Annotated in this window: 56 protein-coding genes and 1 pseudogene (1 of these 57 running past the window's edge); 14 read left to right on the plus strand and 43 right to left on the minus strand. The window is 70.9% G+C overall.

Annotated elements, in window-relative coordinates:
- Positions 1–299: 299 nt before the first annotated feature.
- The 4 genes from AB0L21_RS10380 to AB0L21_RS10395 all read right to left on the minus strand — a co-directional run bounded on the left by AB0L21_RS10380 (position 300) and on the right by AB0L21_RS10395 (position 2,626).
- The gene (locus tag AB0L21_RS10380; protein WP_365783352.1) at positions 300–785 is read right to left on the minus strand and encodes an NUDIX hydrolase; all 486 of its coding nucleotides are present in this window, start codon (positions 783–785) and stop codon (positions 300–302) included.
- 19 nt (positions 786–804) lie between these two features.
- Complete coding sequence (locus AB0L21_RS10385; protein ID WP_360091247.1) at positions 805–969, minus strand: hypothetical protein; 165 nt, start codon at positions 967–969, stop codon at positions 805–807.
- Positions 941–2,023: a helix-turn-helix domain-containing protein gene (locus tag AB0L21_RS10390; protein ID WP_365783354.1), complete on the minus strand. Its 1,083-nt coding sequence runs from the start codon at positions 2,021–2,023 to the stop codon at positions 941–943. Before AB0L21_RS10390 ends, AB0L21_RS10385 begins: the two co-directional genes overlap by 29 nt.
- Before the next feature lie 234 nt (positions 2,024–2,257).
- Positions 2,258–2,626, minus strand: coding sequence for a winged helix-turn-helix domain-containing protein (locus AB0L21_RS10395; protein WP_365783356.1), 369 nt, complete (start codon positions 2,624–2,626; stop codon positions 2,258–2,260).
- A 146-nt stretch (positions 2,627–2,772) separates the two neighbouring features.
- Between AB0L21_RS10395 and AB0L21_RS10400 the strand changes: the two genes are divergently transcribed.
- The 6 genes from AB0L21_RS10400 (at position 2,773) to AB0L21_RS10425 (ending at position 5,896) form a co-directional block, all read left to right on the plus strand.
- Positions 2,773–3,129 carry a hypothetical protein gene (locus AB0L21_RS10400; RefSeq protein ID WP_356861109.1) on the plus strand — a complete coding sequence of 119 codons (357 nt, stop codon included), beginning with the start codon at positions 2,773–2,775 and terminating at the stop codon, positions 3,127–3,129.
- Between the two features lie 2 nt (positions 3,130–3,131).
- Positions 3,132–4,487, plus strand: a complete 1,356-nt coding sequence (locus AB0L21_RS10405; protein ID WP_365783358.1) for an FtsK/SpoIIIE domain-containing protein — start codon at positions 3,132–3,134, stop codon at positions 4,485–4,487.
- Between the two features lie 84 nt (positions 4,488–4,571).
- The gene (locus AB0L21_RS10410) at positions 4,572–4,844 is read left to right on the plus strand and encodes a hypothetical protein (protein WP_365783360.1); all 273 of its coding nucleotides are present in this window, start codon (positions 4,572–4,574) and stop codon (positions 4,842–4,844) included.
- The gene (locus AB0L21_RS10415) at positions 4,841–5,512 is read left to right on the plus strand and encodes a DUF2637 domain-containing protein (protein ID WP_365783362.1); all 672 of its coding nucleotides are present in this window, start codon (positions 4,841–4,843) and stop codon (positions 5,510–5,512) included. Before AB0L21_RS10410 ends, AB0L21_RS10415 begins: the two co-directional genes overlap by 4 nt.
- A gap of 22 nt (positions 5,513–5,534) precedes the next feature.
- On the plus strand, positions 5,535–5,726 hold the full coding sequence (locus tag AB0L21_RS10420) for a mobile element transfer protein (protein WP_365783365.1): 192 nt from the start codon (positions 5,535–5,537) through the stop codon (positions 5,724–5,726).
- A gap of 11 nt (positions 5,727–5,737) precedes the next feature.
- Positions 5,738–5,896 carry a hypothetical protein gene (locus AB0L21_RS10425; RefSeq protein ID WP_107066016.1) on the plus strand — a complete coding sequence of 53 codons (159 nt, stop codon included), beginning with the start codon at positions 5,738–5,740 and terminating at the stop codon, positions 5,894–5,896.
- Between the two features lie 980 nt (positions 5,897–6,876).
- Here AB0L21_RS10425 and AB0L21_RS10430 read toward each other — a convergent pair.
- The 7 genes from AB0L21_RS10430 to rpsB all read right to left on the minus strand — a co-directional run bounded on the left by AB0L21_RS10430 (position 6,877) and on the right by rpsB (position 13,467).
- Positions 6,877–7,065 (minus strand): hypothetical protein, encoded by a 189-nt coding sequence (locus tag AB0L21_RS10430; protein ID WP_365783367.1) that lies wholly within the window; start codon positions 7,063–7,065, stop codon positions 6,877–6,879.
- A 40-nt stretch (positions 7,066–7,105) separates the two neighbouring features.
- On the minus strand, positions 7,106–8,461 hold the full coding sequence (locus AB0L21_RS10435) for a cytochrome P450 (RefSeq protein WP_365702925.1): 1,356 nt from the start codon (positions 8,459–8,461) through the stop codon (positions 7,106–7,108).
- A 248-nt stretch (positions 8,462–8,709) separates the two neighbouring features.
- Positions 8,710–9,855 (minus strand): phosphatidate cytidylyltransferase, encoded by a 1,146-nt coding sequence (locus AB0L21_RS10440; protein WP_365702928.1) that lies wholly within the window; start codon positions 9,853–9,855, stop codon positions 8,710–8,712.
- Positions 9,855–10,412: a ribosome recycling factor gene (gene frr / locus AB0L21_RS10445; RefSeq protein ID WP_365702930.1), complete on the minus strand. Its 558-nt coding sequence runs from the start codon at positions 10,410–10,412 to the stop codon at positions 9,855–9,857. The genes AB0L21_RS10440 and frr overlap by 1 nt, the downstream gene beginning before the upstream one ends.
- 176 nt (positions 10,413–10,588) lie before the next feature.
- Positions 10,589–11,347: a UMP kinase gene (gene pyrH, locus AB0L21_RS10450; protein ID WP_014675284.1), complete on the minus strand. Its 759-nt coding sequence runs from the start codon at positions 11,345–11,347 to the stop codon at positions 10,589–10,591.
- A gap of 214 nt (positions 11,348–11,561) precedes the next feature.
- On the minus strand, positions 11,562–12,398 hold the full coding sequence (tsf, locus tag AB0L21_RS10455; protein WP_030649019.1) for a translation elongation factor Ts: 837 nt from the start codon (positions 12,396–12,398) through the stop codon (positions 11,562–11,564).
- Between the two features lie 151 nt (positions 12,399–12,549).
- Positions 12,550–13,467 (minus strand): 30S ribosomal protein S2, encoded by a 918-nt coding sequence (rpsB, locus tag AB0L21_RS10460; protein WP_365783369.1) that lies wholly within the window; start codon positions 13,465–13,467, stop codon positions 12,550–12,552.
- 343 nt (positions 13,468–13,810) lie between these two features.
- On the opposite strand from rpsB, the gene AB0L21_RS10465 reads away from it, so the two are divergent.
- Positions 13,811–14,311, plus strand: a complete 501-nt coding sequence (locus AB0L21_RS10465) for a M23 family metallopeptidase (protein WP_365783509.1) — start codon at positions 13,811–13,813, stop codon at positions 14,309–14,311.
- 90 nt (positions 14,312–14,401) lie between these two features.
- On the opposite strand, the gene AB0L21_RS10470 is transcribed toward AB0L21_RS10465, so the two are convergent.
- From AB0L21_RS10470 to AB0L21_RS10550, 17 genes are all read right to left on the minus strand, one after another.
- Positions 14,402–14,959 carry a helix-turn-helix domain-containing protein gene (locus AB0L21_RS10470; protein WP_365703115.1) on the minus strand — a complete coding sequence of 186 codons (558 nt, stop codon included), beginning with the start codon at positions 14,957–14,959 and terminating at the stop codon, positions 14,402–14,404.
- A 64-nt stretch (positions 14,960–15,023) separates the two neighbouring features.
- Positions 15,024–15,866 carry an RNA polymerase sigma factor WhiG gene (gene whiG, locus AB0L21_RS10475; RefSeq protein ID WP_030649029.1) on the minus strand — a complete coding sequence of 281 codons (843 nt, stop codon included), beginning with the start codon at positions 15,864–15,866 and terminating at the stop codon, positions 15,024–15,026.
- Positions 15,867–16,189: 323 nt separating this feature from the next.
- Positions 16,190–17,350 (minus strand): DNA-processing protein DprA, encoded by a 1,161-nt coding sequence (gene dprA / locus AB0L21_RS10480; protein ID WP_365783371.1) that lies wholly within the window; start codon positions 17,348–17,350, stop codon positions 16,190–16,192.
- Positions 17,347–18,972 (minus strand): YifB family Mg chelatase-like AAA ATPase, encoded by a 1,626-nt coding sequence (locus AB0L21_RS10485; RefSeq protein ID WP_365702937.1) that lies wholly within the window; start codon positions 18,970–18,972, stop codon positions 17,347–17,349. The genes dprA and AB0L21_RS10485 overlap by 4 nt, the downstream gene beginning before the upstream one ends.
- Positions 18,973–19,338, minus strand: a complete 366-nt coding sequence (locus AB0L21_RS10490) for a YraN family protein (RefSeq protein WP_030649037.1) — start codon at positions 19,336–19,338, stop codon at positions 18,973–18,975.
- Positions 19,339–19,426: 88 nt separating this feature from the next.
- Positions 19,427–19,735, minus strand: coding sequence for a DUF2469 domain-containing protein (locus tag AB0L21_RS10495; protein WP_014675276.1), 309 nt, complete (start codon positions 19,733–19,735; stop codon positions 19,427–19,429).
- A 56-nt stretch (positions 19,736–19,791) separates the two neighbouring features.
- Complete coding sequence (locus tag AB0L21_RS10500) at positions 19,792–20,328, minus strand: NUDIX hydrolase (RefSeq protein ID WP_365783373.1); 537 nt, start codon at positions 20,326–20,328, stop codon at positions 19,792–19,794.
- Positions 20,318–21,106 carry a signal peptidase I gene (gene lepB / locus AB0L21_RS10505; RefSeq protein ID WP_365783374.1) on the minus strand — a complete coding sequence of 263 codons (789 nt, stop codon included), beginning with the start codon at positions 21,104–21,106 and terminating at the stop codon, positions 20,318–20,320. Before lepB (AB0L21_RS10505) ends, AB0L21_RS10500 begins: the two co-directional genes overlap by 11 nt.
- A gap of 65 nt (positions 21,107–21,171) precedes the next feature.
- Positions 21,172–22,158 (minus strand): signal peptidase I, encoded by a 987-nt coding sequence (gene lepB, locus AB0L21_RS10510; RefSeq protein WP_365783376.1) that lies wholly within the window; start codon positions 22,156–22,158, stop codon positions 21,172–21,174.
- Positions 22,046–23,137 (minus strand): signal peptidase I, encoded by a 1,092-nt coding sequence (lepB, locus tag AB0L21_RS10515; protein WP_365702945.1) that lies wholly within the window; start codon positions 23,135–23,137, stop codon positions 22,046–22,048. Before lepB (AB0L21_RS10515) ends, lepB (AB0L21_RS10510) begins: the two co-directional genes overlap by 113 nt.
- Positions 23,130–23,831 (minus strand): signal peptidase I, encoded by a 702-nt coding sequence (gene lepB / locus AB0L21_RS10520; protein WP_365783378.1) that lies wholly within the window; start codon positions 23,829–23,831, stop codon positions 23,130–23,132. Before lepB (AB0L21_RS10520) ends, lepB (AB0L21_RS10515) begins: the two co-directional genes overlap by 8 nt.
- Before the next feature lie 45 nt (positions 23,832–23,876).
- The gene (gene rplS / locus AB0L21_RS10525) at positions 23,877–24,227 is read right to left on the minus strand and encodes a 50S ribosomal protein L19 (RefSeq protein ID WP_189818699.1); all 351 of its coding nucleotides are present in this window, start codon (positions 24,225–24,227) and stop codon (positions 23,877–23,879) included.
- Between the two features lie 134 nt (positions 24,228–24,361).
- Positions 24,362–25,195 (minus strand): tRNA (guanosine(37)-N1)-methyltransferase TrmD, encoded by an 834-nt coding sequence (gene trmD / locus AB0L21_RS10530; protein WP_365783380.1) that lies wholly within the window; start codon positions 25,193–25,195, stop codon positions 24,362–24,364.
- On the minus strand, positions 25,192–25,761 hold the full coding sequence (rimM, locus tag AB0L21_RS10535) for a ribosome maturation factor RimM (RefSeq protein WP_365702951.1): 570 nt from the start codon (positions 25,759–25,761) through the stop codon (positions 25,192–25,194). The genes trmD and rimM overlap by 4 nt, the downstream gene beginning before the upstream one ends.
- An 82-nt stretch (positions 25,762–25,843) precedes the next feature.
- Positions 25,844–26,083, minus strand: coding sequence for an RNA-binding protein (locus tag AB0L21_RS10540; RefSeq protein WP_005479813.1), 240 nt, complete (start codon positions 26,081–26,083; stop codon positions 25,844–25,846).
- Positions 26,084–26,088: 5 nt separating this feature from the next.
- Positions 26,089–26,508, minus strand: coding sequence for a 30S ribosomal protein S16 (gene rpsP, locus AB0L21_RS10545; RefSeq protein WP_208898581.1), 420 nt, complete (start codon positions 26,506–26,508; stop codon positions 26,089–26,091).
- A gap of 293 nt (positions 26,509–26,801) precedes the next feature.
- Positions 26,802–27,398, minus strand: a complete 597-nt coding sequence (locus tag AB0L21_RS10550) for a hypothetical protein (protein ID WP_365702954.1) — start codon at positions 27,396–27,398, stop codon at positions 26,802–26,804.
- A gap of 522 nt (positions 27,399–27,920) precedes the next feature.
- Between AB0L21_RS10550 and AB0L21_RS10555 the strand changes: the two genes are divergently transcribed.
- On the plus strand, positions 27,921–28,805 hold the full coding sequence (locus tag AB0L21_RS10555; RefSeq protein WP_365702956.1) for a class I SAM-dependent methyltransferase: 885 nt from the start codon (positions 27,921–27,923) through the stop codon (positions 28,803–28,805).
- A gap of 76 nt (positions 28,806–28,881) precedes the next feature.
- Here AB0L21_RS10555 and ftsH read toward each other — a convergent pair whose 3' ends face one another.
- From ftsH to AB0L21_RS10585, 6 genes are all read right to left on the minus strand, one after another.
- Positions 28,882–30,816, minus strand: a complete 1,935-nt coding sequence (gene ftsH, locus AB0L21_RS10560; RefSeq protein WP_365702958.1) for an ATP-dependent zinc metalloprotease FtsH — start codon at positions 30,814–30,816, stop codon at positions 28,882–28,884.
- A gap of 92 nt (positions 30,817–30,908) precedes the next feature.
- A complete protein-coding gene (gene ffh / locus AB0L21_RS10565; RefSeq protein WP_365702960.1) occupies positions 30,909–32,456 on the minus strand; it encodes a signal recognition particle protein in 1,548 nt (515 codons plus the stop codon).
- A gap of 217 nt (positions 32,457–32,673) precedes the next feature.
- On the minus strand, positions 32,674–35,127 hold the full coding sequence (locus tag AB0L21_RS10570; RefSeq protein WP_365783382.1) for a [protein-PII] uridylyltransferase: 2,454 nt from the start codon (positions 35,125–35,127) through the stop codon (positions 32,674–32,676).
- Positions 35,128–35,182: 55 nt separating this feature from the next.
- A complete protein-coding gene (locus AB0L21_RS10575; protein ID WP_030990174.1) occupies positions 35,183–35,521 on the minus strand; it encodes a P-II family nitrogen regulator in 339 nt (112 codons plus the stop codon).
- Positions 35,518–36,858, minus strand: a complete 1,341-nt coding sequence (locus AB0L21_RS10580) for an ammonium transporter (protein ID WP_365702964.1) — start codon at positions 36,856–36,858, stop codon at positions 35,518–35,520. The genes AB0L21_RS10575 and AB0L21_RS10580 overlap by 4 nt, the downstream gene beginning before the upstream one ends.
- Positions 36,859–37,200: 342 nt before the next feature.
- The gene (locus tag AB0L21_RS10585) at positions 37,201–38,679 is read right to left on the minus strand and encodes a hypothetical protein (RefSeq protein ID WP_365783384.1); all 1,479 of its coding nucleotides are present in this window, start codon (positions 38,677–38,679) and stop codon (positions 37,201–37,203) included.
- A gap of 458 nt (positions 38,680–39,137) precedes the next feature.
- Between AB0L21_RS10585 and AB0L21_RS10590 the strand changes: the two genes are divergently transcribed.
- On the plus strand, positions 39,138–39,800 hold the full coding sequence (locus tag AB0L21_RS10590; RefSeq protein ID WP_365783386.1) for a bifunctional DNA primase/polymerase: 663 nt from the start codon (positions 39,138–39,140) through the stop codon (positions 39,798–39,800).
- A gap of 97 nt (positions 39,801–39,897) precedes the next feature.
- On the opposite strand, the gene ftsY is transcribed toward AB0L21_RS10590, so the two are convergent.
- Complete coding sequence (gene ftsY, locus AB0L21_RS10595; RefSeq protein ID WP_365783388.1) at positions 39,898–41,100, minus strand: signal recognition particle-docking protein FtsY; 1,203 nt, start codon at positions 41,098–41,100, stop codon at positions 39,898–39,900.
- A gap of 168 nt (positions 41,101–41,268) precedes the next feature.
- Here ftsY and AB0L21_RS10600 point away from each other — a divergent pair, with 168 nt between their 5' ends.
- Positions 41,269–42,717, plus strand: a complete 1,449-nt coding sequence (locus AB0L21_RS10600) for a cytosine permease (protein WP_365783390.1) — start codon at positions 41,269–41,271, stop codon at positions 42,715–42,717.
- A 54-nt stretch (positions 42,718–42,771) separates the two neighbouring features.
- Entirely contained in the window at positions 42,772–43,740 is a 969-nt protein-coding gene (locus AB0L21_RS10605; protein WP_365702974.1) for an LLM class flavin-dependent oxidoreductase, read from the plus strand.
- Between the two features lie 136 nt (positions 43,741–43,876).
- Here AB0L21_RS10605 and AB0L21_RS10610 read toward each other — a convergent pair whose 3' ends face one another.
- The 4 genes from AB0L21_RS10610 to AB0L21_RS10625 form a co-directional block, all read right to left on the minus strand.
- Positions 43,877–45,295: a sugar porter family MFS transporter gene (locus AB0L21_RS10610; RefSeq protein ID WP_365702976.1), complete on the minus strand. Its 1,419-nt coding sequence runs from the start codon at positions 45,293–45,295 to the stop codon at positions 43,877–43,879.
- 200 nt (positions 45,296–45,495) lie between these two features.
- Complete coding sequence (locus AB0L21_RS10615; RefSeq protein ID WP_365783392.1) at positions 45,496–49,233, minus strand: AAA family ATPase; 3,738 nt, start codon at positions 49,231–49,233, stop codon at positions 45,496–45,498.
- A 270-nt stretch (positions 49,234–49,503) separates the two neighbouring features.
- Positions 49,504–49,707, minus strand: a complete 204-nt coding sequence (locus AB0L21_RS10620; RefSeq protein WP_014675251.1) for a hypothetical protein — start codon at positions 49,705–49,707, stop codon at positions 49,504–49,506.
- Positions 49,708–50,087: 380 nt separating this feature from the next.
- Positions 50,088–50,369, minus strand: a complete 282-nt coding sequence (locus tag AB0L21_RS10625; protein WP_058082041.1) for an acylphosphatase — start codon at positions 50,367–50,369, stop codon at positions 50,088–50,090.
- A 565-nt stretch (positions 50,370–50,934) separates the two neighbouring features.
- On the opposite strand from AB0L21_RS10625, the gene AB0L21_RS10630 reads away from it, so the two are divergent.
- Entirely contained in the window at positions 50,935–52,194 is a 1,260-nt protein-coding gene (locus tag AB0L21_RS10630) for a CAP domain-containing protein (RefSeq protein ID WP_365783511.1), read from the plus strand.
- Between the two features lie 32 nt (positions 52,195–52,226).
- On the opposite strand, the pseudogene AB0L21_RS10635 reads toward AB0L21_RS10630, so the two are convergent.
- Positions 52,227–52,547 (minus strand): annotated as a pseudogene (locus AB0L21_RS10635) (site-specific integrase); the annotation flags it as partial.
- A 224-nt stretch (positions 52,548–52,771) separates the two neighbouring features.
- Here AB0L21_RS10635 and AB0L21_RS10640 point away from each other — a divergent pair.
- The gene (locus AB0L21_RS10640) at positions 52,772–53,005 is read left to right on the plus strand and encodes a DUF4262 domain-containing protein (RefSeq protein WP_365783394.1); all 234 of its coding nucleotides are present in this window, start codon (positions 52,772–52,774) and stop codon (positions 53,003–53,005) included.
- 112 nt (positions 53,006–53,117) lie between these two features.
- On the opposite strand, the gene AB0L21_RS10645 is transcribed toward AB0L21_RS10640, so the two are convergent.
- Complete coding sequence (locus tag AB0L21_RS10645) at positions 53,118–53,702, minus strand: flavodoxin family protein (protein ID WP_365783396.1); 585 nt, start codon at positions 53,700–53,702, stop codon at positions 53,118–53,120.
- A 138-nt stretch (positions 53,703–53,840) separates the two neighbouring features.
- On the opposite strand from AB0L21_RS10645, the gene AB0L21_RS10650 reads away from it, so the two are divergent.
- Complete coding sequence (locus AB0L21_RS10650; RefSeq protein WP_365702989.1) at positions 53,841–54,236, plus strand: helix-turn-helix domain-containing protein; 396 nt, start codon at positions 53,841–53,843, stop codon at positions 54,234–54,236.
- Here AB0L21_RS10650 and mutM read toward each other — a convergent pair.
- Together mutM and rnc are read right to left on the minus strand one after the other, a co-directional pair.
- A complete protein-coding gene (gene mutM, locus AB0L21_RS10655; protein WP_365783398.1) occupies positions 54,209–55,069 on the minus strand; it encodes a bifunctional DNA-formamidopyrimidine glycosylase/DNA-(apurinic or apyrimidinic site) lyase in 861 nt (286 codons plus the stop codon). The genes AB0L21_RS10650 and mutM overlap by 28 nt on opposite strands.
- Positions 55,070–55,236: 167 nt before the next feature.
- On the minus strand, positions 55,237–55,496 hold the 3' end of the coding sequence (rnc, locus tag AB0L21_RS10660; RefSeq protein WP_365702994.1) for a ribonuclease III. 583 nt of this gene lie beyond the right edge of the window; 260 of the gene's 843 nt are visible here — the last part of the coding sequence; its start codon lies off the right edge, out of view — the gene reads right to left on this strand; its stop codon occupies positions 55,237–55,239.

Here is a 55,496-nt window from a genome sequence, read left to right on the forward strand (position 1 = left end):
CTCGATCAGCAACGAGTCGAGGCTTCCGCGACAGCCGCAATCCCATGTCTGACCAGCGGAATCCGCACACGAGGTTCGGAAAGAGAACGACCTCTAAAGCCGTGGAGCCGACCGCCCCAGCCACAGAGGGGTTTCCTACCTCAGCCCGCATGCACGCAGCGCGCCGCCGGGCGCGGCCAGCCGGGGCGAAGACAGGAGGCAGGCCGCGCCGCAGAGGCGGCGCGCGCCCGCGCCGTGCGCGGGCCTTGATGATGTAGAGAAAGTCTTACCGCGCTACTGATCTGGCATCGAAGAATCGATCACGCAGCCCGGCTCTTCGGCTCTTCACCATGTTCCAGGTACACCGGAGTAGAGCTGGCCCTGGCCTCGACAGCCGCCCGGATGCGTCGGGCCAGTCGTGGGATCGTCTGCTCGGGCAGCTGGTCTGCAGAGACGAAGGCAAAGCTCTTCAGCTCGTCCGGCTGGAGCTTGATGCTCGCCAACTGGCCCTGGCTGAGTTGGCCGCCGTCGAAGAGGTACAGCACCTTGTCGCCCTCGGCCTCGTTGGGGGCCCAGTCGACAGCGAGCAGGCGTCCGATGGGCGGGGTGATCCCCAGCTCCTCCTGGACCTCGCGGATGGCGGCGTGCAGCGGGGACTCGCCGGTCTCGACGTACCCGCCGGGGATCTCCCAGTAGTCCTTGTAGGAGGGCTCCACCATGAGGACCCGCCCGGCGGCATCAAAGAAGAGCGCACCCGCTGCCATGCGCGGGCGCGCCATCTTCGCTTCGTGTGCATTCGGCGCCATGCAGCCGAGGGTACCCAGCTCAGACCACGCGCAGCCTGTCGGCCAGGTCCGCCAGGTTCCGGCTCGGCCGGCCGCGCTGCCCTCGCACCCAGGTGAGCACCAGCTCCCGCGCCAGGTAGTGGCTTCGCACCTGTTCCGGCGCCCAGCTCTCTGCTTCAAGGACCTTCGCGAGTGCGTCGTCCATTCGGTTGTAGGCGCTGAGGGCCCGGGCTACTTCGAGGTTGTGCCGCGTACGGCGTTCCGTCGGCAGTCCTGTCGTGTCGATCTGCGGGCCGAGGTCGACCGCGACCTGCATGTCGCCCAGCTCGGCCGCCGTTGCTACTCGGTGAATGGCGACGTTCGTCGGGATGCCCGAAGGCGGTCCAGACGTGATTGGCGTCGGTGCCGAGTCGGTCGGCTGCCCGTTTCGCCTCGTCCAGGAAGGTGCGCGTCGTTTCCCGGTCGTCCGCACGGGCTGAGGCCATGGACCCCGCCAGAAACAGGGTTCCGTAGATGGACAAGAGCTCGGGCGTCGGTTCCTGGAGACCTGGACGGAGGTATTCGCCCGCGTCCCCGACCAGCTGCACGGCTGCGTCGAACCGGCCGTTGGACAGCAGGCAGTGCGCGACAGAACGGAAGAGAGAACCGGTGACGACCGGGTTGCCGGACTGCTGCGCTGCTGCCAATCCGCGGTCGGCTGCGATCCACGCCAGGTCGGTCTCACCAAGCTTGGTGAGCACCATGGCCGCGCCCTGGTACGTCATGGCTGTCAGCTCGTGTGCCCGCTCTCGCTCCCGGCCCTGGTACGACTGGGCGGCGATGAGTGCGTCGGCCAGCAGCAGCGGCAGGCGCCGGGTCGCGAAGCCGTAGCGCGATTCCTGGTAGGCGTCCCAGACCTCTGCGACGTTGCGGCTCAGCTCGTCGAGCGATGTCGGTTCGCCTTCGGTGGCGACGCCCAGCAGCGGTGTCAGCTGGCGGTAGTTCATGAGGGCTGAGCGGAGTGCCGGCACCGTGCGGGTGCCGCTGTCGGGCGTCCACTCCAGGAGAGTGGGTTCGGCCAGCAGGTCGCCGAGCGTCACGTCCAGGGCGTCGGCGAGCGACTTGATGACCGAGAGCCGGTCCAGCTCGATCCGGTTGTTCTCCGCCTTGCTCAGCCAGTCCACCGTGCGGCCCACGAGTCCGGCCAGGACCTCTTGGGAGATCCCCCGCCTTCGGCGGTACCAAGCGACTCGTTCACCGATCGTCAGGTTCGTCGTCATTCCGCGCATGGCTAGAGCGTCTTCCCATCTCCCTATGGGACCCCGGAGGAATTTTCCGGGGTACTGCGCCGCCTCGCCCCTAGCGTCGTAGCTACCCCGAGAGGTCGCCAGGCCGAACAAGCGACGAAGGAGCCACGATGCCGCTGACGCCGGCCGAAGTGGTGGAGCTGACCCGAGAAGTGAAGGAGCTGGCCGAGGAGGTGAACGTCATCGCACACCGTGCCAACGAGCTGGTCAGCCGTCTTGCGGCTGCTTACGCACCAGCTGCTCAAGCTGATCCATCCGCTCCGCGAGCCGACGCACCTCGCGCCGTACGTCGGACAGATAACCGGCGATCTCCTCGAACTCCGGGCTGTGCTTCGTCTGGCGGGGCTCCTCGGGAAGGGTGACGAAGCTGCCCTTGCCCTGGTGGGAGATCGCGTAGCCGTCTTCACGCAGCCGGGAGATCGCCTGGCGGGCCACGGTCCGCGAGACGTCATGCTCGTTCATCAGCTCGGTCTCGGACGGCAGCTTGGTGCCGGGTTCCAGCTCTCCCTGCCGGATGCGCCTCTTGAAGTCGTCGGCGATCTCCAGGTACTTCGCCCGCCCGGTGAACTCGGCCATAGCCCCTCTCAGTGCTTGTCGCACTAAGTGCAGCACATCCAACCGACACCCGTCGAGAAGCACTTGACGTACTAAGTGCGTCAGGTGCACTCTCGTGACAGGTCGACGTACTAAGTACGTCAAGTTCTACCTTGAGGAGTGCGCTCATGCGTCAGATCCCCGTGGACACCTCCGCCGCGACCGTGATGGTTGCCAAGCCCCCGCAGCCCAAGGTGAAGGACCGCCGTACCGGCGAGATCGCCACCGACGTCGAGACCGGCGCGAAGCTGATGACCGTCGACGTGATGTTCGCGGCCAACGACGAGGTGGAGATCCTTTCCATCACCGTCCCCGAGCCGGGCATCTCCGGTGAGCTGACCATGGGCACCCCGGTCGCGCTCACGGGCCTGATCGCCCGGCCGTGGGAGAACGACTTCAACGGCCAGAAGCGGCACGGCATCGCCTTCCGCGCCGTCGCGGTCACGTCCCTCGTCGCCGCTGCCGCGAACTCCAAGGCGGCCTGATCATGGCCGCGTTCACGGTCGCTCTGGTGCTGATCGTCGCCGCTGCGGGTCTCCTGCGGTGGCGGCGCCCCGCCTGGTACTGGATGACCTTCGGCGTCACCCTGGCAAGCCTGCGGGTCCTGATCCGCTACGCCTCCGTCATGGACGCCTGCGGGCTGACCGTCCCGCCCTCACGCTGGCGACTGGCCTTAGCCCGGATGACCAACCGGCCGGTCCCCGAGTCCCGCTCACCGCGCATCCTGCGCTTACGCCCGACCCGGACCGGCCTGGTCCTGCGGCTGGGACTGCGCCCCGGCCAGGACGCCTTCGACGTCGCCGCCGCCTCGGACCGGCTTCGGCACTCCTTCTCGATGTACGGCGTCACCTCGCGTGAGCTGCGCTCGGGTGTCGTGGAGGTGCGGATGACCGGCTACGACGTCCTCAAGCGGGTGCAGATGCCCGCCAAGGTCGACACCCGGCCGATGCGGGTCCCGGTCGCCCTGCGCGAGGACGGCTCGGTGCACTACCGCGACTACCGCGCCGTCCCGCACGCCCTCACCCTCGGCGCCACCGAGTCGGGCAAGTCCGTCTACCAGCGCAACCTGGTTGCCGGGCTCGCCCCGATGGACGTCGCCCTGGTCGGCATCGACTGCAAGCAGGGGGTTGAACTGTTCCCGCTGGCCCGCCGGTTCTCCGCCCTTGCCGACAACCCCGACACCGCAGCCGAGTTGCTGGACGCGCTCGTGTCCCGCATGGAAGGGATATACCAGCTTATCCGCGCCGAACAGCGCATCACCGCCGCGGTGCCGGACGCCGAGATAGCCGCCGACATCTGGGACCTGCCCGACCATCTACGGCCGGTGCCGGTCGTGGTCCTGGTCGATGAGGTCGCCGAACTCGCCCTGTTCGCCAGCAAGGACGAAGAGAAGCGGCGCGACCGCATCATCACCGCCCTGGTCCGCCTCGCCCAGCTCGGCCGTGCGGCCGGCATCTACCTGGAAATCTGCGGCCAGCGCTTCGGCTCCGAACTCGGCAAGGGCATCACCATGCTCCGCGCCCAGCTCACCGGCCGAACCGCCCACCGCGTCAATGACGAGACCAGCGCCAACATGGCCTTCGGCGACATCTCCCCGGACGCCGTCCTCGCCGCCATCCAGATCCCTGCCGAACTGCGCGGCCTTGCCATCGCCGGGGACTCCACCGGGGGCTGGCACCGTATCCGCGCCCCGCACACCTCGCTCCGGCAGGCCGCCAACACCTGCAACCGGCATGCCGACCGCACCCCGGACCTGCCCGAGCTGGCCCCCTTCCGGCCCGAGTTGACCGCCACCGCTGCAACCGCAGTGCCGCTGTCCAAGACCGCTCCCGCCACGGCCTGACTTCCCCCGCCTCCACGGTCGGCGCGATCGTCCTTCGCGCCAGGTCCCTACCCCTGCCATGCCTGAAGAAGGAGAGGCCCTCTCATGCCCCAGTCACTGACCGTGCTGGATGACCTCCTCCCCGATGACTTCCTCGGTCAGCTCGCTGCCCTGAGGGAGGCACGTGATCAGCTGGACCAGCAGATCCGCGTCTACCTGGCCTACGGTCGGGAGTTCACCGGCCCCCGTCCCTACACGCTGGCGTCGCTGGCTGAGGCGGCCGGGCTGTCGATCTCCGGGGTCCGCACCGCCTACACCTCCGCTGACCGCGACGCCGTGGCTCGCGCCCTGGGCCGGAGCCCTCGGAGCCGGTCATGAGGACGTCCACCCGCCCGCTCCGACCGGACGCCGTCCTCGTGCAAGCCGTGATTGCCGGGGCCCTGTCCTTCGCCCACCTGCACGACCTGGCCGCCGCTGCCGGACAGGACGGCTGGAAGGCCTGGGCCTACCCCGTCTCCGTCGACCTGCTCCTGGTCGCCGCCTGGCGACGGCTCCGCAGCGAGGGCCCCTCCCGCCTGGCCTGGTGCTGGTTCCTCATCGCCCTGTTCGCCTCGCTGGGCGCCAACGTCGCCACCGCCGGATTCCTCGACCTGACCGACCCGCCCGCCCTGCTCCGCCTCGGCATCGCCGGATGGCCCGCCCTGGCCTTCCTCGGCGGCACCCTTCTCGCCCACTCCGCCAAGCAACCGACGACCGAACCGCCGGCACCCGCCCCGGCCCCGGACCCCGAGATCGCGGACGGCCGCAAACCGGCCCCCGAACCCGCCCCGGACCCGGAGTCCGCCCCGGCCCCGGTGGAGGAACCGGCGGCGCTTCCGCCCGCCGACCCGGCGCCAGCGGTTCCCGCCGTTCTCATCGACCACGCCCGCAAGGTCGCCGCCGACTACCGCGACCGCACCGGCGCCCCCATCGACACCGACACCCTGCGCGCCCGCCTCGGCGTGCCGCCCCACCTCGCCGACGCCATCGCCGCCCAGCTCGCCTGACCCGGAAGGAGAACCAGCCGCCATGCCCGCCCGCGACAACTTCCACTCCGTGACACGGATCGGCCCCGTGCAGATCGGCACCCACCGCGACCGCAACGGCCGGACCAAGTACGCCGCCGTGTGCACCGCCGACCGCTGCGGCTGGTCCGCCGACTACTCCAGCCAGACCGCCGCCCAGCTCGCCGCCCGCACCCACCGCTGCCGCGTCCGCTAGGAGACACCGTCATGCAGGTCCCGCTCTGGTTCGCCCTGGCCGTCGTCGGCTACCTCGGCGTCAAGTTCCTCCGCCCGCCCTGGTGGCTCGTCGCCGTCCTCCTCCTCGGCGGCTACCTCCTCGCCGACAGCGTCCTCGCCCCCGCCATCGACACCGCCCTCACCAAGTAGCGAAGGGAGAACCGCCCATGCTCCGCCCGAAGATCCCCACCATGCCCACCCCGACCGGACTCGTCTCCCCGCCCGCCGTCATCGAGCCGACCACCGAGGTCCAAGCTCACTCCTGCATCCTTCACGACGTTCTTGAACCCCACGAACTTCAGCGCCTTCTTGACATCACTCGGGGAGGTGCCGGCTGCGACTGCCAGGTCGGTGATTTCCCGTTGCCGAACTTCGGGCGTCCTGGGTGGCGTGAGACCCAATAGTTGATGCATCCGATCGGAGTGAACGTTGCTGTCAGCTTGCAAGGACAGTCTTCGCTGAATGCGCAACAAGCGGTTCGACGGGGAAAGAAGCCACACTGCGCGACAGGCATTCTCAAGCGCTGCTCGCAGAAGGGTCGCTTGAGCGTAGATGTGGAGTACGACAGAAACGGATCGCTGATCAATCGCTTGATGCTGATCACCTACCAATGTCGACCGTAGACACTGCAAGTGATCGACGCCAACCCCGAGCGCCTGCCACGCCAGATGCGACAGGCAGTATGGGTGGGTCTTGGCGTCATCAGTGGCCAGAGAGCTGCCTGACGCAACTTCCCAAGCCTTTGAGTCCGCAGTGATCACGGCCTCGTAACGCTTCATGCTCTCTAGGAGCACAAGCATCGACCGAACGATCGGGTCTTCCCTGGGCGAAAAGCTCACGCGCCGAAGATATGGCCGATTGCTGCTCATCGCGAGGCAGTTTCGCGGTTTGCCTCAACCTGCTCTCTGCGTCGGGCTCATGGCTGGCCGTACGCCCCGAGTCGGCCCTGCGGGTGGTACGACGGCCCAGGGACGGCCCGGCCGCCTAACCCTGCAACCCGCCCGGCGAGAAATCTGCTGGTCAGAAGCCAAGTCACGTCCGCTCACTGCCAGTTCTCCGGGCTTAGGCATGGCCTTACCAGTGTCGCAGATCCAAACGGGTGGCCCGCCGAGTCCGTGACGCGGCCGTTCCTAGTCGTCGTCGGTGTCCCAGCTGCCGCCCCGGCTCCGGCTCTTCTGGGCGCTGCTCACCAGCTCGCCCGCGCCGCGCGTGAGGGCAGCGACGACCCGGACCCAGCGCGGGCCGCCGCGCTCCGCCCACACCACGCACACGCAGCCGCCGATGACGAGGGCCAGGACGCCGAGCAGTAGAAAGATCATGTTCCCCCCTGTTTTCCTGCGTACTGTGCCATGCAACGGGTCACCACGTCACGGGCAGAGTCCTCGGCCCGCGGATCAGACCCTGCCGTTGGAACTCGACCTTTTCGGGTGGCACGGCCAGACGGAGGCCGGGGAACCGGGCGAGTACGGCGCCGATCATGACCTCGGCCTCCATGCGGGCCATGACGGCGGCCAGGCAGTGGTGCGGGCCGTGTCCGAAGGCCACGTGGGCGAGGTTGTCGCGGTCGAAGTCCAGGGCGTCCGGGTCGGGGAAGACCCCGGGATCGCGGTTGGCGGCGAGATAGGCGTTGTAGACGACGTCACCGGCGCGGATCAGCCGGCCGCCGACCTCCACGTCCTCCGTGGCGACGCGGGGGATGCCGACGCCGTTGCGGTGCGGGACGTAGCGGAACAGTTCCTCCACAGCGCGGGGCAGCAGCTCCGGTTCGCGGCGCAGCCGGTCCAGGTGTCCGGGGCGGGTGAGCAGCGCGTACATCATCGAGCCGCTGTTGTTGCGAACCGCGTGGCCGCCGCTGACCTGGACGGCGATGGCGAGAGAGATCGCCTCGTCGTCGGTGATCTCGCCGGCCGCGGCGGCCCGCGCCAGCACGCCGGCCAGATCGTCGCGGGGGTCCTCTCGGCGCCTCTGGAGCAGTTCGGTGATCCGGGCCCGGGTGGTCCGGGCCGCCTCCTTGGCCCGCTCCTCCGACTCGGCGCCCGCGGACAGCAGGGCCTCGCCCGTCGCCGCCCAGCGGTGCCAGTCCTTCTCCTCCACGCCGAGGAAGTCGCGGAGCACGGCTATCGGGAAGGGGCCGTGCAGGTGTTCCACGAGGTCGGCCGGGGCACCGGCGTGTTCCATCCCGTCGAGGAGGCCGGCGGCCCTGCGCTCCGCGAGCGGTCGCAGCCGCCGCATGCTCTGCCCGGTGAACGCGCGGGCGACGACCCGGCGCAACCGGGTGTGCCGGGGCGGATCGATGTACTGCAGGCCCGCCGTCTGCGAGGCCACCGGCACCGGGCGCATGGTGGTGACGGCGCGGCCGACGACCCGTTCCCGGGAGAAACGCGGGTCGGAGGTGACGAACCGGACGTCCTCATACCGCGTGACCAGCCACGCGCACCCCTCCCCGTACGGCAGCTTGATCCGAGCGACCGGCTCCTCCCGCGACAACACGTCCAGGAACGGATCGGGAGCGAGCGCGGGCAGATCCTCGACGGGCCAGAACCGGACGGGCGGGGGTGGTGGGGTGGGGGCGGGGGCTGGGTCGGCGCCGCTGAAAGCGCGGGCCCGGTCGGCGGAGGTGGGGACGGAGAAGGGCGCTGGGTCGGCAGCGCCCGGGACCCGGTCGGCCGAGGTGGGCGCCGGGTCTGCCGACGTGGGCGTGGGGTCGACGGGCATCGGCTCACTCCCTGCTGCGTCGCCGGGCGGCGGTGGAACGGCCGTCCTCTGAGGGAGTCTGCCGCGCGTCGCCGCCGGCCGCCGATTCCTGTTGCGGCAACCGGGTGCCAGGGCGCCCAAGCACGACACCGACCACCCACCCCCGCTACAGCAACCGGGCGCGGCGGGGATGTCCGGGTACGACGTCGGCCCCCGCCCTGTTTCAGGACGGGGGCCGAAGAGCCGTACCGTTCAGGGAGACCGGCCGCTCACGTGGAGCCGACGAAGATCACCATCAGCAGCCACACCACCGGCGCCGTGGGCAGCAGCGAGTCGAGCCGGTCCATGATGCCGCCGTGGCCGGGAAGCAAGGTGCCCATGTCCTTGATGCCCAGGTCCCGCTTGATCATGGATTCGCCGAGGTCGCCCAGCGTGGCGCTGGCCGCGACCGCGAGGCCCAGCAGCAGGCCCTGCCACCAGCTGCCGTCGTCGATCAGGAACCGCATGCACAGCGCGCCGGCGACCATCGCGAACAGCACCGCGCCCAGCAGTCCCTCGCGGGTCTTGCCGGGGCTGATGCGCGGCGCGAGCTTGTGCTTGCCGAAGCGCCAGCCGATCGCGTAGGCGCCGGTGTCGCTGACGACCGTCAGGATCAGGAAGGTGAGCACCCGCCAGGGACCGTCGTCGGCGGTGAGCATCATCGCGACGAACGTGGCCAGGAACGGCACGTAGAACGCGGCGAAGAGGCCGGCGGTGACGTCCCTGAGGTAGTTCTCCGGTGGCTCCGTCATCCGCCAGACCAGCGCGGCAAGCGCCGTCAGCGCCATGGCGACCCACGCGCCCTCGGCCCCGCGCACATAGCCGGCGACGACCATCGCCGCGCCGCCGACCGCGAGCGGCACCAGCGGCGCCTTGATGCCCTTGCGCTCCTGGAGCCTGCTGGTCAGCTCCCACAGGCCGACCACGACGGCGACCGCGATCACGCCCACGAACACGGCCTTGACGATGAACAGGGAGGCGACGATCACCACACCGAGCCCGACGCCGACGCCTATGGCCGCGCTCAGGTCACGGCCCGCGCTCTTCTTCTGCGGCGCTGGCGCCGGCTGCGGGACGTCGGGCATGGGCTCCGGGTTCTGGGTCTCGGCCGGGAGTTCCCGGGCCTGGAACGTCTCGTCTCGGAACAAGGGACCGCTCAGCCGAGCGGCCCCCCGGTCGTCGTCCTGGTCTCCTCCGCCATACGCGGGGGCGTCCGGCACGATGGGCATGGGGCGAGTCTGCTGCGCCTCAGGCGCATCGTATGCGGGACCCGCCGGGCCGGCCCCCGGGACGGGCTGGGCGGGCCCACCCCCGGTGGGCTCCCAGTACCCGGCCCGGCCCGCCGATGGCGGCGCCCCCCAGGAAGAGTCGCTCATCAGACTTCGAGCAGCTCCGCTTCCTTGTGCTTGAGGAGCTCGTCCACCTGGGCGACGTACTTCGCCGTCAGGTCGTCGAGTTCCTTCTCGGCACGGCGGCCCTCGTCCTCACCGATCTCGCCGTCCTTGACGAGCTTGTCGATGGCGTCCTTGGCCTTGCGGCGCACGGAGCGGATGGAGACCTTCGCGTCCTCACCCTTGCTCTTGGCGACCTTGATGTACTCGCGGCGGCGCTCCTCGGTCAGCTCGGGGAACACCACGCGGATGATGTTGCCGTCGTTGCTGGGGTTGACGCCCAGGTCGGAGTCGCGGATGGCCTGCTCGATGTTGCGCAGCGCGCTCTTGTCGAACGGGGTCACGACCGCCATGCGCGGCTCCGGCACGGAGAACGAGGCCAGCTGGTTGATCGGCGTCGGGGCACCGTAGTAGTCGGCCACGATCTTGTTGAACATCGCCGGGTGCGCACGGCCGGTGCGGATCGCGGCGAAGTCCTCCTTGGCGACCACGACGGCCTTCTCCATCTTCTCCTCGGCTTCGAGGAGGGTCTCTTCGATCACCACTTGCTCCTGCGTGTCTTGAGTAAGGCCCGGCTGCGGTTCCTGAAGTCGGTCGGCGGCCGGCTGCGTCGCGTCTTCTTCCTGCACGGTTCCCGACCGGCAGGACATTGTCCATCCCCCGGCCAGGGTCCGGCCCCCTCACAGGGCCGCACATCACCGGCCGGGTTTATCCCGGGTCAGTCCCGGCTGCCCTGGTCACCCACCAGCGTGCCGATCTTCTCACCCTTGACGGCGCGGGCGATATTGCCCTCCGCGAGAAGCTCGAAGACGAGGATCGGGAGCTTGTTGTCGCGGCACAGCGTGATGGCGGTGGCGTCGGCGACCTTGAGGTCGCGGGTGATGACCTCGCCGTAGCCGAGGGCGTCGAACTTGACGGCGTCGGGGTTGGTCTTGGGGTCGGAGTCGTAGACCCCGTCCACGCCGTTCTTGCCCATGAGCAGCGCCTCGGCGTCGATCTCCAGGGCGCGCTGGGCGGCGGTGGTGTCGGTGGAGAAGTACGGCATGCCCATACCGGCGCCGAAGATGACCACGCGGCCCTTCTCCAGGTGGCGCACGGCGCGCAGCGGGATGTACGGCTCGGCGACCTGGCCCATGGTGATGGCGGTCTGCACGCGGGACTGGATGCCCTCCTTCTCCAGGAAGTCCTGGAGGGCCAGGCAGTTCATCACGGTGCCGAGCATGCCCATGTAGTCGGAGCGGGCGCGGTCCATGCCGCGCTGCTGGAGTTCGGCGCCGCGGAAGAAGTTGCCGCCGCCGATGACGACCGCGATCTGGGCGCCGTCGCGCACGACGGCTGCGATCTCGCGGGCGATCTTGTGCACCACGTCCGGGTCGACGCCCAGGCCCCCGCCACCGGAGAAGGCCTCTCCGGACAGCTTCAGCAGAAACCGGCCGCGTACTTTGCCGTCGTCGCTCTTCTGGGCCTTGGTGGTCATGGGGATCCCAACTCTTTCACGTGTTGCACATACGAAGAAGGCCATTGCCGATGGGGTTGCTTTTCGCTCCCATGCGCGGCAATGGCCTCCTCGTCAGATCTGCTGCCGTCCGCCCCACGCCGGGGTGTGGCGGTGTGCGCGGACGACTGCGGTCGACCCTATCGAGATTTCCTCGTGGATTTCTCCGGGGTCGCGCGTCGATCGCGGTACGGACTCAGATGCCGACCTTGATGCGCGAGAAGCGCTTCAGGGTGACACCGGCCTCGTCCAGCACCTTCTGGACCGACTTCTTGTTGTCGAGCGCGTACGGCTGGCCGAGCAGCGTGGCGTCCTTGAAGAAGCCGTTGAGACGACCCTCGACGATCTTGCCGATCGCGGCCTCGGGCTTGCCCTCGGCGCGGGTGGTCTCCTCGGCGATGCGGCGCTCGGACTCGACGACGTCGGCCGGCACGTCCTCCTTGGAGAGGTACTTCGGCGCGAAGGCGGCGATGTGCTGGGCGACGCCCTTGGCGACCTCGGCGTTCGGCTTGTCCAGCTCGACCAGGACACCGATCTGCGGGGGCAGGTCGGGCATGGTGCGGTGCATGTAGGCGGTGACGTAGCCGTCGGAGAACTGCGCGAAGCGGTCCAGGACGATCTTCTCGCCGAGGTTGGCGTTGGCCTCGTCCACGAACGCCTGGACGGTCTTGCCGGGCTCGATCTCGGAGGCCAGCAGGGCCTGGAGGTCGGCCGGGTTCGTCTTGGCGACGTGCTCGGCGATGGCGTTGGCCACGGCCTGGAACTTCTCGCCCTTGGCGACGAAGTCCGTCTCGCACTTCAGCTCGACCAGGACACCGGAGGAGTTGTCGTCGGCGATGATGGAGACCACGGCGCCGTTCTCGGCGGAGCGGCCCTCGCGCTTGGCGACGCCCTTCTGGCCCTTGATGCGCAGCGCCTCGACGGCCTTCTCGACGTTGCCCTCGGCCTCGTCCAGCGCCTTCTTGCAGTCCATCATGCCGGCGCCGGTCAGCTCACGGAGCTTCTTGACGTCGGCGGCGGTGTAGTTCGCCATGAGTCTGTGAGTCTTTCTCGAAGTCTGGTTTAGATCCGCACGGTCGCGACCCACATGTAGTCGCGGACCGCGTACGTCGTGCCGACCTACGGGTGAACAGCGGGGGCGGAGTCATGTCCCGCCCCCGCCGTCGAACGCTGACGGACCGGCGTCAGGCCTGCTCGGCCTCGGCGGCCGGAGCCTCGGCGGCCGGAGCCTCGGCGGCCGGAGCCTCGGCAACCGGAGCCTCCGCGGCCGGGGCCTCGGCAGCGGCCTCGGCCGGCTTCTCGGCCTCGGCGGCCGGAGCCTCGTCCTTCTTCTCACCCTCGAGCAGGTCGCGCTCCCACTCGGCGAGCGGCTCGCCCGCGGCCTTCTCGCCCTTGTCGCCGGTGGCGACGCCGGAGCGGGCGATGAGGCCCTCGGCGACGGCGTCGGCGATCACGCGGGTGAGCAGGGTGACGGAGCGGATCGCGTCGTCGTTGCCCGGGATCTTGTAGTCGACCTCGTCGGGGTCGCAGTTGGTGTCGAGGATCGCGACGACCGGGATGTTCAGCTTCCGGGCCTCACCAACGGCGATGTGCTCCTTCTTGGTGTCCACGATCCAGACGGCGCTGGGCACCTTCTGCATCTCGCGGATACCACCGAGGGTCTTCTCCAGCTTGGCCTTCTCGCGCGAGAGCACGAGAAGCTCCTTCTTGGTCAGACCGGACGCGGCGACGTCCTCGAAGTCGATCTGCTCGAGCTCCTTGAGGCGCTGCAGACGCTTGTAGACGGTCGAGAAGTTGGTGAGCATGCCGCCCAGCCAGCGCTGGTTGACGTAGGGCATGCCGACGCGGGTGGCCTGCTCGGCGATGGCCTCCTGCGCCTGCTTCTTCGTGCCGACGAACATGACCGTGCCGCCGTGGGCGACGGTCTCCTTGACGAACTCGTAGGCGCGGTCGATGTACGACAGCGACTGGAGCAGGTCGATGATGTAGATGCCGTTGCGCTCGGTGAAGATGAAGCGCTTCATCTTCGGGTTCCAGCGACGGGTCTGGTGACCGAAGTGGACGCCGCTCTCCAGCAGCTCCCGCATCGTGACGACGGCCATGGCCGTTTCTCCTTGGTGTTCTCGGTTGTGCCGCGCCCGCCGGACGGCGGACGCGCCTGACGCCCGCGATGCGCCGTGCCACGAGGGACCGAGGGGCGCTTGGTACGAACCGTTGCCGGCTGCCGTACCGGGGCGTGCGAAGTCGACCCGGTGACCCGGATCGCCAGAAGAAGTGTACGGGACCGGCGGGGCACCGGGTGACGCAGCTGTCCACAACCGGCGAGTGGTCCACAGGGTCAGGCCATGATCGGCGGGTGTGCGGGACGGTGTCGGCATGCGACGAACGATGCGATGTGCGCCGCTGTGGCCGGCGCTGCTGCTGGGGTGGGCGGCGGTCCTGCTCATGCCTCTGGCCTGGGCGGACACGCCTCCCGTGGTGCCGCCGCCCTCTCCGACGGCCCCCGTGGCGCCCGTGGCCCGCGCCTGGCCGGTCGGTGTCCGCCCGCCGGTCCTGCGCGGCTGGGAGCCGCCGGCGACGGTGTACGGCCCCGGTCACCGGGGAGTGGACCTGGGAGCGTCGGCCGGGGCGCCCGTACGGGCGATCGCACCGGGCCGGGTGCTGTTCGCGGGGCGGGTGGCGGGCAGGGGCGTGGTCTCGGTGGAGCTGCGGGGGACGGATCTGCGGACGACGTACGAGCCGGTGCGGGCTTCGGTCCGGAAGGGGGAGGAGGTGGCTGCGGGGGCGGTGGTCGGGGTGGTGGAGCCGACGGGGTCCCACTGCGGGACACGGACGTGCGTGCACTGGGGTCTGCTGCGGGGTGACGCGTACGTGAACCCGCTGTCCGTGCTGCCACCGTGGCTGCTGGGCGGGGGGCCGTCGAGGTTGCTGCCGGTTGTGTCCTGACTGCGGGTGCGTGGGGGCTGGTCGCGCGGTTCCCCGCGCCCCTTCGGGGCGCTCCCCGGCTCCCCGGCTCCCCGGCGACGACGGAGGGGCTCAGCCCCTCACACCGCGCAGCGCCATCGCCACGGCCGCGTCCGTCACCACCGTGGGATCCTCAGCCGCGCCCAGCTCGATACGCCGTACCGCCGCGTCCACGACCCCCTGCAGCAACATCGCGGCCAACCGCGGCTGCCCGTGCCCCAGCTCCTCCAGCGCCTCGACGATCATCGCGACCAGCCCCCCATGGGCGGCCCGGATCTTCTCCCGGGCCCCGGCATCCAGCTCACTGGCGGAGATGGCGACGACCGCCCGGTGCCGCCGGTCCCCCACCAGCGCCAGCTGCTGCCGCACATACGCCTCGACCTTGCCCTCGGCCGTCCCGGCCCGTTCCATCGCCGCCGCGACCTCCGCCGCCCACACCGGGAAGTCGACCTCGCACAGCTCCTCGACCACCGCGGCCCGGGACCGGAAGTACTCGTACACGGACGACCGCGCCAGCCCCGTCCGCTCGGCCAGCGCGGGAAAGGTCAGCGCCTCCGTCCCGCCCTCGGACAGCAGGGACCGAGCCGCGTCCAGCAGGGCGGCTCGCTGCATCGACCGGTGTTCGGCCACGGAGGCCGCTCGAATCCTTGGCACGCCGACCACTTTACGGACACGCCATCCCGGAAGGGAGCAGTCAGCGCCCGAAGCTCGCCAGCTTGGCCCGCAGCTGGAGTACCGACTTGGTGTGGATCTGGCTGACCCGGCTCTCGGTCACTCCGAGCACGTTGCCGATCTCGGCGAGGGTGAGTCCCTCGTAGTAGTACAGGGTGACGACGGTCTTCTCCCGCTCGGGCAGCGTGTTGATCGCCCGCGCCAGGAACCGCCGCAGCTCCCGGTCCTCGGCCACCTCCACCGGATTGTCGGCGGCCGTGTCCTCCAGCGTGTCCATCAGGCTGAGCCGGTCCCCGCCCTCGCCCCCGACGTGCAGCAGCTCCTCCAGGGCGACGACGTTGGCCAGCGACAACTGACTGAACACGGCGTGCAGTTCGTCGACCTCCATGCCCAGCTCGGCGGCGACCTCACCCTCCGTCGGCGTCCGCCGCAGCCGCGCCTCCAGGGTGGCGTAGGCGCGCTCGACGTTCCGCGCCTTCTGCCGGACCGAGCGGGGGATCCAGTCCAGCGCCCGCAGCTCGTCGATCATCGCGCCGCGGATCCGGGTGATCGCGTACGTCTCGAACTTGATCTCCCGGTCGATGTCGAACTTCTCGATCGCGTCGATCAGCCCGAACACTCCCGAGGAGACGAAGTCGGCCTGCTCCACATTGGGCGGCAGCCCGACGCTGACCCGGCCGGCCACGTACTTGACCAGCGGCGAGTAGTGCAGGATCAGCTGCTCCCGCAGCCGGTCGTCCCCCGTCGCCTTGTACGACCGCCACAGCTCGTCGAGTGTCGAGGGAGCGGGCGGTCGCACGCTGCCACCGTCGCGGGCGGCTGGGGGGATCGCCGCCCGGTCGGACCCGGAGGTGTGCTGGGGCATTCGTCGCCTTGTGCCGTTCTGCCGTGAAGTGCCGTGAAGTGCTGTGGAGTGGGTGAGGGTGAGGTTCCTGGGGTGAAGTGGGGCTGCCTGGGTGAGCTGACGGTCTGATGTGGGGTTGGCGCGATCTGCGCCACCGCCTTCGTGAGCGTAGCGTGACTGAGGAGTCGCGGTGCGCGAACAGGGCTGCGCCACCCGTGCGCGGGGCGCTCGCGCCGGTCGGGTGACCCCACGGCGGGGCTCGCTCTGCGTGACCGGCCGGAGGCGCCAACTCCGGGAAACCCCAAGGGTGTCGGGGGTTCCCCCGGACGGCCGAACGCCGTCGGTCAGCACGGACGGTGACCGTTCCGGACCGAGATCATCGCCTGGCGTGTCAACTTCCAGCCATCGCCGTGTCGTTCGACGTAACCAAGTGCTCGGAGTTCGTACAGTCTCGCGATCGCCTCCTCCCGCGTGGTGCGCGCGCCGAGCGCGATCTCGTCGGCGGGGGCCGCTCGGTTGCCGGGGAGGGCGGCGAGCACGGTTCGGGCGGCCGGTTGCAGCAGGTCACGCGGGAGGACGGGGCCCCGGCGGGCCGGCGCCAGTTCACCCATGTCGCCCACGAGTTCGATGACCTCCGTGGCATCGGTGACCAGGGTGGCCTCTGCGCGCAGCAGTTCGTGCACGCCGACGGAGAGGGCGCTGGTCACCGGGCCGGGGACGCCCATGGTGAACCGGCCCAGGCGCTGCGCGGCCCGCGCGGTGGCCAGCGAGCCGCTGCGGCAGGCCGCCTCCACCACGACGGTGCCCCTGGTCAGTGCTGCGATGACGCGGTTGCGGAGGATGAACCGGCTGGGTGTCGGATGATCGCCCGGCGGCAGCTCGCCCACCACCAGTCCCTGTTCCGCGATACGGGTGATCAGCGCGGCGTGGCCGCGGGGGTAGGGCTGGTCGACGCCACAGGCCAGGACGGCGATGGTGGCGCCGTGGGTGGCGAGGGCGCCGCGGTGGGCGGCGCCGTCGATGCCGTACGCCCCGCCCGAGACGACGACCCAGCCGCGCTCGGCGAGACCGGATGCGAGGGTGGCCGCGGCTTGGGCGCCGTACTCGGTGCAGGCGCGGGCGCCGACCACCGCCACGGACCGCAGCGCCCACATCCGCAGGTCCGCCCGGCCCCGCACCCACAGCCCGAGGGGCCGCGCGTCCCCGAGGTCGTCGAGCTGTCGGGGCCACTCGGCGTCCCCCGGACAGACGAACCGCGCCCCGGCGGCCCGGGCCGCCTCCAGATCCCGCTCGGGCTCGGCCCGCCGGGCCCGCGCGACGAGCCCCGCCCACCGGGTCCCGCTCACCCCCGGCAACGCGTCCCCGCCGCACCGCAGCCGCCGCACCACCTCCCCCACCCCGAACTCCCGCACCCACCGCCCACCGACCTCATCCCCCGCCTCGACAACCCGCCCGAGAAACACCCGCCCGAGCAGTTCGGCGCCGGGATCCTCCGCTGCGGTCATGTCAGCGCTCCGATGGCCATCGGTACCCCGCGGGGGACACCGGTGCGCAGTTGCAGGGCCAGGGCGACGTCGGTGGCGTCGGGGCGGTCGTGTCCGACGAGGTCGGCGACCGTCCAGGCGACGCGCAGGACGCGGTCGATCCCGCGGGCGGTGAGCACGCCCCGTTCCAGGTTGCGTTCGGCGTCGTCCATGGCCCCGGCGGCGGCGTGGTACCGGCTGCGCAGTTCGCGGCCGGGCACTTCGCTGTTGGTGCGCCAGGGGGTGCCGGCCAGGCGGGCTGCCGCCCGCTCCCGGGCCTGCCGTACCCGGTCGGCCACGGTCGCCGTGGACTCTCCGCGGGCGCCGGGCTCGGTGAGCTGGGCCCGGGTGACCGGGTCGACCTCGACGCGCAGATCCACCCGGTCCAGCAGCGGGCCGGACAGCCGGGACTGGTAGCGGCGGATCGCCGAGGGCGGGCACTCGCACAGCGAGTCGCGGAGCGAGAAGCGCCCGCAGGGACAGGGGTTGGCCGCCAGAACCATCAGGAACCGCGCCGGGAACCGGACCACACCGGCGCTGCGCGCGATGACGACGTGTCCCGACTCCAGTGGCTGGCGCAGGGCGTCCAGGGTCTGGCTGTGGAACTCGGGCGCCTCGTCCAGGAACAGCACGCCGCGATGGGCGAGGGACACCGCGCCGGGCCGGGCGACGCCCGGGCCGCCGCCGACGAGTGACTGCATCGTCGCCGAGTGGTGCGGGGCGCAGTAGGGGGCGACGTCGATGAGCGGCTTGCCCGGGGGCAGCAGCCCGGCGACCGAGTGCACGGCCGTGACCTCCAGTGACTCTTCCCGGATGAGCCGGGGAAGCACGGCGGGCAGGCGCTCGGCGAGCATGGTCTTGCCCGCGCCGGGCGGTCCCTCCAGGAACAGGTGGTGTCCGCCGGCCGCGGCCACCTCCACGGCCGTGCGGGCGGAGATCTGCCCGACGACATCGGCCAGGTCGTGATCGTGGTCGTGGTGCGCGGCGCCGATGCTGTGCATGCCGGTGGCGGCGCCCGTGCCCGGGACGCGCAGTCCTGCCAGGAGGGGATCGGGCCGGCCCTGCTCGTCCGGTGTCTCGTCGGGGACGGGCTCGTCGGTCAGGACCGCGATGAGCTGCCGCAGGCTGCGGACGCCCAGCACGGACACACCGGGGACCAGCGAGGCCTCGGCGGCGGCGCACTCGGGCACGACCACCTGCTCGTACCCGGCGTCGGCCGCCGCGAGGACGGCCGGCAGGATGCCCCGGACCGGGCGCACCCGGCCGTCTAGCCCCAGCTCTCCGATCATGACGATGTCGGCGAGGACCCGGGGATCGATCCGTTCGGCGGCACCGAGCACCGCGCAGGCGACGGCCAGGTCGAACCCCGAGCCGGCCTTGGGGACGGAGGCCGGGCTGAGTCCGACGGTGAGCTTCTTCTGCGGCCATTCGCCGCCCGAGTTCACCACCGCCGCCCGCACCCGGTCGCGGCTCTCCGTCAGGCTCTTGTCCGGGAGGCCGACCAGGGTGAAGGCCGCGACTCCTGGTTCGAGGTCGGCCTGGACCTCGACGACCACGCCTTCGACGCCGACCAGGGCGACCGAGCACGTACGGGCGAATGCCATTCAGGCCACCCCCCGCGCGTGCTCGACGGACGGTGCGCCCCGGCGGGGCAGCAGGACGCCGACCAGGTCGATGCGGACGCCGCCCGGTGGGGCTCCTCCGTGGGCCTGGATCCAGTGCTCGGCGAGGGTGCGGAGCCGGGCCGCCTTCTCGGGGGTCACCGCGGCCATCGGGTGTTCGTAGCCGCCGCCCCTGCGGGTCTTCACCTCGCAGACGACCAGGGCGTCGCCGTCCCGGGCCACGATGTCGATCTCGCCGGACCTGCCGGAGCGCCAGTTGCGCTCCAGGATCGTCATTCCCTGTTCGGCCAGCCGCCGGGCGGCCAGGTCCTCGCCGTACTTGCCGAGTCCGTTGCGTGCCTTGCTCATGTCGGCACCACCTCCGGCGCCAACGGTCACGCATCCGGCCGAGCGGTGTTGATCTTGGGGGACTACTCAGCGGTTGTGGAAAACCCCGTCACCCGCCCGGCAACTCCAGGTCGCTCTTGTTCAGCTCCTCAATGTTCACGTCCTTGAACGTCAACACCCGGACCTGCTTCACGAAACGAGCCGGCCGGTACATGTCCCAGACCCAGGCGTCGGCCATGGTGACCTCGAAGAAGACTTCGCCCTGTACCGAGTGCACCTGCATCTCGTAGTCGTTGGTGAGGTAGAACCGCCGCTCGGTCTCGATCACGTATTTGAACAGACCGACGACATCTCGGTACTCCCGGTAGAGCTTCAGCTCCATCTCGGTCTCGTACTTCTCGAGGTCCTCGGCGCTCATGGCATGTTCCCCTTCAGCCGTGCGATCCCCCCATTGTGCGCCAGTCCCGGGAACCCTCAGACGATTTCCGTGTCGAGGGTCACGGGCCGGGCGGGGGGACCATCGACGAGCAGCGTGCGCAGCAGCTCGGCGAGTCTGGTCGGATACACCGTCTCATGAGCCCGGGTCAGTTCCTGACACGTCCACCAGCGCGCTTCGGCGACGCTGCGCCGCTCCAGCTCCGTCAGCCCCGTCGCCGCGGTGGCCGTCTGGGTCGTACGGGCCAGGTAGTACCACTCGTCCTGGTCCCAGCGGCGCCCCGCGAACGGGAACGAGCACCGCCGCCGCCAGAGCACGGGGCCGAGTTCGACGTCGGTGATGCCGGTCTCCTCCGCGAGTTCCCGCAGCGCGGCCTCCTCGCGCGTCTCGGCGCCCTCCAGGCCGCCGCCGGGCGTGAACCACCAGTCGTCGGCCGGGTCATCCGGTTCGTGGCCGTGCAGGAGCAGGATGCGGTCCTCAGGGTCGAGCAGCACCACCCGGGCCACCTTCCGCAGGCCGGCCCCGCCCTCGCCCTCGTACGACTCCCCCACCGGCCGCGTGGTCTCAGCGGACACCGGCCGTCTCCGGGCGGGTCGTGCGGGCGCGGGAGCGGCTCACGCGGCCCGCGATCGGGCCGTAGGCGCCGCCGCCGAGGACCAGGACCGCGCCGGCCACGATCAGCAGCTCGATCGTGCGCAGCGGGCCGGGCTCGGAGAGGGCGCCGAGCGTCTCGAAGCCCGTGGGGCGCTTGAGCGTGCCCTTCCAGGGCCAGACCACGGCCTCCACGCGGGCGGACACCGCGTCACGGGACACGGTGCCCTGGGCGGCGTCGGTGAGGTGGGCGGTGGAGTCCAGGGAGCCCTGGCGTTCGTCGCCGAGGAGGAACAGCCGGCCCTCCGGGACGGTCACCTTGGCGAAGTTCTTGATCTCGGCGAGGCTGCCCTCGGGCAGGTACGGCTCGTCGATCTGCTTGCCGTTGACGGTCAGCTTGCCGTTCGTGCAGCAGGAGACGGTGTCCCCGCCCACGGCGACCACGCGCTTGACCACCTTGGCGTTGCTGACCCAAGTCTTGTCCTCGAAGACGACCACGTCGCCGCGCCGCACCTCGTCGCCGTCGACGCGCTGGGCCAGCACCCGGTCACCGGCGTCGATGGTGGGGGTCATCGAGCTGGTGGGCACGGTGTACGGCCGGTAGACCAGCGCTCCCCAGGCGAAGCCGCCGAGGAACAGCACCAGACCCAGCGCCACGGCCAGTCCGGACAGCCGCTGCCCCAGCCGGCTGCCGCCGCCGGCCTGTGCCGGGCCGGTGCCGCCGCTCTGCGGGGCCGTACGCGTCATGCTCTCGCCACCCATGGACCCGCACCCTACCCGGCGGTACCGAACGGGGGCAGCCCCTCTCGCCCAGCCGGGGCGGCTGCCTACCGCCTCTTGAACTCCGGGCGGTCCGCGCGCCTGCGCCACCACACCACCGGAAGGACCGCCGCGACGGCGATGCCCTCGGGGCCCACCGTCAGGGACGCCGCGGCGGAGGACCGCTGGTCCAGGCCGGGCTGGTCGAAGGTGTCCGGGATCGGCAGGGTGCCCCAGCGGTTGATCGGCCAGGCCTTGACGATCGCGCGGCCGACGACCTTGTCGACCGGGACCATGCCGTGGTTCTTGTCGGACTGGTTGTACCGGGAGTCACGGGAGTTCTGGCGGTGGTCGCCCATCACCCAGATGAAGCCCTTGGGGACCTTCACCGTGAACTGACCGCCCTGGTCGTCCACGCTGCACGGCGTGTTGCCCGGGTAGACGTACGGCTCGTTCAGCGCCTTGCCGTTGACCTTCAGCGGGCCGCTGCCCTTGCACTCGACCGTGTCGCCGCCGACCCCGATCACCCGCTTGATCAGGTCCTTCTCCTCCGCCGACGGCATCAGGCCGATCCAGCTGAGGACCTTCTGCACCGGGTTCGGCGTCGGCGTCGGCTCGCCCGCCAGCCAGTTGTCCGGGTCGTGGAAGACGACGACCTCACCGCGCTCGGGCTTGGACCCGAACCACGGCGTGAGCTTGTCGACCAGCACCCGGTCGCCCTGCTGGAGGGTGTTCTGCATCGAGTCGGACGGGATCGAGAACGCCTGCACCAGGAACGTCTTGATCAGCAGCGCCAGGACCAGCGCGATGCCGATCAGGATCGGCAGTTCCTTCCAGAAGGACCGCGGCTTCCTCGGCCGCACGGCCGCCGCGCCCGCGCCCGGGCCGTCGCCGCGCGGCTCCGGCTCGCCCTCCGGCGTGCCCTGGTCGCCCGCCGCCGGGTCATTCCCGGAGTTCATGGCGCTGCCCGGTACGGGAACGTCCGGTTCCACGGGGTGCCCGCGGTGCTCCTCGCCGTCGTGTCCCGACCGTGCGCCAACCGCCACATCCCCCACGCCAACTCCTCACTCTGTGCCGCCGCCTGCCCCGCGCACGGTGCAGGCCCACCACTCCCATAACGAGCGGGAGTTCCGCAGGGGTCGGGAGCTGGGTCATTCCGTTCGGATTCTCGGAAGCAACCCTATGCGACACCTGGGGACCAGCGGTCGTCCCCGGCGCCGAGTCGGTGACGCTTGCGAAGGTTTTAGGTTCTTCCAGGCGCGTCCAGTGACCGACCGGCCAGCCGATGACCATGGCCCGGCCGACCACCGAGTCCACCGAGACGGTGCCGCCGTAGGCCGTGTTCTGGTGGGAGCGGGAGTCCGCGGAGTTGCCCCGGTGGTCGCCCATCACCCACAGCCGGCCCTTGGGGACGGTGATGTCGAAGGGCATGGTGGAGGGCGCGTCCCCCGGATAGAGGTAGTCGCCCTCCGTGAGCGGGACACCGTTGACGGTGACGCGGCCCTGGGCGTCGCAGCACTTGACGTGGTCGCCGCCGATTCCGATGACCCGTTTGATCAGGTCCTTCTCGTTGTCGGACGGCAGCAGGCCGATGAAGGTGAGGCCTTCTTTGAGCTGCTTGACGACGACGGGGTCGTGCTTCTTGGCGGTCTGCTCGTCCTGGAGCCAGCCGCCCGGGTCGTGGAACACGACGACGTCCCCGCGCTGCGGCTTCGAGCCGAACCACGGGGTGAACTTGTCGACCAGGACCCGGTCGCCGATCCGGATCGTCTCCTCCATGGACCCGGACGGGATCACGAACGCCTGCACGAGGAACGTCTTCAGGACGAGCGCGATGAGGACGGCGACACCGACCAGGAGGGGGATCTCCCGAACGGCCGACCGCCTGCGCTTGCGCTTGACCTTGCGCTGCAGTTTCCGGCGCTCCGCGCGTGTGCGGCCACCGCCGGGCGCCGAGGTGCGGCGGGCCCCGGTGGGCAGCAGGTTGTCGGCGGGCGTACTGGGCACCCCCCGTGGTTTGCCCCGGTTACCCATGGCCGCCCCCCGCGGGGACGGCGGGCACGCGCGCGTAGGCGGGCGGCCGGGTCAGATGCGTCCAGTGGCGGTACGGCCACACGATCCAGTCGGCCCGGCCGATGACGTCCCCCACGGGGATCATGCCGCCGCCGGGCGAGCCGAGATGGTCGCGGGAGTCGCTGGAGTCGCTGCGGTGGTCACCGAGGACGAAGAGGCGGCCCGAGGGCACGACGACATCGAAGGGGACGCTGGAGGCACTGTCCCCGGGATAGAGGAACGCCGTCTCGTCGACCGGTCGGCCGTTCACCTCGATCCTCCCCTTCTTGTCGCAGCAGGCCACATGGTCTCCGCCCACACCGGCCACGCGCTTGATGTAGTCGGCGTCCCCGAAATAGCCGGTGCCGTCGAACACGATCACGTCGCCGCGGCGCGGCTGGGCACCGAAACGGTACGCCAACTTGTTTACGAGAACGCGGTCGCCGATCCTCAATCCCTGTTCCATGGATCCGCTCGGAATCTGGAACGGTTGCACCACGAAAGCGTTGAGGGCCAGCGAAAACGCCAGGCAGAGGAAGAGTGTGAGGGTGATCCTGCCGCCGGGCAGCCACTCGGCGACCCGCGGCACCAACGCGAAACGCGACCGGCCCTCCGCCCCCGGAGTACCGGGGTGGGAGGAGCGGTCGCGTTCCGTCGGCTGTGCTTCGGTGTCCATCGGAGCCCGATGCTATCCGGCTCCGCTGTGACTGCGGGAAAGCGCTCAGCTCTCGCGCTTCTCCTTGATCTTCGCGGCCTTGCCGCGCAGGTCACGGAGGTAGTACAGCTTGGCGCGGCGCACGTCACCCTTGGTGACCAGCTCGATCTTCTCGACGATCGGGGTGTGCACCGGGAAGGTGCGCTCGACGCCGACGGAGAACGAGACCTTGCGGACCGTGAAGGTCTCGCGGACACCGGAGCCCTGGCGGCGGATCACAACGCCCTTGAACTGCTGCACACGGGAGCGGTTGCCCTCGATGACGCGCACGTGGACGTTGACGGTGTCACCCGGGCGGAAGGCCGGGATGTCGCTGCGCAGCGACGCGGCGTCGACGGAGTCGAGCAGGTGAGACATTTCGTCTGCTTTCTTCGCTGATGCCACAGGTCATCAACGGGAACTAGGTGTACAGGAGTCTGCCGTGCGGGTCGGGGCGGGCGTCGTGTCCCCCTGTGGCAGGGGCGCACGCCGGACGGGCGCACAGCAGCGGTCTATTGTTCCACGCCGTCGGCCCGGCGCCAAAATCGGCCGTACGGCTCCCCGTCCGGGTCCGGTTCCCAGCCCAGGATGGAGAGCATCTCACGGTCCTTCTTGTCGAACGCCTTGGGGTCGCAGCGCTCGATCAGGTCGGGGCGGTTCAGGGTCGTGCGCCGCAGGGCCTCGTCGCGGCGCCAGCGGGCGATCTTGCCGTGGTGGCCGCTGAGCAGCACCTCGGGGATGTCCCGGCCGCGCCAGACGGGCGGCTTCGTGTAGACGGGGCCTTCCAGGAGGTTGGCCATCGCACCGGGGGCGAAGGAGTCGTCGCGGTGCGACTCCGCGTTGCCGAGGACGCCGGGCAGCAGCCGGGCGACGGCCTCGGTGATGACGAGGACGGCCGCCTCGCCGCCGGCGAGGACGTAGTCGCCGATGGAGACCTCGTGGACCGGCATCCGGGTCGCGTACTCGTCCATGACGCGCCGGTCGATGCCCTCGTAGCGGGCCGGGGTGAAGATCAGCCAGGGGCGCTCGGACAGCTCGACGGCCAGTTCCTGGGTGAAGGGGCGACCGCTGGGCGTGGGCACGATCAGCGCGGGCGCCTTGGCGCCGGTCTCGTAGCCGTCGGCGAGGACCGTGTCGAGGGCGTCGCCCCAGGGATCGGTCTTCATGACCATGCCGGGGCCACCGCCGTACGGGGTGTCGTCCACCGTGTTGTGCCGGTCGTACGTCCACGCGCGCAGGTCGTGCACATGGACGTTCAGCTGTCCACGCGCGCGTGCCTTGCCCACGAGGGAGACGTTCAGCGGCTCCAGGTACTCCGGGAAGATCGTGACGACGTCGAGCCTCATGCGCTGTCTTCCCCGGGCTCTGCGCCGGACTCGTCCCTGGAGGAGGCGATCTCGGCGCGGTCGTCGATCAGGCCGGGCGGGGGCGCGATGACCGCCTTCTGCTCCGCCAGGTCGATCTCGGTGACGATCTCCTCCACGAAGGGGATCAGCACCTCGCTGCCGTCGGGGCGCTCGACGATGAACAGGTCCTGCGTGGGCAGGTGCGAGATCTCGGTGATCCGGCCGACCTCGGTGCCGTCCTCGGTGACGACGTCGAGGTCGATGAGCTGGTGGTCGTAGTACTCGTCCTCGCCCTCGGGCAGTTCCTCGGGGTCCACCTCGGCGATCAGCAGGGTGTTGCGCAGGGCCTCGGCGGCGTTGCGGTCGGTGACGCCCGCGAAGCGCAGCAGGAGGCGACCGCTGTGGACGCGTCCCGTCTCGATGGTCAGCGGTCCCGCCGAGGCGGGGTCCGTGGCGAGTACGGCGCCGGGCGCGAGCCTGAGTTCCGGCTCGTCGGTACGTACCTCGACGGTGACCTCGCCCTTGATGCCATGGGCACGGCCGATCCGTGCGACTACCAGCTGCACCTGTCCAAATCTCCTGTCGTACGACTGCGGGCCGGGGACGGCCCAGTGGCCCTCCCCGGCCCGAGCCGGTTGCGATGAAGCGTCAGCGGACGTGGTCCACGTCGACCAGGTCGACGCGGACACCGCGGCCGCCGATGGCGCCCACGACGGTGCGCAGGGCGCGCGCGGTACGGCCGTTGCGGCCGATCACCTTGCCGAGGTCGTCCGGGTGGACCCGGACCTCCAGCACGCGCCCGCGGCGCAGGTCGCGCGAGGCGACCTGCACATCGTCAGGGTTGTCGACGATGCCCTTCACGAGGTGCTCAAGCGCCTCTTCGAGCATGCTGCTCAGGCCTCGGTCGACTCGGACTCGGCAGCCGCCTCGTCCTTCTTCTCAGCCTTCTTCTTCTGGGTGATGGCCTCACCCTTGCCCTCGTCGTCACCGCCGAGCGCCTCGAACGACGGACGGGCCGGCTTCGGCTCGGCGGTGAGCAGCGGCGCGGGAGCCGGCTCGCCCTTGAACTTCTGCCAGTCGCCGGTCTTCTTCAGGATGGCGAGCACGGGCTCGGTCGGCTGGGCGCCGACGCCGAGCCAGTACGCCACGCGCTCGGCGTCCACCTCGATGACCGACGGGTTGTAGGTCGGGTGGTACTTGCCGATCTCCTCGATGGCCCGGCCGTCACGGCGGGTACGGGAGTCGGCGACGACGATGCGGTAGTGAGGCGAACGGATCTTGCCCAGACGCTTCAGCTTGATCTTGACTGCCACGGGAGTGGGTTCTCCTGGATTTGACGTGGTTGGGCACGGCGAGTTGCCGCGTGGGGTTGCGGTACCCGAGTGCCCGATGGACGCGTCAGCCGGAGGAGAGAGGGGTCCTGTGCGGCTGTCGAGTACAGCTAGCCATTCTGCCACACCCTACGGGCCGCTCCTGGCCGAGGGTGCGCGAGGTGCGCTTGGGCATGCCCGGGAGACACCCGGCGTGGAGGTGAGGTCACGTCGGGTGCGCCGCCCGGTGCGGTGAGGTCGCCGCCGGCCACGGCTGCCACGAGCAGCCGTGGCCCCTACGCCGCTCCCACGACCTCCGGGATCCTGAACGGCTTGCCGCAGCCGCCGCAGACGATGGGGGCCTGGGCGAGGACCGAGGGCACCACCCGGACGTTGCGGCCGCAGTCGCACACCGCCTTGACACGGACGCCGCCGCCGGAGGAGCCGTGCCGGGCGGCCGGGCCGCGGAAGGTGCGGGAGGTGTCGGCCGAGGTGGCCGCCGTGTGGGCCTTCAGGGCGCGCTGCAGCCGGTCGATGGTCGGGCGGTAGCGCCGCTTCGCCTCGGCGTTGAGCGTGACCAGCGAGAAACCGCTGCTCGGGTGCGGCTCCTCGGGGTGGTCCAGGCCCAGTTCCTCGGCGATCGCGAGGAAACGACGGTTGTGGTAGCGGCCGGCCCGGGAGGTGTCGCGGACACCGCGGGCGGCGGCGATGCCGTGGACTGCCTCATGGAGCAGCCTCTCGAAGGAGAGTTCGTGTCCGCACGCGGACGACGACTCCCCGATCAGGGACTCTGGCGCGGCAAGGTCCGGCAGCTCGGGGTGGTACCGCTGAATGTCGGCCCACGCCTGCGCCAGCTCTGCGGCGAGAACAGGTGGTGTCTGTGTCGTGCTCACGTAATGACAACGAGCGGGGGTGCCGCTGTGTTCCTATTCCGGGGCATCCCAAATAATTTGCACGTACCAGTCAGTTGCCGCTGATGCGTCCTGACGAGGGCGGGTGCGCTGATCTGCGGAGAAGCGTCACAGCTCATACCAAGCTGGTGCGTAGTCCGCGCTACGCACCGCCGGTGAGCCCTGAGGCGACGGGGGCCGGCTGCTGCGCAAGAGGTGTTTCGGCCGCTCTCGCGCGCGCCCTCACCCCGGTCAGCGTCCACGGCGTCCGTGACGTTACCGCGTACCGCCGCGACCTCCGTCACCGGCCCGCCTCCCGGGGGCCGACACCGTACGGCCCTCCAGATTGCCGGGATGTGAAATCTCGCCACACCGGCGCCCTCACCCCAAGCCGGGCCCCACGACCCCTGGACGCCACCGCGAGCCGGGAGTTACCTGACATAGGTGGGAAGGGCGCGCGCACGGCACGGGGGGGCACGCAACCGGGCGCAGCGGCGAACTGTCGGCGGATTGGGGCGCTTACCTATGACACCTACGCTCGTGCGGCAGCACACGTCTCACGCGGAATCCGCACCCCGCGTGGACCTGAGCGCACGCGCGCGTGACTGGTCCGAGATCCAGGAGCGGATGCTGGTACCGCTCTACGAAGCCGTGTACGACCGACTCGAAGTGGGCCCCGCCACCCGGCTGCTGGGCCTGCGCTGCGGTTCCGGGCTCGCCCTGCTGATGGCGGCCTCCAGAGGCGCCGCGATCACCGGTGTCGACTCCAGCTCCCCCGAACGGCTCGCCCTCGCGCGCGAGCGCCTGCTGCCGGACACCCGGCCCGGCCCGGGCGGCGACGGCGGACGCGGCACGCGCGCGCGTACGGCCGCGGAACTCCTGGACGGCCCGCCCGCGGCCACGGACGGCCCGGAGACGGCCGGATACACCCTGGTGACCGCCTTCGAGCCGATCGGCGGCCTCGCGGGCGACGCCGAGGGGCTCGGCGACCTGCTCGCCGGCGTGCTGCCGCTGGCCGGGCGCGGGGCCGCCGTGGTGCTGGCCGGCTGGGGGCCGCCGGAGCGCTGCGCCACCTCCTCGGTGCTGCGGGTGGCCGCCAAGCTGGCCGATCCGCTGCGCGGGGCGCGCAGCCGGCCGCCCGCCCGGCGCGACGACCTGGAGGAGGCCGCCGGGCGGGCCGGGCTGAAGCCGGACGGCTCGGGCCGGGTCGCCTGCCCGTTCGGGTACGCCGACCTCGACAGCGCCGTACGGGGACTGCTGTCCACCGGCCTGTTCGACACGGCGATCGCGGCGACCGACGCCAAACAGGTCGACAAGGAGCTGACGGAGGCCCTGCACCCGCACCGGCGCCCGGACGGCACCGTGTGGATGCCGAACGTCTTCCGCTACCTCATCGCCCGCGTGCCGTAGGACCTGTCCGGCAAGGGTGCCGCGCGGCGCCAGGTGCGTGCTCCGGGGCGAGTGGGGCAGGCCCTGGGACCTGTCGTCAGTCCTCGCTCTGCTTGCTCAGGCGCGTGATGCCGGCGATCCGGTAGGCGTCGGCCTCCTCCAGCGTCTCGCTCTCCAGCAGCGCCTGCGCGAGCGCGTCGAGCCGGCCCCGGTGGTCGCGGAGCTTGCGGCAGGCCTCCTCGTAGCACTCGTCCACGATCCGCCGCATCTCGGAATCGATGACGTCCAGGGTCTGCGGGGCGGCCGACAGTCCGTACGCCTGCTGGGCGTCGCTCGGCAGGGCGGACAGCCGGCCGACGCGCTCGCTCATGCCCCAGCGGCCCACCATCCCGCGCGCGATGTTGGTGACCTGCTCCAGGTCGTTCTCCGCACCCGTCGTGACGACCCCGTAGACGACCTCTTCCGCCGCCATGCCGCCCAGGGCGCCGATGATGCGCCCGCGCAGATACTCCTCGGAGTGCGCGTACCGCTCCACCTCGGGCGTGGACATGGTCACGCCGAGCGCCCGGCCGCGCGGCACGATGGTGATCTTGCGGACGGGGTCGGCGCCGGGCTGCAGCATGCCGAGCAGGGCATGGCCGCTCTCGTGGTACGCGGTACGGCGGCGGTCCTCCTCCGGCATGACCAGGGTGCGCTCGGCGCCCAGCTGCACCTTCTCCAGCGCCTCGGACAGGTCGGCGCCGGTCACCCGCTCCTGTTTGCGTTTGACCGCGAGCAGAGCGGCCTCGTTGGCGAGATTGGCCAGATCCGCTCCGGTCATGCCCGGGGTGACACGTGCCAGCTGGGTCAGGTCCACGTCGGGCGCGAGCGGGATCTGCCGGGTGTGGATCCGCAGGATCGACTCGCGACCGCCGCGGTCCGGCGGGGACACGTTGACCACCCGGTCGAAGCGGCCGGGACGGGTCAGCGCCGGGTCCAGGATGTCCGCGCGGTTGGTCGCGGCGATGACGATCACGCCCTCGGCGCCCGAGAAGCCATCCATCTCGGTGAGGATCTGGTTCAGCGTCTGCTCGCGCTCGTCGTGACCGCTCATCGACGAACTGCCGCCGCGCGCGCGTCCGATGGTGTCGATCTCGTCGATGAAGATGATCGACGGCGCCACCTTGCGGGCCTCGGCGAACAGCTCGCGGACGCGGGACGCGCCGACGCCCACGATCATCTCGATGAACTCGGACGCCGAGGCCGAGAAGAACGGCACGCCGGCCTCCCCGGCGACCGCACGGGCGAGCAGGGTCTTGCCGGTGCCGGGCGGTCCGGAGAGCAGTACCCCGCGGGGCAGTTTGGCGCCCATCCTGCGGTAGACGTCGGGGTGCTCCAGGAAGTCGACGACGTCGTCGAGTTCGCCCTTGACCTCGTCGATGCCGGCGACGTCGGCGAAGGTCGTGCGCTCGGTGCCCGGCCGCGGCCCGACCGGTCTGGGCGGCGACCGGCGGCCGAACAGGCCACCGGCGCCGGGCAGCATCCCGCCGAGCCGCCGTTGGACGAGGAGCCACACCACGACCAGGACCGCGATGGGGATCAGGGACATCAGCAGGTTGGCCACCAGGCTGCGTTCCTGGACGACCGGCCGCGCGGTCACCGTGACCCCGTGGCTGCTCAGGTTCTGCCACAGCCGGTCGTCCGCGAAGGCCGGCCGCTGCGTCGTGAACTTGGTGTACTCGCCGCCGCCCTCGGGATCGGAGCGGGCGCTCCTGAGCTGGCCCTGGATCGCGTCGCCCTTGGAGTAGATCTTGGCGACATTCCCCTCGCCGACCTGTCTGCTGAACTCCGTGTACGAGATCGTCGGCTCGTTGCCCTGGCCGAGGTAGTGGAACCCGAGGTAGGCCAGCACGAAGACGATCACCGCGGTGGCGAGCAGGCCCCACCATTTGCCGCCCCGGAACCTGCCAGGTCGCCGAGGAGGCTCCTCCGGTGTGCCCTCGGCGCGCCACGGCTGATCAGGCGCCTTGCGGGGCGGCGCCGCATCGCTCATATCTGGACGTTACGACACCCGACGGGCCTCGGCACGCGCAAGGGGCGCCCCGTGCGGAAGGAGGCGCCCCCGGCGTTTCGTGCGAGCGGGACTCAGCCCATGAACTTCTTGAACTCGTCCGGCAGCTCGAAGTCCTGGCCGCCCTGCTGCGGCAGGCCGAAGGCGTTGCCGCCCTCCGCCGCGGCGGCCCGGCGCGCGGCCTCCTCCAGCTCCTGCTGCTTGCGCTTCATCGGGTTGCCGGAGCGCTGCTTGCCCTTGGCCTTCTTCTGCTGCTTCTTCTGCCGGCCGGGGCCGCCGCCCATGCCGGGGATGCCCGGCATGCCCGGCATACCGCCCTGGGCCATGCGGGACATCATCTTGCGGGCCTCGAAGAACCGCTCGACCAGGCTCTTCACCGCGCTGACCTCGACACCGGAACCACGCGCGATACGAGCGCGGCGGGAGCCGTTGATGATCGTCGGGTCCTGGCGCTCGGCCGGGGTCATCGACTTGATGATCGCGGCGGTGCGGTCGACGTCCCGCTCGTCCAGGTTGGCGATCTGGTCCTTGATCTGGCCCATGCCCGGGAGCATGCCGAGCAGCTTGCTGATGCTGCCCATCTTCCTGACCTGCTCCATCTGGGACAGGAAGTCGTCCAGGGTGAAGTCCTGGCCCTTCTTCGACGCCAGCTTGGAGGCCATCTTCTGGGCCTCTTCCTGGCTGAACGTCTTCTCCGCCTGCTCGATCAGGGTGAGCAGGTCACCCATGTCGAGGATGCGGGAGGCCATCCGGTCCGGGTGGAACGCGTCGAAGTCGTCCAGCTTCTCGCCGTTCGACGCGAACATGATCGGCTTGCCGGTGATCTGCCGGATGGACAGGGCGGCACCGCCGCGCGCGTCACCGTCGAGCTTGGAGAGGACCACGCCGTCGAAGCCGACGCCGTCGCGGAAGGCCTCGGCGGTGTTGACGGCGTCCTGACCGATCATGGCGTCGACGACGAAGAGGATCTCGTCGGGGCCGACCGCGTCCCGGATGTCCGCGGCCTGCTGCATCATCTCGGCGTCGATACCGAGGCGGCCCGCGGTGTCCACGATCACGATGTCGTGGACCTTGGACTTCGCGAAGTCGATGGAGTCCTTGGCGACCTTCACCGGGTCTCCGACGCCGTTGCCCGGCTCCGGCGCGTACACCGCGACACCGGCGCGCTCGGCGACGACGCTCAGCTGGTTGACGGCGTTGGGGCGCTGGAGGTCGGCGGCGACCAGCAGCGGGGAGTGGCCCTGCTCCTTGAGCCACTTGCCGAGCTTGCCCGCGAGGGTGGTCTTACCGGCACCCTGGAGACCGGCCAGCATGATCACGGTGGGCGGCTGCTTGGCGAACCGCAGACGCCGGGTCTCGCCGCCGAGGATGGTGATCAGTTCCTCGTTGACGATCTTGAGGACCTGCTGGGCGGGGTTGAGCGCCCGGGAGACCTCGGCCCCGAGCGAGCGCTCCTTGATGTTCTTGATGAACTGCCGTACGACGGGGAGCGCCACGTCGGCTTCGAGGAGCGCGATGCGGATCTCGCGCGCCGTGGCGTCGATGTCCGCTTCGCTCAGCCGGCCCTTCCCGCGGAGGTTTTTGAAAGTCGCGCTGAGGCGGTCGGAGAGAGTATCGAACACGGCGGCTTCGGTCCTCGGAGTCGGGGGCGGTCTGAGCGTCTTCCAGGGTATCTGGCCCGACAAGGTAACGGTCCCCGCCCGCCGCAATCGGCGAGCGGGGCGCTCCCCCGCGGGCGCGGGGACCCCCAGCGTCCGTGCCGTCCTCAAAGAGACGTCCCGGATCATCTCCGCGTCCGCGGAGACCACGCCCTGGCCAAGCGCCACAACGGCGCGGACGTCACGCCCGCAGCGTCTCCTCCAGCACCCCCGCCAGTGACGCCGCGTCCCCGGCGGGCAGCGGCGCGCCCGCTCCCGTCGTGACGTAGAACGCGTCGACCGCGTTGGAGCCCAGCGTGCTCACGTGCATGCTCCGGACCCGTACGCCCGCCTTCTCCAGGGCCATGCCGATGCGGTACAGCAGGCCCGGGGCGTCCTGGGCGCGGACCTCGATCACCGTGGCGTGGTGGGAGGCGGCCGGGGCGACCGTCACGCGGGGCGGCGGGGCGATCCAGCCGCGGCGGCGCGGGTAGGCCGCGTCGCGTTCGGCGAGGCGGCCGGCGATGTCGAGGGTGCCGTCCAGGGCGCGGACGAGATCGGTGCGCAGACGGGCCGCCTGGGGCAGGGAGCCGTACTCGGCGGCGACCCGCCAGTTGAGGAGGAGAACCGTTCCGTCGTCGTCCACGTCGTCCGGCAGGTGCAGCGCGCGCAGCTCCGCCGTGCGGACGGTGAGGCGGTGCACGGCGAGCACTCCGGCGACCGCGGGGAGGACACCGGGCTGGTCGGGTACGGCGATGAGCAGCTCCACCCCCAGGGGTTCCGGGTCGCCGGCCGGCTCCTCGTCGGTGACCGGTTCGGTCTGGGCGCGCAGGGCGAGGACCGGGCCGCCGGTGCGGTAGGCCTCGATGGCGAGGCGTTCCTGCTCGGCGGTGGGCGCGGCCGGCTCGGGCTCGTCGGGGGCGTCGCCGGCGAGGACGGCGCAGACGCGGCGGACGAGGTCGGCGACGAGGGAGCCGCGCCAGGAGGACCAGGCGGCCGGGCCGGTGGCGAGGGCGTCCGCCTCGGTGAGGGCGTGCAGCAGCTCCAGGGTGCTCTGGCTGCCGACGGCCTCGGCGACCGAGCGGACGGTGGCGGGGTCGTCCAGGTCGCGACGGGTGGCGGTCTCGATGAGCAGCAGGTGGTGGCGCACCAGCAGGGACAGCACGGCCACGTCCGAGCGGTCGAAGCCGATCCGCGCGGCGACGTCCTTGGCGATGATCTCGCCGGCCACCGAGTGGTCGCCGGGCCAGCCCTTGCCGATGTCGTGCAGCAGCGCGGCGACCAGCAGCAGGTCGGGGCGGCTGACGCGGCGGGTGAACTCGGAGGCGCGGACCGCCGTCTCGATCAGGTGGCGGTCCACCGTCCACACATGCACGGCGTTGCGCTGCGGCCGGCAGCGCACCCGTTCCCAGTCGGGCAGCAGGCGGGTGATCAGCCCCTCGGCTTCCAGGGCCTCCCATACCTCGATCGTGGGGCTGCCGGAGCCGAGCAGGGTGACCAGCTGTTCGCGGGCCTCGGCGGGCCAGGGCGTGGGCAGGGGGCGCGCGGTGGCGGCCATGCGCCGTACGGCGTGCAGGGAGAGCGGGAGGCCGGCCTGGGCGGCGGCAGCGGCGGCGCGCAGGGGGAGCACGGGGTCGCGTTCGGGGCGGGCGGCGCGGGCGAGCACCACCTCGCCGTCCTGCTCGACCACGCCTTCCGCCAGCGGCGACCGTTCGGTGACCGGCTTCCCGCCGCCCAGCATGGCGCGCAGGCGGGGCCGGACGGCGCGCGAACGCAGCACGCGCCCCACTTCCCGCCAGGTCACGTCACTGGCGTACGCGATCACCCGCGCCGCTTCGTAGACCTGCCGCAGCAGGGCGTCGGCGTCGAGCAGTCCCAGCTCGGCGGCCACCTGGTCCTGTTCCTGGAGGGCGAGCCGGTCGGTGGCGCGGCCGGTGGCCAGGTGGAGGGCGTCCCGGACGTCGAGGAGGCGGCGGCGGGCGTCGGCCAGGCCCTCGCGGGGGGCGTCGGCGAGCCAGGAGGCGGCGACGGCGCGCAGGGCGGTGGCGTCGCGGAGGCCGCCGCGGGCCTCCTTGAGGTCGGGTTCCAGCAGGTACTGCAGTTCGCCCTGGCGCGCGGCGCGTTCGGCGCACAGTTCCTGGAGTTCGGGGAGGCGTTTGGGGGCCTGGTTGCGCCAGTCGGCGAGGGCGGCGGTGCGCAGGCCGGCGGTGAGAGCGGGGTCGCCGGCGAGGTGGCGGGCGTCCAGCAGGCCGAGGTGGACCTTGAGGTCCTCGCCGGCCGTCCTGCGGGCCTCGGCGGGGGTGCGGACGGAGTGGTCGAGGGCGAGGCCGAGGTCCCAGACCGGGTACCAGATCCGGTCGGCGAGAGCGGCGACCGCACCGGGGTCGGAGCCGTCGTGCAGCAGCACGAGGTCGAGGTCGCTGCGCGGGGACAGCTCCCCGCGGCCGTAGCCGCCGACGGCGACGAGCGACACGCCGTGCGCTGCGCCCGCCGCCGCGCCGAACAGGCCGGCGAGCCAGTCGTCGGTCAGTTCGGCGAGGGCGGTACGGCGCGGCGGCCCGGACCGCGCCCCCTCCGTGAGGAGGCGCAGCCGGGCCGCCGCGTAGCCGCCGGGTCCCGAGTCTTCCGTCTCTTTCCGCACATCCGTACCGGTCACCCAGCGACTCCTGTTCCGTTTCCCCCGACGTTCCCCTGAACCGGATTGTGCTGTGTCAGAGCGCGTCCGGCCCGCGCTCGCCCGTGCGGACCCGTACGGCGGTCTCGACGGGCAGGGACCAGACCTTGCCGTCCCCGATCTTGCCGGTGCGGGCCGCCTTGACGATGACCTCGATCAGCTGCTCGGCGTCGTCGTCCTCGGCGAGCACCTCGATGCGGATCTTGGGCACGAGGTCGACGGTGTACTCGGCGCCGCGGTAGACCTCGGTGTGGCCGCGCTGCCGGCCGTAGCCGCTGGCCTCGGTGACCGTGAGGCCGTGGACGCCGAAGGCCTGGAGGGCTTCCTTGATCTCGTCGAGCCGGTGGGGCTTCACGACGGCGGTGATGAGCTTCATGCGTCCACCTTCTTGTTCTGCGCGGCGGCCAGGGCCGGGGCGGCGAGGGTGCCGGTGACGCCGCCGCCGGCGCCGCTGAAGTCGTATGCGGTCTCGGCGTGCTCGGCCTGGTCGATGCCGGAGATCTCCTCGTCCTCGGTGACCCGCATGCCCAGGGTCTTGTCGAGGAGGAAGGCGAGGACGGCGGAGACGATCAGGGAGTAGGCGAGGACCGCGAAGACGCCGGCGCACTGCTTCCACAGCTGGGTGAAGGTGTGGTCGCCGTAGAAGACGCCCGTGGCGGTGGACTGGCCCTTGCCGGTGGCGAAGAAGCCGATGAGCAGGGAGCCGATGATGCCGCCGACCATGTGGACGCCGACGACGTCGAGGGAGTCGTCGTAGCCGAACCTGAACTTCAGGCCGACGGCCGCGGCGCAGGCGACACCGGCGATGGCGCCGACGGCGATCGCGCCGAGCGGGGAGACGGCGCCGCCGGACGGGGTGATGGCGACGAGACCGGCGACCGCGCCGGAGGCGGCGCCGAGCGTGGTGAACGCGCCGTGCCGGATCTTCTCGTAGGCGAGCCAGGCCAGCATGGCGGCGGCCGTCGCGACCTGCGTGTTGACGAACATCAGCGCGCCGACGCCGTCGTCGTTGCCGAGCCAGGAGCCGGCGTTGAAGCCGAACCAGCCGAACCACAGCAGACCGGCGCCGAGCATGACCAGCGGGAGGCTGTGCGGGCGCATGGGGTCGCGCTTGAAGCCGACGCGCTTGCCGATGACGAGGATGACACCGAGCGCCGCCGCACCGGCGTTGATGTGGACCGCCGTACCGCCCGCGAAGTCGATCACGCCCAGCTTGTAGGCCCAGCCGTCGGCGCCCCAGACCCAGTGGGCGACCGGGACGTAGACGATCGTGGCCCACAGGGCGACGAAGAGCGCCCAGGCGGAGAACTTGACCCGGTCGGCGAGGGCGCCGCTGATCAGGGCCGGGGTGATGATCGCGAACATCAGCTGGAAGACCATGAACACGAAGACCGGGATGGTGTAGCCGTCCCACAGCTCCGTCAGGCCGATGTTGCTGAGGCCGATCCAGTCGGCGTTCCAGCCGAGGAGGCTGCTGCCGGTGCCGAAGGCGAGGGAGAAGCCGTAGAGCACCCACAGGATGGTGACGATCCCGAGGCTGATGAAGCTCATCATCAGCATGTTCAGGGTGCTCTTGACGCGGACCATGCCTCCGTAGAAGAAGGCCAGTCCCGGCGTCATGAGCATCACCAGGGCGGAACAGATGAGCATGAAGCCTGTGTTCGCGGACGACAGTTTGGGTGCGTCCGCCGCAAGCATGATGGCTGGTGCCATCGGCGTCTCCTCGTCGGTTGGTACGGCCCCGTGCGGGCGGTGCCTGAGCGGTCCGGTCGGGTGAGGGGTGGGCCGGTTATGCGCCACGAGACTGGCGCAGCGCGGTTTCGGTGGAAGCCCCTCGTTGTTTCGCCGGGGTGACGAAGGCGCCCTGTGTGTTACGCGTCGATGAAGTGCGGGATGCCGGGCCGCGCGATCGTTATCGTGGCGCAACCTTCTCCGCGGGACACGCGCGGAGACACGAGCCGGCCGCGGCGGGCCTTCCGATGACCTGGCATGGGGGAGCCGAGTCGGGCAGTTCGGGAGGACCGGCCGCGGCCGGGGTCCGGGGTGCTGTGGTGGTCAGACGGCTTCGGCGGTCTCCGGCAGGTCGACGGCGAGCTGGTCACTGAGGTCGACCACGGCGGCGAGGTCGCCGTAGTCGCGGACGGCCGTGGCGACCGTCTTTCGGATACGAGTGTTCACACGCTCGGAGCGGACCTTCTTGGCGATCTCCATGGCGCGCGTGGCATAGGTCGTGCTCTCCTCGGGCTCGCGCCGGAGCAGGTGCACGGTGGCCATGCCGATGAGGTTGAGGGCGTACGACCGCTGGTGCTCGGAGTCCTCGGCGAACAGCTCCACGGCCCGTCGCATGAGCGGCTCGGCGAGGGAGGCGTAGGTGGGGCTGCGCCCGGCCACGTAGGCGAGGTCGCGGTAGGAGTGGGAGTTCTCGCCGTGCAGCTCGGCCTCGGAGAAGAAGCGGATCCAGTCGGGGTCCGGCTCGTCCCACTCGTCGACCTCGGCGAAGGTGTCCTCGGCCATGCGGACGGCGCGCTTGGTCTTGCCGGGCTGGCCCATGTTGGCGTAGGCGCGGGCCTCCATCGCATACAGCATGGACTGGGTGCGCGGGCTCGCGCAGTCGCGGCTGCCGTACTGGGCGAGGTGGATCAGCTCCAGGGCGTCCTCGGGCCGGCCGAGATGGATCATCTGGCGGCTCATGCTGGAGAGGATGTAGGAGCCGAGCGGCTTGTCCCCGGCTTCCTTGGCCGCGTGCAGGGCGAGCACGAAGTACTTCTGGGCGGTGGGCTGGAGGCCGACGTCGTACGACATCCAGCCGGCCAGTTCCGCCAGCTCGGCGGCGACCTTGAACAGCTTGCGGGTGGTGGCCTCCGGCTGGGGCTCCTGGAGGAGGTCGGTGACCTCGTGCAGCTGGCCGACGACCGCCTTGCGGCGCAGGCCGCCGCCGCACTGGGCGTCCCACTGGCGGAACATGCGCGTGGTGGACTCCAGCAGTTCCAGCTCCGGCCGGGACAGCCGGCCCGGCCTGCGCGCGTCGAGGGCGGGCTGGGGCTCGGGCGGGACCGGGGAGCCCGGAGTGGGCACGAGCCAGCGCTGCATGGGCTCGATGAGGGAGGGGCCGGCGGACAGCGCGAGCGAGGTCCCGAGGAAGCCGCGCCGGGCGAGCATCAGGTCGCTGCGGGAGAACTCGCCGAGCAGGGCGACCGTCTGCGGGCCCGTCCAGGGCAGGTCGACTCCGGAGGCGGCGGGCGACTGGCGGGCGGCGCGCAGGCCGAGGTCCTCGATGGAGACGACACAGCCGAAGCGCTCGGAGAACAGCTCCGAGAGGATGCGCGGGATCGGTTCGCGCGGGTTCTCCCCGTCCAGCCAGCGACGCACCCGCGAGGTGTCGGTGGAGATGTGGTTGGCACCCAACTGGCGTGCCCTGCGGTTCACTTGGCGGGCCAGCTCGCCCTTCGACCAGCCGCTGCGCACGAACCACGAACCGAGCAGCTCGTTGGGGCGCTTGTCAGCGTGTGTCCCGCTTCCGCCATTGCCGCCCACTGGAACGCCCCCATCCCTGAGACCACTTGTCGCCCGATGCGCCAAGCCCTATCAGAATGCCGGTGAACACGGCCTCCCGTCCGCCGGTTCTCACCCTTCGAACGGTCTGACGACTTGCCTCCGGCATACCCGCGAGTGCATGTGCCCCGGGGACTCGCACACTCACAGTAATCCTACGATCACCCGTCCAACCACAGGGATCCCTGAAACGCCACCATTCGCCACCCCTTCGAATGAACTCACCGTGGCCTGGGCGCGATTCACTTGACATAGGACGGCCGGAAGTGGGCGGAGTGACGCACTCGGGGGCGCGCATCCCCTCCGTGCGCCACCCTTCGCACCTCAAGGCGCCGCCTTAGCGCCGCGTCGCCGCGGGGAGGCGGAGCCGTAGCGTTACGTTCCGCTTCCGTACCGCTCCGTGGCGTAACCACCGGCGCGCTGGACCCGTTGGAGGGGGCATGGGCTTCACGATCGGCGGCATCCGCGAGATCCGTTCGGGCACGCGTCGGCGCGGCCGGTCCGCGGAGTGCATCGTCGTCGCCGAGTTCACCGGGCTGTGGGGCTGGGACGTCGTGCCGGGGGCGCGGGCCGCCGGGGGCGCCTGTTCGTGCGGGCGGGCCGACTGCGCGGCGCCGGGCGCGCATCCGCTGGACTTCGCCCCGCCGGTGCCGGCCGGGGCCACGCTGGACGAGGTGAGCAAGGCCTGGTCGGAGATCCCGGGCGCCTCGGTGATGCTGCCCGTGGGCCGGGCCTTCGACGTCATCGAGGTCTCGGAGCCGGCCGGCCGCCGCGCCCTGGTCCGGCTGGAGCGGATGGGCCTCCCGCTCGGCCCGGTCACCGCGACCCCCGACGGCCGCGCCCACTTCTTCGTCGCGCCCGGCGCAGCCGCGGACCTCCCCCGGCTGCTCTACCGCATGGGCTGGGACGCCCCGGCCGCGCTGGACCTGCGCGGCCTCGGCCCCGGCACGCACATCACCGCGCCCCCCTCCGACCGGGGCGGCCTCGGCCCGGTGCGCTGGCTGCGCCCGCCCGCGCTGGACTCGGCGACCCGGCCCCCGGCGGCCCGGCTGCTGCTCGGCACGCTGGCGTATGTGGCCCACCGGTCGCGGGCCAGGGCGTAGGGCGGCCCGGCCAAGACGAAGCTCCCGTCCCCGACTGCACCTCGGGGCGGGAGCTTCTTGGTGACCACGCGACCGCCTACCGGCGTCCGCGGGTGGTTCACTCTCCGATCAGCGCATCCACGAACGCCTCCGGCTCGAACGGCGCGAGATCGTCCGCGCCCTCGCCGAGCCCGACCAGTTTGACCGGCACGTCCAGCTCGCGCTGGACCGCGATGACGATGCCGCCCTTGGCCGTACCGTCCAGCTTGGTCAGCACGATGCCGGTGATGTCCACGACCTCGGCGAACACGCGGGCCTGGACCAGGCCGTTCTGGCCGGTGGTGGCGTCCAGGACGAGCAGCACCTCGTCCAGCGGCGCGTGCTTCTCCACGACCCGCTTGACCTTGCCCAGCTCGTCCATGAGGCCGGTCTTGGTGTGCAGGCGGCCGGCGGTGTCGATGAGGACGACGTCGACCCCCATCTCCTTGCCTTCCTTGACCGCGTCGAAGGCGACGGAGGCGGGGTCGCCGGCCTCGGGGCCGCGCACGGTGTAGGCGCCGACGCGCTCGCCCCAGGTCTGGAGCTGGTCGGCGGCGGCGGCGCGGAAGGTGTCGGCGGCGCCGAGCACGACAGTGCGCCCGTCGGCGACGAGCACGCGGGCGAGCTTGCCCGTGGTGGTGGTCTTGCCGGTGCCGTTGACGCCGACGACCATCACGATGCCCGGCTTGCGGTCCTCGGGCTCGGTCCTGACCGTGCGGTCGACGTCGGTGCCGATCAGGTTGAGCAGCTCCTCGCGGAGCAGGCCGCGCAGCTCCTCGGGGGTGCGGGTGCCGAGGACCCGGACGCGTTCGCGCAGGCGCTCGACCAGTTCCTGGGTGGGCTGCACGCCGACGTCGGCGGTGAGCAGCGTGTCCTCGATCTCCTCCCAGGTGTCCTCGTCGAGGTGCTCGCGCGAGAGCAGCGTGAGCAGGCCCTTGCCGAGGGCGTTCTGCGAGCGGGACAGGCGGGCGCGCAGGCGGACCAGCCGGCCTGCGGTGGGCTCCGGGATCTCGATCCCGGGAGCCTCGACCACGGGGGGCTCCTCGACGACGACCGGTGCGGGGCCGCCGGGAAGATCCACCTCCTCGATCGTCCGGCGCGGTTCGTCGCGCGGCGTCTCGGCCTCGTCGCCGACGTGCGGCTCGGCCGGGGGCGCGGTGATGTCGGGCGCTTTGGGGGGCGGCGGGGGCAGCGGCTTCCGGCGCCGGCTGCCCACGATCAGCCCGCCGAGCGCGCCGAGCACGACCACGGCGATGACTACAGCAAGGATGACGGTTTCCATAACCCGTCCAGTATCGGCCATGGGGTGTGCGCGGACCCCGTTTGTGGCTTCCTCTGAGAGACAAACGCCACGTATCGCTAGGAGTAGGAGCAAAGTACGATGGTAGCCGCGCTGTTGACGCGCGTAGAGTCCCCCCGTCCTTGTCCCCCCACGTCTGGCACCTCTTTCATGACGAAAACCGTCGAGACCGAAGGCGCTCTCGAAACGCGCGGTATCGAGCAGGTCCCCGACCACGAGCGCACGGCGAAGACCCGGGAACTGTTCCCCACCTGGGTCGGTGCGAACATCAGCGTGCTGCTGCTGACGATGGGCGCGAGCCTGGTCGTGGCGTACCACCTGAACATCTGGCAGGCGCTGGTCGTCGCGGTGGCGGCGCCGATCGTGTCGTACGGCCTCGTGGGCCTGATCGGCATCGCGGGCAAGCGGGGCGGCGCGCCCGGCATGGCCCTGTCGCGGGCGGTCTTCGGGCAGCGCGGCAATCTGCTGCCGGGCTCGCTGATCTGGGTCGCGCGCTGGGGCTGGGAGACGATCAACGCGGTGACCGGGGCCTACGCGATGCTCACCATCCTGGACATCCTGTTCGGCATCAGGGCGAACAGCGTGCTCGACATGGTGATGCTGCTGGCGTTCGTCGTGGCGACCTTCGCGATCTCCGGTCTCGGCATCAACGCCGTGCAGAGGTGCAACAAGTACGCGACCTATCTCTTCGGTGTCTTCTCCGTGCTGGTCCTGGCCTATCTGGTGGCGAACACCGACTGGTCGAAGGTGATGGACCACAGCGCCGGTTCCTCGGCGGCGGTGATCACCGGCATCGGCATGATCGCGGCCGGCGGTGTCAGCTGGATCCCGTCCGCCCCGGACTTCACCCGCTACCTGCCCCGCACGGCCTCGTCCAGGGCGATCGTGGGGACGGCGGTGGGCGGCGCCGGTGTCGTCGTCCTGCCCATGGTCCTGATGGGCGCGGTGATGGCCGTCGCCACGCCGGACCTGGCCTCGGCGAGCGACCCGGTGTCCTTCCTCGGCGAGATCCTGCCGACCTGGATCGCCGTGCCGTACCTGTTCATCGCGCTGATCGGCATGCTGCTGATCAACTCGATGTCGATGTACTCGGCGGGCTTCACCGCGCAGACCCTGGGCTTCAAGGTGCCGCGGCACTGGGCGGTCTCGGTCAACGCCGTGATCTCGCTGGTCTTCGGCGGGGTGCTGATGCTGGCGGCGACGAGCTTCCTGGGCTCCTTCATCGCTTTCCTGTCGCTGCTGGCGGTCGCCTTCTCGGCCTGGGTCGGCGTGTTCGGCGCGGACATGTTCCGCCGCACGGAGTACGACGGCGAAGCGATGACCGACACCACCCGCACCAGCGCCTACTGGTACAAGGGCGGCTTCTCCCCCGCGGCCGTGGCCGCCTGGGCGGCCGGCCTGGTGTCGGGCCTGATGTTCACGACCTCGGACTGGTTCACCGGCCCGCTCGCGGCGAACAACGTGATCGGCGAGTACGGCCTCGGCTGGGTGGCGACGATCGTGATCTCGGGCGGGCTGTACCTGGTGCTGCCGAAGCCGGCGGTCGGGCGCCCGGCGGCCGGCACCCCCGCGCCGGAGCCCGAGACTCTGGCTGTCTGACGCTCCGTCAGCTACCGTCCCCCTCCACCGAGTCGTACCGGAGGGGGACGTCGTATGCCCGTCACCGTCGTACGTTTCAATCTCGTCGCGCCCGGCGCCGGTCCCGCCGCCCTCGCCGCCCGGTACCGGGCCGCCCTGGAGATGGCCGCGTACGCGGACGAGCACGGGATCAGCACCGTGCAGACCGAGGAGCACCACGGCGCCGAGGACAACTGGCTGCCGTCGCCGTTCGCCTTCGCGGGCGCGGTGTTCGGGGCGACCCGCCGGATCGCGGTGACGGTGTCCGCGGTGATCGGCCCGCTGCACGACCCGCTGCGGCTGGCGGAGGAGATCGCCGTGCTGGACCTGCTCAGCGGCGGCCGGCTGGTGACCGTGGCCGGCATCGGGTACCGGCCGGAGGAGTACGCCCTGTTCGGCGTGGACTGGCACCGGCGCGGCCGGCTCCAGGACGAGCTGCTTCAGACGCTGCTGACGGCATGGACCGGCGAGGAGTTCACGTACCGGGGCCGACGGGTACGGCTCACCCCGCGCCCGTACACCGATCCGCATCCGCTGCTGCTGGTCGGCGGTTCCTCCAGGGCCGCCGCCCGCCGGGCCGCCCGGCTCGGCCTGCCGTTCTTCCCGAGCGCGCATCTGCCGGAGCTGGAGGCGTACTACAAGGAGAAGCTCACCGAGTACGGCACCGAGGGCTGGACGATGATGCCGGCCGCCGAGACCCCGCTGCTCCACCTCGCCGAGGACCCGGACCGGGCGTGGGCCGAGTACGGCGAGCACTTCCTGCACGAGGCCCGCACGTACGCCTCCTGGCAGTCGGGGGAGGTCCGCTCGGCGGTGAGATCGGCGGCCACGACCGTGGCGGAACTGCGGGCCGAGGGCGTGTACCGGATCCTCACACCGGAGCAGTGCGTGGCGCAGGGCCTGGACAGCCTGGTGCTGCACCCGCTGGCGGGCGGGATGCCGGTGGAGGAGGGCTGGCGCAGCCTGCGGCTGTTCGCGCAGCGGGTGGTGCCGGCGCTCGGCTGATCCCGGGAGGGCGCGCTCACGGCACCGCCGCCCCCGGTCCGGGCAGTGGCCGGGCCGGGGGCGGCGGACGGGTCGGGGAGAGGGGCAGCGGGGACTTGGCCCTTCTCCCCGAGTTCGGGGGGCCTCGCCAGGAGGCTCAGCCCATCTCCTCCAGGGACTTGCCCTTCGTCTCCTTGACGAACTTCAGGACGAACGGGATGGAGAGCGCGGCGAACACGGTGTAGATCACATAGGTGCCGGAGAGGTTCCAGTCGGCCAGCGACGGGAAGCTCGCGGTGATGGCCCAGTTGGCGATCCACTGCGCGGCGGCGGCCACGCCCAGGGCTGCGGCACGGATCCTGTTCGGGAACATCTCGCCGAGGAAGACCCAGACGACCACGCCCCAGGAGAGGGCGAAGAAGAGGACGAACACGTGGGCGGCGATCAGGGCGACCCAGCCCTGGGTGCTCGGCAGCTTGCCGTCGACCAGGTGGTAGCTGAACGCCCAGGCCTCCAGGGCCAGGCCGACGACCATGCCGATCGAGCCGATGAGGGCGAGCGGCTTGCGGCCGACGCGGTCCACGAAGATCATCGCGATCACGGTGCCGATGATGTTGATGATCGAGGTCGTGAAGGAGTAGAAGAACGAGTCCGTCGGGTCGACGCCGACCGACTGCCACAGCGTCGAGGAGTAGTAGAACGCGACGTTGATGCCGACGAACTGCTGGAAGACCGACAGGCCGATACCGACCCAGACGATCGGCTTGAAGAAGAAGGAGCCGCCGAGCAGGTCCTTGAACGTGGACTTGTGCTCGCTCTTCATCGCCAGCTCGATCTCGGCGACGCGGGCGTCCAGGTCGATGTCCTTGCCCTCGACCTCGGCGAGGATCTCACGGGCGCGGTCGTGCTTGCCGACGGAGAGCAGGAAGCGCGGGGACTCGGGGATCGCGAAGGACAGCAGGCCGTAGAGGACGGCCGGGATGACCATCACGCCGAGCATGACCTGCCAGGCCTCCAGGCCCATCAGCTTGCCGCGCTGGTCGCCGCCGGCGGCGTTGAGCAGGCCCCAGTTGACCAGCTGCGAGATGGCGATGCCGACGACGATCGCGGCCTGCTGGAAGGAGCCGAGCCGGCCGCGGTAGGCGGGCGGGGCGACCTCGGCGATGTAGGCCGGGCCGATGACGGAGGCCATGCCGATGGCGAAGCCGCCGACGATGCGCCAGAAGGCGAGGTCCCACAGCGCGAAGGGCAGCGCGGAGCCGACGGCGCTGATGGTGAAGAGGACCGCGGCGATCTGCATGCAGCGGATGCGGCCGATCCGGTCGGCGATGCGGCCGGCGGTGGCGGCACCGATGGCACAGCCGATCAGGGCGATCGCGATGACCTGGGCGAGGGCGGCGGACCCGATGTCGTAACGGCCGCGGATGGCCTCGACGGCACCGTTGATGACGGAGCTGTCGTAGCCGAAGAGGAAGCCGCCCATGGCGGCAGCCGCCGCGATGAAGATGACGTGCCCGAGATGATCGGGATGAGCCGTCCTGGCTCCTGACTGAGGTGCCTGCGCTGTGCTGGTCACGTGTAACTCCTCGGGCCACGGCAGCGCTGCCGCGGGTGGGGGCGAGCCCTTACAGGTAGAACCTGAAGGTAAAAGCAACGTTGCAGAGACTATGCCTTCAAGTTTCGAAGTCAATACTTCAATGCCTGTGAGTTTTCAGATATGACCAAGCACTCTGCGTTCATTTCTTGAACGCAGAGTCAGTTGATCTTGAGGGAGTGCTACCGAAGACGCTGGGAGATGACCTTCGAGACACCATCGCCCTGCATGGACACGCCGTAGAGCGCGTCGGCGACCTCCATCGTGCGCTTCTGGTGCGTGATCACGATCAGCTGCGAGGTCTCCTGCAACTCCTGCATGATCCGGATCAGCCGCTGGAGGTTCGTGTCGTCCAGCGCGGCCTCGACCTCGTCCATGACGTAGAAGGGGCTCGGCCGGGCCTTGAAGATCGACACCAGCAGGGCGACGGCCGTCAGCGAGCGCTCGCCGCCCGACAGCAGGGAGAGCCGCTTGACCTTCTTGCCCGGCGGGCGCGCCTCGACGTCCACGCCCGTGGTGAGCATGTTGTCGGGATCCGTCAGGATCAGTCGGCCCTCGCCACCCGGGAAGAGACGGCCGAAGACTCCCTCGAACTCCCGGGCGGTGTCCCGGTAGGCCTCGGTGAAGACCTGCTCGACGCGCTCGTCGACCTCCTTCACCACCTGGAGCAGGTCGGCGCGGGTCTTCTTCAGGTCCTCCAGCTGCTCGCTGAGGAACTTGTGCCGCTCCTCCAGCGCCGCGAACTCCTCCAGCGCCAGCGGGTTGACCTTGCCCAGCTGCTGGTACGCCCGCTCGGCCGCCTTGAGCCGCTTCTCCTGCTCGGCCCGCACGAAGGGGCGCGGCCGGTTGCGCGGATGATCCGGGTCCTCGGGCACCTGCTCGCCGTCGGCGGGGGGCGAGGGCGGCACAGGCTGGTGCGGCCCGTACTCCGCCACCAGACCCTCCGGCTCGACACCCAGCTCCTCCAGCGCCTTGGTCTCCAGCTGCTCGATGCGCAGCCGCTTCTCGGCGCCGAGTACCTCGCCCCGGTGGACCGAATCCGTCAACTTGTCGAGTTCCGCCTTCAGTTCACGGCCCGCCGTACGGGCGGCGGCCAGTTCCTGCTCGCCCCGGGCCTTGGCGGCCTCGGCGGCGGAACGCTCCTGGTCTGCCCGGGCGAGGGACACCTCGACGTGCGCGAGCAGCTGCCGCGCGCCGGAGGCGACGGCTTCCGCGACCGCCGCCTCGTGCCGCAGCCGGGCCCGGCGCTGCTCGGCACGCGCGCGTGCCTCGCGTTCGGCGCGGGCCGCCCGGTCGAGCGAGTCGGCGCGTCCGGCGAGCCCCTTCACCCGCTCCTCGTGCGTACGGACCTGAAGGCGGGCCTCCATCTCGGTCTGCCTCGCGTTGGCCCCGTCGGCGGCGAGCCGGTCGCGCACCGAGGTGTCCGGCTCCTCCTCCACCGGCATCTCCTCGGCCACGGCCAGCCGCTCGGCGAGCTCCTCGGCCTCCTGGACGGCCTTCTCCAGCGCCTCCTGCGCGCGGGCCGCCGCCGCGGCCGACCGCTCGGCCTCCCCGGCCGCGCCGCGGGCCTGTCCGGCGAGCCGGCCGAGCTGCTGCGCCACGGCCGACTTCTCGCGGTCGGCGGCCCGTCGCCGCTCTCCGAGTTCTTCCACGAGGGCCGCGGCCTGCTTGCGGTGCCCGGCCGCGGCCTGCTGGGCCTCGGTCAGCTCTTGGCAGCGCACCTCCAGCTCGGCCAGCTCGGCGGCGGCCTCGTCCACGGAGGCCTGCACCTCCAGCAGGCTGGGCACACCCGCCGAGCCGCCGTGCGCGACGTGGGCGGCGAGAAGGTCACCCTCGGCGGTGACGGCGGTCAGCTCGGGGTGGGTGTAGACCAGAGCCTCGGCGTCGTCCAGGGTGTCCACGACCACGATGCCGGACAGCAGACGGCGGACCGCGGGCATCAGCTCGGCGGGACCGCGGACGAGGTCGGCGGCGAAGAGGGGTGCTGCACCACCGCCTACGGCTGCCGGCTCGGTGGGGTTGCTCGCACCATCCCCCGCGAACCCTCCGGGAACAGAACCGCCCTTCTCAGCCGCCGGCTCGTTGCGATCGCTCGCGCCGTTCCCCGCCAACCCTCCGGGAGCCGAACCGCCCTTCTCAGCCGCCGGCTCGTTGCGATGGCTCGCGCCGTTCCCCGCGAACCTGCGGGGCGGCTCCTCTTGGGCTCCTGACAGGAGGAGGGTCGCTCGGCCGCCGTCCTGTTTGCGAAGGAGGTTGATCGCCTCGGTCGCCGCCGCGGGGGTCGTCACGGCGATGGCGTCCGCCGCTGTGCCCAGGGCCGCCGCCAGCGGGATCTCGTAGCCCTGTGTGATCGTCAGCAGCTCTGCCGCCGGACCCAGGACTCCGGTGAGCCGGTCCCGGGCGCCCAGCAGTATGCCGGTGCCGTCCTTCCGGCGCAGGCCCAGCGCCAGCGCTTCGTGGCGGGCCTGGGTCGCGGCGCGGCTGCGCTCCGCGGCGGTCAGTGCCTCGCGGGCCGTGGTCAGGGCGGCCTCGGCCGCTGCCAGCTGTCGTTTCGCCGTCTCGTGCTGTTCGGCCAGGTCGGCGTCGCCGGCGTCGAGGCCGTCGACCTCGGCCTGGAGGGCCTCGTACTCCTCCTGGGCGCGGACCGCGCGTTCCTGTGCCTCGTCGCGGGCCGTGGCCAGCCGGTCGATCTCGGCCTGGGCGGAGGCGGCGCGCGAGCGGGCCGCGTTGACCTGCCCGGAGAGGCGGGCCAGCCCTTCGCGGCGGTCCGCGATGGCGCGGGCGACATCCTTCAGCCGGCGTTCCTCGACCGCCAGCTCGCGCTCCAGTTCGGCGCGGTGGGCGACGGTGTCGTCCAGGGCCCGCTGGGCCGCTTCCAGGGCGGCCTCCAGCTCGGCCTCCTGTTCACGGATGCGGGCGGCCTCGCGCTCCAGGTCCTCCGGGTCCCGGCCGCGCCGCTCGTCGGGGGGCGCGGAGGTGGCGCTCTTGACCCGGGCGTCGGCCAGCGAGACGGTGCCGCGCACGCGTTCGGCCAGCTGGGACAGCTCGTACCAGGTCTGCTGGGCGCGCTGGAGGCGCGGGGTGAGCCGGCGTACCTCGTCCTCCAGCAGCGCCTCGCGGTGGAGGGCCTTCTTCAGCTCCTGCTCGGCGGTCTCCTTGCGCTCCTTCAGGGCCGCCTCGTCGGCGATCTCGGCCTGGAGGGCTTCGCGCAGGCGGACGAGGTCGTCGGCGAGGAGCCGCAGGCGGGCGTCGCGGAGGTCGGCCTGGATGACGGCGGCCCTGCGGGCGACGGCGGCCTGCCGGCCGAGCGGCTTGAGCTGGCGCCGCAGCTCGTCGGTGAGGTCCTGGACGCGCGCGAGGTTGGCCTGCATCGCGTCCAGCTTGCGGAGCGCCTTCTCCTTGCGCTTGCGGTGTTTGAGGACCCCGGCCGCCTCCTCGATGAAGGCGCGGCGGCCCATGGGGTCGGCGTGCAGGACGGAGTCGAGCTGGCCCTGGCCGACGATGACGTGCATCTCTCGGCCGATGCCGGAGTCGGAGAGGAGTTCCTGGATGTCGAGGAGACGGCAGGTGTCGCCGTTGATCTGGTACTCGCTGCCGCCGTTGCGGAACATGATCCGCGTGATGGTGACCTCGGCGTACTCGATGGGCAGCGCCCCGTCGGAGTTGTCGATGGTCAGGGAGACCTCGGCGCGGCCGAGCGGCGGGCGGCCGGTGGTGCCGGCGAAGATGACGTCCTCCATCTTGCCGCCACGCAGCGACTTGGCGCCCTGTTCGCCCATGACCCAGCTGAGCGCGTCCACGACATTGGACTTGCCCGAGCCGTTCGGTCCGACGACACACGTGATGCCCGGTTCGAACCGGAGCGTGGTCGCCGAGGCGAACGACTTGAACCCGCGGAGGGTCAGGGCCTTGAGGTGCACGCCGCTGGACTCTACCCGCCGCCGCTATCTCACTCCATGAACCCTCGCAACCGCGCGGTTTCGCTCGTGACCATGCAGGGCACACCAGATGTTGAAGAGGGTGAAAGGATGCGCGGGCTGACGACCGGCGGGGGAAGGCGGGGGAAAGAACGAAGGGACGCCGAAGCGTCCCTTGCAACTCTGACGGCTGGATCTCAGCCGTCCGATCAACTGAGCGGTTGATACGGGCAGCCCGATCATTGCGACTGCTGTCGTGGAGCGATGCAACGATCAGGTGAGCGCAGGCTCCGCCTGGTGTGCGTCGATGCTCTCCATGATCCTGTCCTGAGAGGCGGCAGCCGTCAGCGCTTCGTTCTCCGCCTGGATCCGTACGAGCTCGGACTCCAGGTCCTGAACGCGCTGCTGCAGCCGTCGCATCTCGGCGAGGAGTCGAGGGTCGGAGCCGCCGACGTAACCGAGAAGCGCCTTTGCCATGATGGATGGTCCTCCACACTGAGTGACCGACCGATGCGGTGTGGGTCGTGAGGGATTCGCACCCGTGGTGCTTGGCACATCCGGGTGTTGCTCTGGTGTTGCTCCATGCCAAACAGCTAAGGTGCGCGGGGCTTTCAGCGTCTCACCAAAAAGTTTGACGGTCAACACGATCACGCCCTGTATTGGCGGGCAAACCGGGGCGCGCGGCCGGTGAAGCGGCGGCGCTGCGACTCCTCCGGACCCTCAGGGCGTGGCGACCAGCAGTAAAAGCGGAGCCTGCCATGCCACGCCTGTCTTGGCAACCACCAGGGCGTTTCCGTCTCCGCATGTGCCCCCGGCAGCTTGCCACGGTGCAGCGCGCGGGACCGAGCCGCTCCGGATCAGCGGACGGCGAAGCCGTCGTAACCGCCGCGCGGTGTGTCCCAGATCTCGGTGACACCGTCCACACGCCCGGGCGTGTCGCTGCCCTGGAGCCAGTCCAGCAGCCCCTCGCACCCCTCCCGTGGCCCCTCCGCGACCACCTGGACCCGGCCGTCGGCCAAATTGAGAGCAAAACCACTCAACCCGCCGATCTCCAGCGCCTTGGCGCGCGTGAACCAGCGAAATCCCACGCCCTGCACGTGTCCACGCACCCAGGCGACCAGTCGCACTTCCTCGCTCATGGGTGCAACCTAACCGGCCGGTGTCGGCCGGGACACATCGTCGCCGAGCGGCATGGGGTACCGTCCGGACCCGATACATCCCATATGAAACTCACTCGATCGAGTGAGTCGGGTTGGCCAGAGGGAGTCACTCGCCACGAGTCGCTCGCCGGGGGACTCACTCGCCGTGCAGGCGCCGGTCGACCGCAGGCACGAGGAAGAGGGCAAGGACATGGGACGCCACCGACGCTCCGCCGCCGGCCGCGCCGCCACGGGCCGCGCCACGGGGGTCGGCCACACGCAGCACCCGGGATCCGGGAGCGACGACCCCCAGCACTCGTCCGCGGGGGAACGGCGGATGCCGATGGGCATCGCGCCCTACCTGAACCCGGAGGCCTACGCCGAGGCCGCGGCGAAGGCCCAGGCGTACCTGTTCGCGACGGACGACGAGCCGACGCCGGGTGCGCCCGGGTTTGGGTCCGGCTCCGGCTCCGGACCGGGCAGCGGTGGCTTCACGGGCGGCGGTTTCACCCCGGCCGGCGGGCCGTCCGGTGGGCACCGGCGGCGGAACAAGGCCGGACGGCCGGTGCGGGCGGGTCTGCTCGGTGTCTCCGTGGCCGTGGCCCTCGGCACGGTCGCGGTGGCCACGGGTGTCGTACCGGGCCTGGAGCACTACCAGCTCGGCGGCGGTACGCACACCACCGGCGGCGACCGGGTACGGACCGCGGCCGCCCCCAGCAGCACGGCCGGCGAGCAGGGCGGCACCGCGGGCAGCGCCGACATGTCCGCCGGCCCGTCCGGCAGCGGGAACAGTGCGCGCGGCGGCTCCGCGAGCCCGTCGGCCTCGGCGTTCGCCTCGCCCTCGCAGTCCCGGTCCGCCTCGCAGTCCCCGTCGGCCTCGCATACCCCATCCGCATCGCATACCCGCTCCCCTTCGCACTCCCCCTCTGCCTCGGCGTCCGCCTCGAAGACGGCGTCCCCCTCGAAGACGGCGACCCCCTCCAAGACGGCCACCCCGTCGAAGACGGCGACCCCCTCCAAGACGGCCACCCCGTCAAAGACGGCCACTCCGCCGAAGACGGCGACGCCCTCGAAGACGGCCACCCCGTCAAAGACGGCCACCCCGTCAAAGACGGCCACCCCTTCCAAGACGGCCACCCCTTCCAAGACGGCCACTCCGCCGAAGACGGCCACTCCGCCGAAGACGGCCACTCCGCCGAAGACGGCGACGCCCTCGAAGACGGCCAGCCCGTCGAAGACGGCGACCCCCTCGAAGACGGCCACCCCTACCAAGACGGCGACCGAGAAGCCGACGCCGGCCAGAACGGCACCGAGGACCACGCCCTCCTCGCCGTCCACGCCGTCCAAGCCGCCCGCCCCGTCCAAGCCCTCCACGCCGAAGGCCACCCCGTCCCGTACGGCCACCAAAGTGCCTACGCCGGTCTCCTCACCGGTGACGGTGTCGCGGGAGGCCGCCGCCGAGGCTCAGGTGCTGAAGCTCGTCAACGACGAGCGGGCGAAGGTCGGCTGCAGCCCGCTGGCGGCGAACTCCTCACTGACGAGGCTGGCCGAGGCGTTCAGTGACGACATGGCCGCGCGCGGCTTCTTCGACCACACCGACCCGGACGGCAGGACGCCGTGGGACCGGGCTGCCGCGGCCGGCGTCACCGATCTCGGCGGCGAGAACATAGCCCGCGGTCAGACCGACGCGGCGACCGTGATGGCGGCCTGGATGGACAGCCCCGGCCACCGCGCCAACATCCTGAGCTGCGACGTCAAGACCCTCGGTGTCGGCGTCCACTTCGGCCCCGGCGGACCTTGGTGGACGCAGGACTTCGGATATTGAGGTAATCGCAGGTCAGACGGCTGAGTACCCTCCTGGGCCGTGTCCGGGCCGTCAATCGTGGGTTCCTCGTCCGCGAAGACGCGATCCACGGCGGCCCGGGTCCGGGTCCCGCTCGACGGCATCAGGTGCGTGTACGTAGAAGTGACGCAACGCGTGCATGCCGTTGTCCCGGCCGGTCTCGACGCCTGCGGACCGAAGCGCCGGCCGCCATACGCGGTCGTTGAAACGTTCCGGTCCAGCGGCAGGCCCATGGTGCCGGTGAAAACAGGAACCTCACGCTACTTGCCGCCCTTCGGCGGAGCGAACACCGGCCGGGACAGCCGCAGTAGCTTCACCTGCCGCACGACGTGGAGCCGCCAGAAGACGTTGCGCCGCTACTGGCCCTTGGTCCAGGCACCCCTGTGCCGAGCATGGCGAACCACTATGGGGACCAGCCCGGACAGATCACCCCAGTCGCCGGGATGCTTCGCAGTTACAGGTCGGCTCCGCGACTTTAAGCAGTCACCATGGGGCGCCGACTGCGAGGTGAGCCGCCGAGGCCGCGGGGCATCCTGTGCGGCATGTGGCATTGATGCCCATGATCAATGACGCTGCCGACGCCGTGCGCAATGGTCCCCCACTAGTGCCTGACCAGCGCAGGGACGACATCTACGACAACTACCCCGCTGTCATCCGTCCCGTGCACGAGAGTTGGTGCCGAGAATTCTTCGGTGCGGCGCTGGACTTCTACCAGATTTCACCGCTGCCCATGGCACAGCTCTTCTGGCACCGACAAGGAGGGGCGCTTCCCGTGGGAGGACGATGCGGCTGACTACAGTCGAGAACATCAACCTCTGCTATGGATTCCCAAGTCGGATACGCCGGCTCCATGGGGAGCGATCTGAGGCGCCGCAGATCCAGCAGGCTCCACGCCCTGGCAGGCGCTACGCGGCGACGTGTCCGCGGGTGAAGACCTTCGCCGTCTCCGTCACCCGGCGCCCCAGGTGCTCGGCGGTGGCCAGGTCGGCCTTGTGGACGCCCTCGGGGCCCTGGTCGTTGTTGCTCTGGGCGGCGGCACCGGCGAAGAAGCCGAGGCGGTTGAGGTCGTGTTCGGAGGCGGTGCTGCTGTTCCAGCCCGGGAGCAGTCCGAGGTTGACCCAGTGCATGCCGTGCTGGGCGGCGAGCGTCTGGAAGAACTGCAGGGTGTGCAGCTTGTCGCCGCTCTTGGACGCGGAGTTGGTGAAGCCGGCGGCCAGCTTGTCCTTCCAGTCCTGGCCGAACCAGCGCTTGGAGGTGGCCTCGGCGAAGACGTGGAAGGCGCCGGAGGCGGTGCCCATGTAGGTGGGCGAGCCGAAGACGATCACGTCGGAGCGGTCCAGCGTCTCCCACTGCTCGTCGGTGATCTCGTCGACCTTGATCAGGTGTACCTCGGCACCCGCGTCGAGGGCACCGGCGCGGACGGCCTCGGCGAGGACGGCGGTGTGGCCGTAGCCGGAGTGATAGGCGATGGAAACGACGGGCGTGGTCATGCGGACTCCTTGAAAGGGGCAGCGGTAAGCGGCAGCTCGCATGAAGAGAGCAGCTCGTAAGCGGTAACCAGAGGAAAGCACTAACTTCTGGTTAGTGCAACCTGGTGGTGAGCGCTGTGCGGGCGTACCCTTTCCGCTATGACGGCCACCACCCACGACTACGACGACCTCGCGTACAACGTCTTCGCCAAGGCCTGCCCGTCACGGGGCACGCTGGAGCACGTCACGGGCCGCTGGGGCGGACTGACGCTCGGCGCGCTGTACGAGGGTTCGCTGCGCTTCAACGAGCTGCGCCGACGCGTGGACGGGGTGAGCGAGAAGATGCTGTCCCAGACGCTGCACGCGCTCGAACGCGACGGCCTGGTGCACCGCGAGGCCCAGCCGACGAACCCGCCGCGCGTGGACTACGAGCTGACACCCCTGGGCCGGCAGGTCGCCGAGCGGCTGCTGGCGCTCATCCACTGCGTGGAGGGCGCGATGGACGACGTCCTCGCGGCCCGCGCGCGTTACGACGAGACGCGCGGCGCCCTCTGACACGTGGGGCAGAAGTAGCTGGACCGGTTCATCCAGGGGCGGCGGCGCAGGGGGGTGCCGCAGCGACGGCAGGGCTCGTTCTCGCGGCCGTAGGCGTCCAGGGAGCGGTCGAAGTAGCCGGACTCGCCGTTGACGTTGACGTAGAGGCTGTCGAAGCTGGTGCCGCCGACGGCGAGGGCCGCGTTCATCACGTCGCGTATGTGACCGAGGAGTTCCGCCGTGACCGGGCGGGTGAAGTTCGCCGTGGGGCGTTCGTAGTGGACGCGGGCGCGCCACAGGGCCTCGTCCGCGTAGATGTTGCCGACCCCGCTGATCAGCGACTGGTCCAGCAGGGCCCGCTTGATGGTGGTCCGCTTGCGGCGCAGCGCCTGGTGGAAGGCCTCGTCGTCGAAGAGCGGGTCCAGCGGGTCGCGGGCGATGTGCGCGATGACGTCGGGCAGGCCGTCGGGGGTGTTGTCGTGCAACGACAGTCCGCCGAAGGTGCGCTGGTCGACGAAGCGGAGTTCGGTGCCGAGGGAGTCGGCGAACCGGACGCGGATGCGCAGGTGCTTCTCGTCCGCCGTCTCATGGGGCTGGACCAGCAACTGGCCGCTCATGCCGAGGTGGGCGAGGACGGACTGGTTCGTCTCCTCCAGCGGCAGCCACAGATACTTGCCGCGCCGCCGGGGCGTGCCGATGTGGTGGCCCTTGAGCCGGTGCGCGAAGTCGTCGGGCCCGGCGACATGCCGGCGTACGGCTCGCGGATGCAGCACCTCGGTCTCGGCGACGGTCCGGTGGGCGACCCAACGCTCCAGGCCCCGGCGGACGACTTCGACCTCGGGCAACTCGGGCACGACACTCCTTCGGGCGACTGCGGAAGAGCTGAGGGCAGGGTATCCCGGGTCCCGGCCGGTCCACGGGGCCGGTGGGCGCCCTCCCCCTGCCGGCAGCGCCCGTGGATGGCCGAGCGCCCGTCCCGCGGGAGGCGGGGCGGGCGCTCGGGTGGTGCTGTTCTGTCCGGTCAGGCGGTGGCGGACGACGCGTTGCCGCCCTTGACGGCCTCGCCGCCCTCGACGGCCTCGCTGCCCTTGACGGCCTCGTCGGCCGTCTCCTTGATGGGCTCCTTGGCCACCTTGGCTCGCTCGTCCGCGGCGGCCCGGATGGCCCGCCAGGCGGACTCGGCGGCCTGCTGCTCCGCCTCCTTCTTGCTGCGGCCGGTGCCGGTGCCGTACGAGACGCCCCCGACGCGGGCGGCAGCAGTGAAGGTCTTCTCGTGGTCGG

This window comes from Streptomyces sp. NPDC052721 (assembly GCF_040678315.1).
Lineage (GTDB): Bacteria > Actinomycetota > Actinomycetes > Streptomycetales > Streptomycetaceae > Streptomyces.

Excerpts from the sequence above, each read along its gene's own strand:
- AB0L21_RS10435 (WP_365702925.1), bottom strand. The coding sequence starts at position 8,461 with ATGCCCGTCGACCCCACGCCCACGTCGGCAGACCCGGCGCCCACCTCG.
- AB0L21_RS10395 (WP_365783356.1), bottom strand. The coding sequence starts at position 2,626 with ATGGCCGAGTTCACCGGGCGGGCGAAGTACCTGGAGATCGCCGACGAC.
- AB0L21_RS10430 (WP_365783367.1), bottom strand. The coding sequence starts at position 7,065 with ATGATCTTTCTACTGCTCGGCGTCCTGGCCCTCGTCATCGGCGGCTGC.
- lepB (WP_365783378.1), bottom strand. The coding sequence starts at position 23,831 with ATGGACACCGAAGCACAGCCGACGGAACGCGACCGCTCCTCCCACCCC.
- AB0L21_RS10640 (WP_365783394.1), top strand. The coding sequence starts at position 52,772 with ATGATCAATGACGCTGCCGACGCCGTGCGCAATGGTCCCCCACTAGTG.
- AB0L21_RS10490 (WP_030649037.1), bottom strand. The coding sequence starts at position 19,338 with ATGAGCAAGGCACGCAACGGACTCGGCAAGTACGGCGAGGACCTGGCC.
- AB0L21_RS10575 (WP_030990174.1), bottom strand. The coding sequence starts at position 35,521 with ATGAAGCTCATCACCGCCGTCGTGAAGCCCCACCGGCTCGACGAGATC.
- ftsY (WP_365783388.1), bottom strand. The coding sequence starts at position 41,100 with ATGGAAACCGTCATCCTTGCTGTAGTCATCGCCGTGGTCGTGCTCGGC.
- AB0L21_RS10495 (WP_014675276.1), bottom strand. The coding sequence starts at position 19,735 with ATGAGCGCCGAGGACCTCGAGAAGTACGAGACCGAGATGGAGCTGAAG.
- AB0L21_RS10415 (WP_365783362.1), top strand. The coding sequence starts at position 4,841 with ATGAGGACGTCCACCCGCCCGCTCCGACCGGACGCCGTCCTCGTGCAA.
- AB0L21_RS10405 (WP_365783358.1), top strand. The coding sequence starts at position 3,132 with ATGGCCGCGTTCACGGTCGCTCTGGTGCTGATCGTCGCCGCTGCGGGT.
- AB0L21_RS10605 (WP_365702974.1), top strand. The coding sequence starts at position 42,772 with ATGCCCGTCACCGTCGTACGTTTCAATCTCGTCGCGCCCGGCGCCGGT.
- AB0L21_RS10625 (WP_058082041.1), bottom strand. The coding sequence starts at position 50,369 with ATGAGCGAGGAAGTGCGACTGGTCGCCTGGGTGCGTGGACACGTGCAG.
- AB0L21_RS10620 (WP_014675251.1), bottom strand. The coding sequence starts at position 49,707 with ATGGCAAAGGCGCTTCTCGGTTACGTCGGCGGCTCCGACCCTCGACTC.
- AB0L21_RS10580 (WP_365702964.1), bottom strand. The coding sequence starts at position 36,858 with ATGGCACCAGCCATCATGCTTGCGGCGGACGCACCCAAACTGTCGTCC.
- trmD (WP_365783380.1), bottom strand. The coding sequence starts at position 25,195 with ATGAGGCTCGACGTCGTCACGATCTTCCCGGAGTACCTGGAGCCGCTG.
- lepB (WP_365783374.1), bottom strand. The coding sequence starts at position 21,106 with ATGGGTGGCGAGAGCATGACGCGTACGGCCCCGCAGAGCGGCGGCACC.
- rpsB (WP_365783369.1), bottom strand. The coding sequence starts at position 13,467 with ATGGCCGTCGTCACGATGCGGGAGCTGCTGGAGAGCGGCGTCCACTTC.
- AB0L21_RS10645 (WP_365783396.1), bottom strand. The coding sequence starts at position 53,702 with ATGACCACGCCCGTCGTTTCCATCGCCTATCACTCCGGCTACGGCCAC.
- AB0L21_RS10600 (WP_365783390.1), top strand. The coding sequence starts at position 41,269 with ATGACGAAAACCGTCGAGACCGAAGGCGCTCTCGAAACGCGCGGTATC.
- lepB (WP_365702945.1), bottom strand. The coding sequence starts at position 23,137 with ATGGGTAACCGGGGCAAACCACGGGGGGTGCCCAGTACGCCCGCCGAC.
- AB0L21_RS10410 (WP_365783360.1), top strand. The coding sequence starts at position 4,572 with ATGCCCCAGTCACTGACCGTGCTGGATGACCTCCTCCCCGATGACTTC.
- AB0L21_RS10385 (WP_360091247.1), bottom strand. The coding sequence starts at position 969 with ATGGACGACGCACTCGCGAAGGTCCTTGAAGCAGAGAGCTGGGCGCCG.
- dprA (WP_365783371.1), bottom strand. The coding sequence starts at position 17,350 with ATGACCGCAGCGGAGGATCCCGGCGCCGAACTGCTCGGGCGGGTGTTT.
- AB0L21_RS10540 (WP_005479813.1), bottom strand. The coding sequence starts at position 26,083 with ATGCTCGAAGAGGCGCTTGAGCACCTCGTGAAGGGCATCGTCGACAAC.
- AB0L21_RS10650 (WP_365702989.1), top strand. The coding sequence starts at position 53,841 with ATGACGGCCACCACCCACGACTACGACGACCTCGCGTACAACGTCTTC.
- AB0L21_RS10400 (WP_356861109.1), top strand. The coding sequence starts at position 2,773 with ATGCGTCAGATCCCCGTGGACACCTCCGCCGCGACCGTGATGGTTGCC.
- ftsH (WP_365702958.1), bottom strand. The coding sequence starts at position 30,816 with ATGAGCGATGCGGCGCCGCCCCGCAAGGCGCCTGATCAGCCGTGGCGC.
- AB0L21_RS10380 (WP_365783352.1), bottom strand. The coding sequence starts at position 785 with ATGGCGCCGAATGCACACGAAGCGAAGATGGCGCGCCCGCGCATGGCA.
- whiG (WP_030649029.1), bottom strand. The coding sequence starts at position 15,866 with ATGCCCCAGCACACCTCCGGGTCCGACCGGGCGGCGATCCCCCCAGCC.
- AB0L21_RS10420 (WP_365783365.1), top strand. The coding sequence starts at position 5,535 with ATGCCCGCCCGCGACAACTTCCACTCCGTGACACGGATCGGCCCCGTG.
- AB0L21_RS10425 (WP_107066016.1), top strand. The coding sequence starts at position 5,738 with ATGCAGGTCCCGCTCTGGTTCGCCCTGGCCGTCGTCGGCTACCTCGGC.
- pyrH (WP_014675284.1), bottom strand. The coding sequence starts at position 11,347 with ATGACCACCAAGGCCCAGAAGAGCGACGACGGCAAAGTACGCGGCCGG.
- tsf (WP_030649019.1), bottom strand. The coding sequence starts at position 12,398 with ATGGCGAACTACACCGCCGCCGACGTCAAGAAGCTCCGTGAGCTGACC.
- AB0L21_RS10390 (WP_365783354.1), bottom strand. The coding sequence starts at position 2,023 with ATGACGACGAACCTGACGATCGGTGAACGAGTCGCTTGGTACCGCCGA.
- AB0L21_RS10465 (WP_365783509.1), top strand. The coding sequence starts at position 13,811 with ATGCCTCTGGCCTGGGCGGACACGCCTCCCGTGGTGCCGCCGCCCTCT.
- AB0L21_RS10485 (WP_365702937.1), bottom strand. The coding sequence starts at position 18,972 with ATGGCATTCGCCCGTACGTGCTCGGTCGCCCTGGTCGGCGTCGAAGGC.
- AB0L21_RS10590 (WP_365783386.1), top strand. The coding sequence starts at position 39,138 with ATGGGCTTCACGATCGGCGGCATCCGCGAGATCCGTTCGGGCACGCGT.
- rplS (WP_189818699.1), bottom strand. The coding sequence starts at position 24,227 with ATGTCTCACCTGCTCGACTCCGTCGACGCCGCGTCGCTGCGCAGCGAC.
- AB0L21_RS10555 (WP_365702956.1), top strand. The coding sequence starts at position 27,921 with ATGACACCTACGCTCGTGCGGCAGCACACGTCTCACGCGGAATCCGCA.
- AB0L21_RS10440 (WP_365702928.1), bottom strand. The coding sequence starts at position 9,855 with ATGAGCGACTCTTCCTGGGGGGCGCCGCCATCGGCGGGCCGGGCCGGG.